Origin of the sequence: Vreelandella sedimenti (assembly GCF_013416325.1) — a bacterium.
Taxonomy (GTDB): domain Bacteria; phylum Pseudomonadota; class Gammaproteobacteria; order Pseudomonadales; family Halomonadaceae; genus Vreelandella; species Vreelandella sedimenti.
Window position 1 is genome coordinate 1 of record NZ_JACCGK010000028.1, and the last position, 42875, is coordinate 42875.

37 protein-coding genes are annotated in these 42875 nt (G+C 53.6%); 7 read left to right on the forward strand and 30 right to left on the reverse strand.

Features of this window, described 5'->3' with window-relative positions:
• Positions 1-65: 65 nt before the first annotated feature.
• From pssA to rluD, 6 genes are all read right to left on the reverse strand, one after another.
• Positions 66-971: a CDP-diacylglycerol--serine O-phosphatidyltransferase gene (pssA, locus tag HZU72_RS22090; RefSeq protein ID WP_180095961.1), complete on the reverse strand. Its 906-nt coding sequence runs from the start codon at positions 969-971 to the stop codon at positions 66-68.
• Between the two features lie 208 nt (positions 972-1179).
• On the reverse strand, positions 1180-1671 hold the full coding sequence (ilvN, locus tag HZU72_RS22095; protein ID WP_009287561.1) for an acetolactate synthase small subunit: 492 nt from the start codon (positions 1669-1671) through the stop codon (positions 1180-1182).
• Positions 1671-3395, reverse strand: a complete 1725-nt coding sequence (locus HZU72_RS22100; RefSeq protein WP_180096014.1) for an acetolactate synthase 3 large subunit — start codon at positions 3393-3395, stop codon at positions 1671-1673. Before HZU72_RS22100 ends, ilvN begins: the two co-directional genes overlap by 1 nt.
• 485 nt (positions 3396-3880) lie before the next feature.
• Entirely contained in the window at positions 3881-6478 is a 2598-nt protein-coding gene (gene clpB / locus HZU72_RS22105; RefSeq protein ID WP_180095963.1) for an ATP-dependent chaperone ClpB, read from the reverse strand.
• Between the two features lie 167 nt (positions 6479-6645).
• Positions 6646-7401 (reverse strand): peptidoglycan editing factor PgeF, encoded by a 756-nt coding sequence (gene pgeF, locus HZU72_RS22110; RefSeq protein WP_180095965.1) that lies wholly within the window; start codon positions 7399-7401, stop codon positions 6646-6648.
• Entirely contained in the window at positions 7398-8357 is a 960-nt protein-coding gene (gene rluD / locus HZU72_RS22115) for a 23S rRNA pseudouridine(1911/1915/1917) synthase RluD (RefSeq protein ID WP_009287556.1), read from the reverse strand. Before rluD ends, pgeF begins: the two co-directional genes overlap by 4 nt.
• A 198-nt stretch (positions 8358-8555) precedes the next feature.
• Between rluD and HZU72_RS22120 the strand changes: the two genes are divergently transcribed.
• Positions 8556-9371: an outer membrane protein assembly factor BamD gene (locus tag HZU72_RS22120; protein WP_180095967.1), complete on the forward strand. Its 816-nt coding sequence runs from the start codon at positions 8556-8558 to the stop codon at positions 9369-9371.
• 89 nt (positions 9372-9460) lie between these two features.
• Here the strand turns inward: HZU72_RS22120 and HZU72_RS22125 are convergent, their stop codons facing one another.
• Positions 9461-11095, reverse strand: coding sequence for an NAD+ synthase (locus tag HZU72_RS22125; protein ID WP_180095969.1), 1635 nt, complete (start codon positions 11093-11095; stop codon positions 9461-9463).
• A 143-nt stretch (positions 11096-11238) separates the two neighbouring features.
• On the opposite strand from HZU72_RS22125, the gene HZU72_RS22130 reads away from it, so the two are divergent.
• Positions 11239-11511: a PP0621 family protein gene (locus tag HZU72_RS22130; RefSeq protein ID WP_022522015.1), complete on the forward strand. Its 273-nt coding sequence runs from the start codon at positions 11239-11241 to the stop codon at positions 11509-11511.
• Here HZU72_RS22130 and thiO read toward each other — a convergent pair.
• A complete protein-coding gene (thiO, locus tag HZU72_RS22135; protein WP_180095971.1) occupies positions 11508-12623 on the reverse strand; it encodes a glycine oxidase ThiO in 1116 nt (371 codons plus the stop codon). The genes HZU72_RS22130 and thiO overlap by 4 nt on opposite strands.
• Positions 12624-12757: 134 nt before the next feature.
• Here thiO and HZU72_RS22140 point away from each other — a divergent pair, with 134 nt between their 5' ends.
• On the forward strand, positions 12758-13330 hold the full coding sequence (locus HZU72_RS22140) for a GspH/FimT family pseudopilin (protein WP_180095973.1): 573 nt from the start codon (positions 12758-12760) through the stop codon (positions 13328-13330).
• Here HZU72_RS22140 and trxB read toward each other — a convergent pair.
• On the reverse strand, positions 13306-14259 hold the full coding sequence (gene trxB / locus HZU72_RS22145; RefSeq protein ID WP_180095975.1) for a thioredoxin-disulfide reductase: 954 nt from the start codon (positions 14257-14259) through the stop codon (positions 13306-13308). The two genes, HZU72_RS22140 and trxB, sit on opposite strands and share 25 nt — an antisense overlap.
• A gap of 272 nt (positions 14260-14531) precedes the next feature.
• On the opposite strand from trxB, the gene acnA reads away from it, so the two are divergent.
• Complete coding sequence (acnA, locus tag HZU72_RS22150; protein ID WP_180095977.1) at positions 14532-17264, forward strand: aconitate hydratase AcnA; 2733 nt, start codon at positions 14532-14534, stop codon at positions 17262-17264.
• 128 nt (positions 17265-17392) lie between these two features.
• Here acnA and HZU72_RS22155 read toward each other — a convergent pair whose 3' ends face one another.
• The 6 genes from HZU72_RS22155 to HZU72_RS22180 all read right to left on the reverse strand — a co-directional run bounded on the left by HZU72_RS22155 (position 17393) and on the right by HZU72_RS22180 (position 24042).
• Positions 17393-18289 carry an NAD(P)-dependent oxidoreductase gene (locus HZU72_RS22155; RefSeq protein ID WP_235976210.1) on the reverse strand — a complete coding sequence of 299 codons (897 nt, stop codon included), beginning with the start codon at positions 18287-18289 and terminating at the stop codon, positions 17393-17395.
• Positions 18286-19776, reverse strand: a complete 1491-nt coding sequence (locus HZU72_RS22160; RefSeq protein ID WP_180095979.1) for an NAD-dependent succinate-semialdehyde dehydrogenase — start codon at positions 19774-19776, stop codon at positions 18286-18288. Before HZU72_RS22160 ends, HZU72_RS22155 begins: the two co-directional genes overlap by 4 nt.
• A gap of 24 nt (positions 19777-19800) precedes the next feature.
• On the reverse strand, positions 19801-20775 hold the full coding sequence (locus tag HZU72_RS22165; RefSeq protein ID WP_180095981.1) for a 2-hydroxyacid dehydrogenase: 975 nt from the start codon (positions 20773-20775) through the stop codon (positions 19801-19803).
• Between the two features lie 122 nt (positions 20776-20897).
• Positions 20898-22424, reverse strand: coding sequence for a tripartite tricarboxylate transporter permease (locus tag HZU72_RS22170; protein ID WP_180095983.1), 1527 nt, complete (start codon positions 22422-22424; stop codon positions 20898-20900).
• A 2-nt stretch (positions 22425-22426) separates the two neighbouring features.
• Positions 22427-22876 (reverse strand): tripartite tricarboxylate transporter TctB family protein, encoded by a 450-nt coding sequence (locus HZU72_RS22175; protein ID WP_180095985.1) that lies wholly within the window; start codon positions 22874-22876, stop codon positions 22427-22429.
• 26 nt (positions 22877-22902) lie between these two features.
• Positions 22903-24042, reverse strand: a complete 1140-nt coding sequence (locus HZU72_RS22180; protein ID WP_180095987.1) for a mandelate racemase/muconate lactonizing enzyme family protein — start codon at positions 24040-24042, stop codon at positions 22903-22905.
• Between the two features lie 233 nt (positions 24043-24275).
• Between HZU72_RS22180 and HZU72_RS22185 the strand changes: the two genes are divergently transcribed.
• The 3 genes from HZU72_RS22185 to HZU72_RS22195 all read left to right on the forward strand — a co-directional run bounded on the left by HZU72_RS22185 (position 24276) and on the right by HZU72_RS22195 (position 27285).
• Positions 24276-25064, forward strand: a complete 789-nt coding sequence (locus tag HZU72_RS22185; protein ID WP_180095989.1) for a FadR/GntR family transcriptional regulator — start codon at positions 24276-24278, stop codon at positions 25062-25064.
• A gap of 182 nt (positions 25065-25246) precedes the next feature.
• On the forward strand, positions 25247-26230 hold the full coding sequence (locus tag HZU72_RS22190) for a Bug family tripartite tricarboxylate transporter substrate binding protein (protein ID WP_180095991.1): 984 nt from the start codon (positions 25247-25249) through the stop codon (positions 26228-26230).
• On the forward strand, positions 26188-27285 hold the full coding sequence (locus HZU72_RS22195; RefSeq protein WP_180095993.1) for an NAD(P)-dependent oxidoreductase: 1098 nt from the start codon (positions 26188-26190) through the stop codon (positions 27283-27285). Before HZU72_RS22190 ends, HZU72_RS22195 begins: the two co-directional genes overlap by 43 nt.
• A 103-nt stretch (positions 27286-27388) precedes the next feature.
• Here the strand turns inward: HZU72_RS22195 and HZU72_RS22200 are convergent, their stop codons facing one another.
• The 15 genes from HZU72_RS22200 to rpsT form a co-directional block, all read right to left on the reverse strand.
• On the reverse strand, positions 27389-29068 hold the full coding sequence (locus HZU72_RS22200) for an NAD-dependent malic enzyme (RefSeq protein WP_208458191.1): 1680 nt from the start codon (positions 29066-29068) through the stop codon (positions 27389-27391).
• Between the two features lie 191 nt (positions 29069-29259).
• Positions 29260-30471, reverse strand: a complete 1212-nt coding sequence (locus HZU72_RS22205) for a YeeE/YedE family protein (RefSeq protein ID WP_180095996.1) — start codon at positions 30469-30471, stop codon at positions 29260-29262.
• Positions 30472-30611: 140 nt separating this feature from the next.
• Positions 30612-31634, reverse strand: a complete 1023-nt coding sequence (locus tag HZU72_RS22210) for a tryptophan--tRNA ligase (RefSeq protein WP_180095998.1) — start codon at positions 31632-31634, stop codon at positions 30612-30614.
• Positions 31635-31783: 149 nt separating this feature from the next.
• Positions 31784-32215 carry a hypothetical protein gene (locus HZU72_RS22215; RefSeq protein WP_180096000.1) on the reverse strand — a complete coding sequence of 144 codons (432 nt, stop codon included), beginning with the start codon at positions 32213-32215 and terminating at the stop codon, positions 31784-31786.
• Positions 32215-32802: a hypothetical protein gene (locus tag HZU72_RS22220; protein WP_180096002.1), complete on the reverse strand. Its 588-nt coding sequence runs from the start codon at positions 32800-32802 to the stop codon at positions 32215-32217. Before HZU72_RS22220 ends, HZU72_RS22215 begins: the two co-directional genes overlap by 1 nt.
• A 14-nt stretch (positions 32803-32816) precedes the next feature.
• A complete protein-coding gene (locus tag HZU72_RS22225; RefSeq protein WP_180096004.1) occupies positions 32817-33326 on the reverse strand; it encodes a PilW family protein in 510 nt (169 codons plus the stop codon).
• Positions 33323-33754: a type IV pilus modification protein PilV gene (gene pilV / locus HZU72_RS22230; protein ID WP_180096006.1), complete on the reverse strand. Its 432-nt coding sequence runs from the start codon at positions 33752-33754 to the stop codon at positions 33323-33325. Before pilV ends, HZU72_RS22225 begins: the two co-directional genes overlap by 4 nt.
• Before the next feature lie 165 nt (positions 33755-33919).
• On the reverse strand, positions 33920-34315 hold the full coding sequence (locus HZU72_RS22235) for a type IV pilin protein (protein ID WP_286902597.1): 396 nt from the start codon (positions 34313-34315) through the stop codon (positions 33920-33922).
• Positions 34316-34396: 81 nt separating this feature from the next.
• The gene (gene ispH / locus HZU72_RS22240; protein WP_371829556.1) at positions 34397-35401 is read right to left on the reverse strand and encodes a 4-hydroxy-3-methylbut-2-enyl diphosphate reductase; all 1005 of its coding nucleotides are present in this window, start codon (positions 35399-35401) and stop codon (positions 34397-34399) included.
• 11 nt (positions 35402-35412) lie between these two features.
• Positions 35413-35859: an FKBP-type peptidyl-prolyl cis-trans isomerase gene (fkpB, locus tag HZU72_RS22245; RefSeq protein WP_022521982.1), complete on the reverse strand. Its 447-nt coding sequence runs from the start codon at positions 35857-35859 to the stop codon at positions 35413-35415.
• Between the two features lie 36 nt (positions 35860-35895).
• Positions 35896-36420: a signal peptidase II gene (gene lspA / locus HZU72_RS22250; protein WP_235976211.1), complete on the reverse strand. Its 525-nt coding sequence runs from the start codon at positions 36418-36420 to the stop codon at positions 35896-35898.
• Positions 36421-36430: 10 nt separating this feature from the next.
• Positions 36431-39286, reverse strand: coding sequence for an isoleucine--tRNA ligase (ileS, locus tag HZU72_RS22255; RefSeq protein WP_235976212.1), 2856 nt, complete (start codon positions 39284-39286; stop codon positions 36431-36433).
• Positions 39270-40382 carry a bifunctional riboflavin kinase/FAD synthetase gene (gene ribF / locus HZU72_RS22260; protein ID WP_180096010.1) on the reverse strand — a complete coding sequence of 371 codons (1113 nt, stop codon included), beginning with the start codon at positions 40380-40382 and terminating at the stop codon, positions 39270-39272. Before ribF ends, ileS begins: the two co-directional genes overlap by 17 nt.
• A gap of 66 nt (positions 40383-40448) precedes the next feature.
• On the reverse strand, positions 40449-42032 hold the full coding sequence (gene murJ / locus HZU72_RS22265) for a murein biosynthesis integral membrane protein MurJ (protein ID WP_180096012.1): 1584 nt from the start codon (positions 42030-42032) through the stop codon (positions 40449-40451).
• An 84-nt stretch (positions 42033-42116) separates the two neighbouring features.
• Positions 42117-42383, reverse strand: a complete 267-nt coding sequence (rpsT, locus tag HZU72_RS22270; protein WP_008959243.1) for a 30S ribosomal protein S20 — start codon at positions 42381-42383, stop codon at positions 42117-42119.
• Positions 42384-42875: the final 492 nt, after the last annotated feature.

Here is a 42875-nt window from a genome sequence, read left to right on the forward strand (position 1 = left end):
ACGGGTTCGCTGCCGGGTTGGCAAGGGCTGTTTTGAAATAACTGTCAAAAAAGTGGAGAAAAGTACTAGCTACTCGTTTTAGCCTTACGCATAACGGCTAATACAGGGCCTGAAGCCACGTAAGTGCCAAATAGCAATAACAGCATTACCGAAGGCTCGACTGAGATCAACACAAACGCTAGCACTATGGCTAGCAGCACAACAAAAGGTACCGGCTTTTTAAAATCGAGATCTTTGAAGCTGTAGTAACGGATATTACTCACCATCAACACACCCGCCGCGGCTACCACCACTAACATCAATAGTTTGAAACCAAAGGCATCAGCATCAAAGCTATGAAAGGTCCACACACTGGCCGCCACTAGCGCTGCGGCGGAAGGGCTTGGCAAACCGATAAACCACTTTTTATCTACGCTGCCAATCTGGACATTAAAGCGTGCTAGGCGAAGCGCCGCGCAGGCAACATAGAGAAAAGCTACGACCCATCCCGTCTTACCGATGTCCTGAAGAATCCAGGTAAAGGCAACTAAAGCAGGCGCCATACCAAAGGAGATCATGTCAGCCAAGCTGTCGTACTCAGCGCCGAATTCACTTTGCGTATTGGTCATACGGGCGACACGGCCATCCAGGCCATCCAGTACCATGGCAATAAAGATCGCAACGGCAGCCGAGGTAAACTCACCATTAATGCCCGCTACTACTGCAAAAAAACCGGCAAAAAGCGCCGAAGTGGTAAATAGATTGGGCAGCAAATAGATACCTCGACGGCGAATCTTTTTACCGTCCTCTACGGCCTCTTCGACTACTTCGGTTTCACGCAAGAAGGCAGCCGCCAAATCTTCGTTGCCGCCCACTTCTGACTGATGAGCGCTATCTGGCTGCTCCGCTTTATCAGAAGGAGCCGAGTCCGGCTGGCCTGGATTTGACTGATCAGAGTTTGAGTGCTCTTGATCGCGAGCGTCCTGTGTCATAGTTTTCATCCATTAAAAGTGAAGTCACGGGAACCGTAGTCGCTTTCATTCTACACGGTGAGTGCCACTCAGCCAGCCAATTGCTGCATTGATGCCCTGCGTCAGCGAGCGCTAACAGGTTAATAACTAAAAAGCGCCGCTCCGGGAAAAGAAGCGACGCTTATGCTTACATTTAAGTGTTGGCCTTAAAGGCTAAGTATTTTAGTGCTTAAAGCGACAAAACCTTATCGCCCCGGGCAATACCCGAGACCCCAGTACGGGCGACCTCAAGAATGCCCACCGGTGCCATGGCCTGAAGGAAAGCATCCAGTTTGCCCGCATCGCCGGTGATCTGCACGGTATACAGGCTTGGCGTTACGTCAACGATCTGCGCGCGGAAGATATCCACCGTGCGCTTCACTTCATCACGCGCCGCGCCTAGCGCTTTCACTTTAACCAACATCAGCTCGCGCTCGATATGGTTGCCTTCGGTGAGATCCACCAACTTAACCACATCGATCAGCTTATTGAGGTGCTTGGTGATCTGTTCAATCACACGGTCGTCACCTATGGTGGTGACCGTTAAGCGCGAGAGCGACGGGTCTTCAGTAGGCGCCACGTTAAGCGTTTCAATGTTGAAGTTACGCTGGGAGAATAGCCCGACTACACGTGACAGCGCACCCGGTTCGTTTTCTAACAGAATCGAGATGATATGACGCATCAGGTACGCTCCGTTTTAGACAGCAGCATGTCGCGCATGGCACCTAACGGCACCTGCATCGGATAGACGTGCTCATGGGGATCGACCTTCACGTCAAGAAAGACCAGCTCGTGCTTATCAGCAAACGCACGCTCCAGTGCAGGCTCCAACTCATCAAGCGTATTGACGGTAATGGCGGTAAACCCATACGCCTCAATCAACATATGGAAGTCCGGCAGCGACTCCATATAGGAGTGCGCGTGGCGTGACTTATAGTTCAAGTCCTGCCACTGACGTACCATACCCAACGACGCATTATTAAGGTTGACGATCTTAACGCCCACCCCGTACTGCTTACAGGTGGAGAGTTCCTGCATCATCATCTGGAAGCTACCTTCACCGGTGACACACACTACGTCATCATCCGGGTAGTTCTGCTTGATACCCATGGCGGCGGGGAAACCAAAGCCCATGGTGCCCAAACCACCTGAGGTGATCAGTCGGTTGGGTTTATCAAACTTGTAGTACTGCGCCGCGAACATCTGGTGCTGACCAACATCGGTAGTCACGTAGGCTTCGCCTCGGGTTACCCGACAAAGCGCTTCAATAACTTCCTGTGGCTTAAGCGCTTCATCCACCTTGGAAGGCTCATAAAGCTTGCCTTCACGGTCGGCACGCCAGCCATCAATCTTTTCCCACCACTCAGTCAGTGCTTCAGGATGGGCAATTTTATGCCCCTGCACCAAACTGATCATCTCATTGATAACGCTGGAGGCAGGACCCACGATAGGCACATCGGCACGCACCGTTTTAGAGATCGAGCTCGGATCAACGTCAACGTGGATGATCTTCGCTGTAGGACAGAACTTCGATGTGCTGTTGGTCACGCGGTCATCAAAGCGCGCCCCTATGGCAACAATCAGATCAGCGTGGTGCATGGCCATGTTCGACTCATAAGAGCCATGCATGCCCAGCCAGCCCAAACACTGCCGGTCACTTTGAGGATATGCGCCAATCCCCATCAAAGTAGTGGTAATCGGGTAACCCAGCTGCTTGACCAAATCGGTCAGACCTTCGCTGGCTTTGCCCGTGACCACGCCGCCACCGGTATAGAATACCGGGCGCTTGGCTTTGAGTATCATCTCAACGGCTTTTTTAATCTGCCCTGTGTGGCCACGCGTGACAGGGTTGTACGAGCGCATCTTGACCTTTTTCGGATAGATGTACTCATAGCGCTCGGTGGGAGCCGTCATATCTTTCGGGATATCAACCACCACCGGGCCCGGGCGGCCTGTGGCGGCTAAATAGAACGCCTTTTTGAGCACTTCCGGTATTTCAGACGGGTGGCGAATCGAGAAGCTGTGCTTCACGATGGGGCGCGTCACACCGACGATATCGGTTTCCTGGAAGGCATCTTCACCGATCAGATGACTTGCCACCTGGCCACACAGCACTACCATGGGAATGGAGTCCATGTAGGCAGTGGCGATGCCGGTGACGGCGTTGGTGGCACCGGGGCCTGAGGTAACCAGTACGCAGCCGGGCTTGCCTGATGCACGGGCATAGCCATCGGCGGCGTGGGTAGCCGCTTGTTCGTGACGCACAAGAATGTGCTTCACTTTGTCCTGGCGGAAGAGTGCATCGTAAATATGCAGCGCTGCACCGCCGGGGTAACCATAAATGTATTCGATGCCCTCATCTTGCAAGAAGCGGGCGATCATATCTGCGCCGGAAAGCAGTTCCACTGTATTTCTCCCCTGGAGGTCTCGAGTGCGATCCGCAGGACATCCTGCGGTGTCGAGTGCGGCGGTATGCCGCTGCCGGCCCAAGCCGGCACCTGATGCCAAACCCTGGCAGATGGCCCGGTTAGGGCCTGCACTCTTGTCGGGAGAGGGTGATTTATGCCGACATAAATCACCCGCTCCCTTACACGGCAGTTCGCCGTGTCGGGGCGTTGGCCAGGTTGGGCGGTTAGCCCAAGCCCGGAAGTCCTTCGGCGGGTAGAGGCTCTCGCCTACCCTTCGCGCGGTAATTAGGGGTTGCCCGTTGGATCCGCGCCCGCAAATCAGGAACTGACAAGATTCCATTAGCGCCCTCAGCCTGTCAACCTCCGATCAGATCAAACGCAACAAAGGTCGCAAGAAGCCATTAAAAAAGCCCCGCCAGCAAAGCTAACGGAGCTTTTTACCTATTCAATTGCGCAAAGTCGCGGTGTTAGTCGCGGCATCAATTATGAGCTAAACACCAACTTACCCTCTTCTGCGTTGATATGGATGGTATCACCAGGGGCAAATTTGCCACCCAGCAGGTCTTGCGCTAGCGGGTTTTCAATACGGCTCTGAATCGCCCGCTTGAGTGGCCGCGCCCCGTATACGGGGTCGAAGCCCACCACCGCCAGTTGCGCCATGGCCTCTGGGCTAACCTCAAGCTTCAGGTCGTGTTCGGCAAGGCGCACTTTCAAGCGCTCCAACTGAATGCCGGCAATAGCCTGAATCTGCTCTTGGCCCAGGGCGTGGAAGACCACCACTTCATCGATACGGTTGATGAGCTCAGGCCGGAAGTGGTTACCCACCACCTCCATGACCATGTTTTTCATTACCTCATAATCGCTATCTTTATCAGCACTGACGTCACCGCCCATGCGCTGGATAATGTCAGAGCCCATGTTCGAGGTCATCACGATCACGGTGTTGCGGAAATCCACCGTGCGGCCCTGGCCATCGGTTAAGCGGCCATCTTCCAATACCTGCAGCAGGATATTGAAGACATCCGGGTGGGCTTTCTCCACCTCATCCAGCAGCAGCACCGAGTAAGGCTTGCGGCGCACGGCCTCGGTCAGGTAACCACCCTCTTCGTAGCCGACGTAGCCAGGAGGCGCACCGATCAAGCGGGCCACGGAGTGCTTCTCCATAAACTCCGACATATCGATACGCACCATCGCCTCTTCGGTATCGAACAGGAAGTTGGCCAGAGACTTACACAGCTCAGTCTTGCCCACGCCAGTGGGGCCGAGGAACAGAAACGAACCGTTGGGGCGGTTAGGGTCAGAAAGACCGGCCCTGGAGCGGCGTACCGCATTGGCCACTGCCTCGACGGCCTCATCCTGGCCAATCACCCGCTGGTGCAACGCCTCTTCCATACGCAGGAGCTTATCGCGCTCGCCTTCGAGCATTTTGGAGACCGGAATGCCCGTCCAGCGGGAAACCACCTCGGCGATCTCTTCTTCAGTGACGTTAGAACGCAGTAGCTGATGGCTTGAGGTATCCGCTTCACCTTCGCCGCTTTCGGCAATCCTCTTCTCAAGCTCTGGAATCTTACCGTATTGAATTTCCGACATCCGACCCAGGTCGCCCTGGCGGCGAGCCTGTTCAAGGTCAATGCGTGCCTGCTCAAGCTCGGCTTTAAACTGAGCAGCCCCTTGAATACTGGCTTTCTCGGCTTTCCAGATTTCATCAAGATCAGCGTATTCGCGCTCTAGCTCGTGAATCTGGGTATTGAGTGCTTCCAGGCGTTTTTTGGTGGCCTCGTCGGTCTCTTTCTTAAGCGCCTCACGCTCCATTTTGAGCTGGATCAGGCGGCGATCAAGGCGATCCATCGCCTCTGGCTTGGAGTCCAGCTCCATACGAATCCGCGAGGCGGCTTCGTCGATCAGGTCAATGGCCTTATCGGGCAACTGACGATCAGTGATATAGCGGGTCGAGAGCTTGGCTGCAGCAATAATCGCCGAATCGGTAATATCCACGCCGTGGTGCACTTCGTAGCGCTCTTTCAAGCCGCGAAGGATCGCCACGGTGTCCTCTTCGGAAGGCTCATCAACCAGCACCTTCTGGAAGCGGCGCTCCAGAGCAGCGTCTTTCTCAATGTACTTGCGGTACTCATCAAGGGTGGTCGCCCCCACGCAGTGCAGCTCGCCGCGGGCCAGGGCAGGCTTGAGCATATTGCCTGCATCCATGGCACCTTCGGCTTTGCCTGCGCCGACCATGGTGTGCAGCTCGTCAATAAACAGGATCACCCGGCCTTCTTCCTGGGAAAGCTCCTTGAGCACCGCTTTCAAGCGCTCTTCAAACTCACCACGGAATTTGGCACCCGCCAATAGCGAGCCCATATCCAGCGAGAGCACGCGCTTCTCTTTTAAGCCTTCCGGAACCTCGCCGTTAACGATGCGCTGGGCCAACCCTTCAACAATGGCGGTTTTCCCCACCCCCGGCTCGCCGATTAACACTGGGTTGTTTTTAGTACGTCGTTGCAACACTTGAATCGTACGCCGAATCTCATCGTCACGGCCAATCACCGGGTCGAGCTTGCCGTCCAGCGCGCGCTGGGTAAGATCCATGGTGTATTTATTGAGCGCTTCGCGCTGATCTTCGGCGTTGGCATCGTCGACGGTAGCACCGCCTCGCAGGCTGTTAATGGCGGCTTCGAGAGATTTACGGTTAATCCCCGCGTCTTTAAGCAGCTTGGTAATCGCTGAATTCATTTCCAGCGCTGCCAATAGAACGAGTTCACTGGCGATAAACTGATCACCGCGCTTCTGCGCTTCGCGATCAGTTAAGTTAAAAAGCTTGATGAAGTCCCGCGATGGCTGCACTTCGCCGTCGAACTGCCCCACCTTGGGTAGGTTATCCAACTGCTGCACTAACCCATCGCGCAGACGCGAAGGATTGCCCTCGGCTTTTTCAATCAAGGCTTTAATACCGGTGTCTTTGGTGTCAAGCAGGGCCAACAGCAAGTGTGCGGGGTCTAGCTGATTATGGCCGCGGCCAACGGCCAGCGACTGCGCTTCGGCAATCGCACTTTGAAGCTTGGCGGTAAATTTATCAAAACGCATGGAGTTCCTCCTGGGGTAGCCGTGCGTTTGGACGCACCGCGTGACCCGATAACGTGTCATTAGACGTGCTAAATCACTATTAGCTTGACAAGTTAAATGGCGTCAGTTCCATGGCTTTTCAAGAGGTGGTGGTGTAAACCGCTGGCTGATGAAAGCTTTAATTCACATTAATTGATCCAGATCACGCTTGCCATTCGCCCGGTTTTGCCGCCATCACGACGGAAGGAGTAGAAGCGCGACTCGCAGGCGGTACAGAAGTGGCCACCGCTTATATGATTGACGCCCAGTGCCTCTAACCGAAAGCGCGCCAGCCGGTATAAGTCGGCCATGTAATGACCCAACCGGTAAGGGCTATGGTCAAAGGCGTCAGCGGTATCCGGGTGAACGGCAACAAAGGCGCCGTAAACTTCCGGACCAACCTCAAATTGAGCGTTAGAGATAGCAGGCCCTAACCACACCAGAATATCGTCTGGGTCAGTGTTCAGCGCGGCAATAGTTGCTTCCAGCACACCGCCCGCCAAACCCCGCCAGCCAGCATGGGCAACCGCCACCTGGGTACCCGCTCGATTGCAGAACATCACCGGCAGGCAGTCTGCCGTCAGTACGACGCATGCGTACTCATTGGAGGTCGCAAGGGCGGCATCTGCGTCGGCAGCCTCAGGCTGATAAAACTGCTGTACACGGGCGCCGTGGGTCTGGTTCAGCCACAGCAGAGGCCGCTCATCGCCAATTTCCTTTTGCAGCAAACGACGACACAACGCCACATGATCAGCATTATCGCCGACATGGGAGGCGGTATTGAAAGCGGCAAAATCACCCTGGCTAGGCCCCGATTCACGGGTCGTCACAAAGGCACGCACATTGGTCGGCGCTGGCCAGTCGGGCACTAAAAGCGTTGGCCGTAAATTAATGGCATCGCTCATCGCATGGTCTCATTATCTTCGCGCAGGTAATCCAACAACATTAACAAATCATCAGGGAGGTCTGCCTGAAACGTTAATGTTTCGCCGCTTACCGGATGTTTGAAAATCAACTTACGCGCGTGAAGGGCCTGACGAGGGAACTCGCGCAGGATCTCTTTCAGCGGTTCAGCGGCCCCCGGTGGTAACTTGGCACGACCACCATACATGGGGTCACCAATTAACGGATAGCGAGCATGGGCCATGTGCACGCGAATTTGGTGGGTACGTCCCGTTTCCAACTTACAGCGCACATGAGTGTGAGCACGGAAGCGCTCAACCACGCGAAAATGGGTAATAGCGGGTTTACCCGAAGCCGTCACGGCCTGGCGTTTACGGTCTTTAGGGTGACGACCAATGGGTGCGTCAATGGTGCTACCCGACACCGGCTTACCAATCACCACAGCATCGTACTGACGCGACACGCTACGCGCCTGCAACTGTTCAACCAGGGCCGTTTGGGCGGGCAGCGTTTTCGCTACCATCATTAAACCAGTCGTATCTTTATCCAAACGGTGAACAATGCCTGCCCGGGGCACTTCGGCAAGCGACGGCTGATGATGCAGCAGTGCATTTAATAGTGTGCCATCCGGGTTGCCCGCGGCAGGATGCACCACCATACCGGCAGCTTTGTTGATGACCATCACCGTGTCGTCTTCGTAAACGATATCCAGTGCAATGTCCTGGGCTTCAAAGCGCGTGTCGTCTTCGATGGTGGCCTGAAGCGCCAACACTTCATGACCATGCAGCTTGGCTTTCGGCTTGGCTTGCGCGCCGTCCACCGTCAACTCACCAGCGTTAATCCACGCTTTTAAGCGTTCGCGGGAGTAATCGCTGAACAACTCAGCCGCCGCTTGGTCTAATCGCGCACCGGCCAACGTAGCGGGCACGCGCTGCGTGTCTTCAACTGTTCGAGACATGAAAAACCTCTTTTAGACGCAAAAACCCCAGCCCCGACATGGAAAAATAAGCTGTGACAACACCCGACGAAACGTCGCTAAGCCTGCGTTTTGAGCCGAGGTGTTTTATAGTGGGCGGACTGCGACCTATTCTACCATTTCTACTTATGGCCATCGCCGCTTTTTGGTGATTGAGGCTTGTTTGCAACGAGGATGATGATGCGCGTTTTTTCAGCTGCCAACCGCTTTGGTGCTCTAGCCCTAAGCCTTGCCCTTCTAGCGGGCTGTGCGAGTAACGATACAAGTGAAGAAGAGGACGATGAATTTGCTGGGGTTCAAGAGCGTGAGCTCTATGAGCTGGCCCGCACAGCCCTCGACAGCAACCGCTACCCGATTGCGATAGAGCGTTTAGAAGCACTCGATACCCGCTACCCGTTTGGCGCCCATGCTGAGCAAGCCCAGCTCGAGCTGATCTATGCCTACTATGAAAACAGCGATTGGGAAGAAGCCCGGGCAGCGGCTAGCCGCTTTATTCGCCTTCATCCTGACCATCCCCAGGTGGATTACGCGTACTACTTACGTGGTCTTTCCGCCTGGCAAGCAGGCCGCTTCAGCCTGGAGCGCCTACGCCTGATTGATATTTCCAAGCGCGACCTGGGTGCTTCCCGTGATGCCTACAATGACTTCCGCGAGCTGATTCAGCGTTATCCGCAGAGTGAATACGCCGCTGATGCCCAGCAGCGTATCGTCTACCTACGTGAGTTGATGGCCCGCCACGAACTGCACGTTGCCGATTACTACCTGCGTCGTGGCGCCTATCTAGCAGCGGTTGAACGCGGTCGCTGGGTAATCGAAAACTACCCAGAGTCGAACGCTACCCGGGATGCCCTAGCCACCATGGTGGAAGGCTATCAAGGCCTAGACATGGATGACCGCGCCAATGAAGTCCTCGCAGTACTGCGCGAGAACGCGCCCGATCATGAGCAATTGCAGGGCAGCCGCTTTGTTCCCAAGCACGTAGGCCAAAATGATTAAACCACTAATGTAGTACCGCCTAGCAGGCCTAAAAACCACGCAGCAATGCGTGGTTTTAGTTCATACATTTTCTAAATTCCAGGCTCCGCTTACTCGCCGGGCTGCCAGCCGTTGACGATCGGATAGCGGCGGTCGCGCCCAAAGCCCCGCGGCGTCACCCGGACACCAATGGGCGCCTGGCGGCGCTTATACTCGCAGCGGTCAACCAACTTCACCACTTTATAGACGTCTTCAGCGTCAAAGCCACCGGCGATGATCGCTTCAGCGCTCATGTCGCCTTCGATATAGCTTAATAAGATAGCGTCGAGCACGTCGTAATCGGGTAACGAGTCGCTATCCTGCTGATCCGGCGCCAGCTCCGCACTGGGTGGGCGCTCAATCACCCGCTCGGGGATCGCGGGTGATTGCGTATTGCGCCAGCGAGCCAAGCGATACACCCAGGTTTTATACACGTCTTTGATAGCATTAAAACCGCCCACCATATCGCCATACAGCGTGGCGTAGCCCACCGCCATTTCACTCTTGTTACCGGTAGTCAGTACCATCAAGCCTTTTTTATTGGAGATCGCCATCAGCAGCACCCCGCGACAGCGGGACTGCAGGTTCTCTTCGGTGGTATCTCGCTCAGTTCCCGCGAAGCTCTCTGCCAGCGTGCCCATAAAGGCTTCTACCATGGGCTCGATCGGCATGATCTCGTAGTGGACGCCGAGCATTTTAGCCTGTTCTGCCGCATCCTGCTTGGAGATATCCGCGGTGTAGTGGTAGGGCATCATCACCGCCTGCACCCGTTGAGGGCCCAGTGCGTCAACCGCAATCGCCAGCGAAAGCGCTGAGTCGATACCGCCGGAAAGCCCCAACACCACGCCCTCAAAACCGCTCTTGTTGACGTAATCGCGCAGCCCGGTAACCAACGCACAGTAAAGGCTCTCTTCCGGTTCTACCTCGGGGTCAATCTCTCCGGCTTGGGGTTCCCAGACCGTCGCGCTGGTTTGCAAAAACTGAACTGGCATCAGGCCCGCCTGCCAATACGGTGCCAGCACCTGCAGCTCACCGCTGGCGTTAACGCAGCAAGAGCCGCCATCAAAGACCAGTTCATCTTGGCCACCGATGGTGTTCACATACACAATTGGAAGCTGCGTATCCTGGGCGTGTTTCTCCAACAGGCGCAGCCGTTCCGCGGGCTTGTCCTGGTGATAGGGAGAGGCGTGCAAGGAAACCAGCACCTCAGCGCCCGCTTGCGCGGCGGCCTTAACCGGCACGCCATCCCATAGGTCTTCGCAGATCACGATGCCCAGTTTGGCGCCTTTATGCTCATACACCAGCGTTTCAGTGCCGGGCGTGAAATAGCGCTGCTCATCGAACACTTGGTAGTTAGGCAGCGCCTGCTTGGCGTACTCAGCTTCCCACTGGCCGTTGTAAAGTAGGCCCGCCAAGTTGTAACAGCGGCCTTCCCGCACGCCGGGATAGCCAATGATCACCAACACATCACTGGCGACCTTCGATGCCATTAGCGCGCGAGCTTCACGCAGGCGGGTTTCCATTGAGGGGCGCAGCAGCAGGTCTTCCGGTGGGTAGCCTGACAAAAAAAGCTCTGGAAAGACAACAATATCCGCCCCATGCTCAATCCGCGCTTCGCGCACTGCTTCAATCGCGCGTGCGGCATTGCCGGGAATATCCCCGACCAGAGGATCGAGTTGGGCCATTACCAGCGTTAAGTCTTGCATGGGCGTCAAAATCTCTTGAGAATCTTTAAAATAGGGTTACACCGACATAGTCGTATTGTCCCGCAAGGGCCGCCAACTGGCAAAGGCTGCGGGTCTATCCTAACGCCTTGTGCCTAGATTCCCACTTCGGGAGACACAAAAGGATGAACCTCTTGATCATTCGGCTGATTATCTTCGCCGTTATATTCTATGCCGGTTTAAAGCTATACGGCATATACCGGCAACGTAAGCTTGAGCATGAAGCGCAGCATAAAAAAGTCAACCGCCACGAGGGTGGCAAAATGGTGCGCTGCCGCTGGTGTGAGGTACACGTTCCTGAAGACGAAGCACTGCGTGACCAGGAACAATGGTTCTGCTCCAGCGCCCATCGCGACCGCTACCTGCAGGAGCAGCAGGATAAAGACGGCACACCTTAAGCTTGTATTAGCCGCTCTGACGTAAGCTGGTAAGGCGCGGGGTCAATTAGCGGCTCGCGCCCCAGCAGTTGATCCACCAGTAAATGTGTCGAGGCAGGCGCCAGCACCAAGCCGTTGCGATAGTGCCCGGCATTGACGAAGACGTTACTCCATTCAGGCAGCGCGCCGATAAAGGGAATGCCCGTAGGGGATCCAGGCCGCAGGCCGGCCCACTGATGCGCTACCGGGCACGTTGCCAAAGCGGGCAGGATAGCTTCAGCACTCTGTTTTAGCGACGCCAATGCCGCCTCATCGGTGCTCTTGTCAAAACCCACCTCTTCCAGCGTAGAACCGACCAATAGCAAGCCATCTGCACGCGGAATAATATAGCGCCCATCTTTTAACACCACGCGCTGCACCAACCCTTTGGGTGCTTGGTAAGCGATCATCTGACCTTTAACGGGTCTTACCGGCAACTGCACATTCAACTGCGACAAGAGCTGTGCAGCCCAAGCACCGCCGCAAACAATAATGCGTTCAGCCGTTATCGTCCCCTGAGACGTCACCACGCCTTCAACGATGCCCTCTACTTTGCCACCCTGTTGAATAAAACCACTGACCTCGCACTGCTCTTTCAGCGTTACCTGGGGCATCGCCGCTAACCGCGCCTTCAACGCCTTGGCTAAACGCGGATTGCGCACACTGCCCAGCGTCGGCATCCATAGCGCGCTATCGTCAGCCATTGCTACACCAGGCTCTTTAGCGTGAACAAAGTCTGCCCCTACCCGCTCTAGCGGTTTCCCCAGCTGGCGTGCCCATTGCAGCGCTTTGTCAGCATCGTCCACATTTAGGTAGAGCAGCCCTTTTTGACGATATTCGGGGTCAATACCAGTCTCTTCCAATAAGCGCAGGGCCAAAGAGGGGTAAACGCCTTCCGACCAGCGGGAAAGTTGCGATACCGCAGCGTCGTAGCGCCAGGGATAGAGCGGTGAAACGATACCACCGCCCGCCCATGATGCCTCTTTACCGCACTCACCTCGATCAACCAGTGTGACCTGGTGACCGGCATCGGCTAACTGCAGCGCTGTCATCATACCGATCACGCCGCCGCCAATAATTAAGAAATCGCTCACAAAATTGTCCGTTTTGGCTTACATAAAAAAAGCGTAGCGCCGCCTAGGATGACCTATTAACGACGATATGTTCGCTACTGATAAAGGAGAGTGAGCATAGCGCGGGCGATAACAAGGTCAAGTGAGGAGAGGCGATGAGCAGTTTCCATATCAAGACGCACACCACACCTGAAAGCGGGTTTACGCTGCTTGAGCTACTGATCACGCTGCTGTTGGTTGGAATCATCGCCGCCTGGGGTCTACCCAATTTTCAAGCATTGGGGGAGCGTACCGCACAGACTAGCGAGGTCAATCGATTCCAGAGCGCGTTTTCGTTCGCGCGCAATACAGCGATTAGCCAACGCCGCCAGTTGACGCTTTGCCCAGCCTCGCAAAACCGTGAAGCTTGCGCTAATGACTGGAGTGGAGAGCTTATGATTGTGCGAGGCAATAAAACCGATAGCATCACTGAAGACGATATTTTGCGCATTGTGCCCGGGCAACAAGGCACACAAGTGACTTATAACCGGGGCTGGTCGCGAATCCGTTATAGCCCGTTGGGCTATACCAGCGGTTATAACGGCAGTTTTGCTATTTGCTCAAGCAGCGGCGCCAAAGGAAAGAAACTGGTACTCAGTCAATTGGGCCGCCTTAGGATCGACGAAGCACCTATCGATTGCCAGGCGCTTCATGCAGCAAATGTTTACCCGGCAATACCGTCTAAATAGCGCTCGGCATCCAGCGCTGCCATGCAGCCGCTGCCCGCCGAGGTAATCGCTTGCCGATAAATGTGATCCATCACATCGCCGCAGGCAAACACGCCCGGTACGCTGGTCGCGGTTGCATTCCCTTCAAGGCCTGAGTGCACTTTGATATAGCCGCCGTTCATGGCTAACTGGCCAGCAAAGATCCCCGTGTTGGGGCTATGGCCAATGGCAATAAACAGCCCAGGCGCATGGATCTCTTTGCTTGAACCATCTTTCGTGGATTTAACCCGAACGCCTGTAACGCCGGAGTTATCGCCGAGCACTTCTTCGACTTCCTGAAACCACTCAAGAGCGATTTTGCCCGCCTCAGCTTTCTCGAAAAGCTTATCTTGGAGGATTTTTTCCGCCCGCAGCGTGTCTCGGCGGTGTACCAGGGTCACTTTGGAAGCAATGTTAGAGAGATAGAGCGCCTCTTCCACGGCGGTATTGCCGCCGCCCACCACAATGACTTCCTGATTGCGGTAGAAAAAACCGTCGCAGGTAGCGCAGGCCGACACCCCTTGACCCATAAACTGCTGCTCAGTGGGCAGACCCAGGTAACGGGCACTGGCGCCGGTGGCCACGATCAGCGCATCGCAGGTATAAATGCCGCTATCGCCTTTTAAGGTAAAAGGTTTTTCGCCTAAGCTAACCTCATTGATGTGATCAAACAGCACCTCAGTATTGAAACGTTCGGCGTGCTGCTTCATGCGCTCCATCAATTCCGGTCCCTGTACGCCTTGAGCGTCGCCGGGCCAGTTATCCACATCGGTTGTGGTGGTCAGTTGGCCACCCGCCTGAATACCGGTAATTAGCAGCGGCTTCAGGTTGGCCCGAGCGGCATAGACGGCAGCCGTATAGCCTGCGGGACCGGATCCAAGAATAATCAAACGCTCATGACGAGTTTCCATGACACCACCTTGTAAATATCTGACTGATAGCTTTGTCGCTAGCTGTGTTAATAGCTTTGAAAAAATTAGCCACAGAGTCTGCCTGAAATGGTGCCAAGTACAAGCTATTGCAAGGTTTCATCTACGCTATTAGGCGAAGAAACCTTGAAAGCCTCTGTGCAAAGACCCATGTGTTATTACTAAATCAACGCCATACTGGGGGGAAACCCATACCAAAGAAAGATCGTGACCGTCATGCTGAGCACAGCGCTCAGCAACCAGAGGAGAGAGATATGAGCAAGATACCCGATACGCTAAACACCCTAGAGGTTGGTAGTAAAACGTATCACTACTACAGCCTGCCCCAAGCGGCCGAGACCCTGGGCAGCATTGACCGCCTTCCCAAGACGCTCAAGATTCTACTCGAAAACCAGTTGCGCTTCGCCGACGACGAAAGCGTAGATCAGGAAGATATGCAGGCCCTGGTCGACTGGCAGGCCGAGGGCAAATCCAGCCGTGAAATCGGCTACCGCCCGGCGCGGGTACTCATGCAGGACTTTACCGGCGTGCCCGGCGTGGTGGACTTAGCCTCCATGCGCGCCGCGGTAGAAAAACTGGGCGAAGACCCGGCGAAGATCAATCCTCTTTCCCCCGTCGATCTCGTGATTGACCACTCGGTAATGGTCGATAAGTTCGGCAATCCGGCGGCGTTTCAAGAGAACGTCGATATCGAAATGCAGCGCAACCGCGAGCGCTATGAGTTTCTACGCTGGGGCCAGCAGGCGTTTGATAACTTTAGCGTGGTGCCCCCCGGTACCGGCATTTGCCACCAGGTCAACCTGGAGTACCTAGGCAGAACGGTATGGACGAAGAATGAAGACGGCAAGACCTTTGCCTACCCCGATACCCTCGTGGGCACTGACTCCCACACCACCATGATCAACGGCCTGGGCGTGCTTGGCTGGGGCGTGGGCGGTATTGAAGCCGAAGCAGCCATGCTCGGGCAGCCGGTGTCGATGCTGATCCCCGAAGTGATTGGCTTTAAATTAACCGGCAAGCTACGCGAAGGTATTACCGCCACTGACCTGGTACTCACCGTTACCGAGATGCTGCGTAAAAAAGGCGTGGTGGGTAAATTTGTCGAGTTCTACGGCGATGGTTTGAAAGACCTGCCGCTGGCGGATCGTGCCACGATCGCCAATATGGCCCCCGAGTACGGTGCTACCTGTGGTTTCTTCCCGGTAGATGATGAAACCCTGAACTATATGCGCCTGACGGGGCGTGAAGATGAGCAAGTCGCCCTGGTGGAAGCCTACAGCAAGGCCCAAGGGCTGTGGCGTGAACCTAATGACGAACCGATCTTCACCGACGCCCTAGCACTGGACATGACCGAGGTAGAGGCCAGCCTGGCCGGCCCCAAACGTCCTCAGGATCGCGTGGCGCTGAAAGACATGGCGGCGGCCTTTGACAAGTTCATGCAGGAAGACGTCAACGCGGATGCCAACGCAAAGGGGGAACTCTCTTCTGAAGGCGGCCAAACCGCCGTGGGGGTGAGGCGCAGCTTCGAACATGACACCAGCCAAGCTGTTAAGCTTGATGACCATGATTTCAGCCTTGACCCCGGGGCGGTGGTGATTGCAGCGATTACCTCGTGCACCAACACCTCCAACCCCAGCGTGATGATGGCCGCCGGGCTGCTGGCACGTAAAGCGCGTGAAAAAGGGTTAACCACGAAGCCCTGGGTGAAAACCTCCTTGGCACCAGGTTCCAAAGTGGTCACCGATTATCTGGAAGCCGCTAAATTAAACGATGACTTGGATGCACTGGGCTTCAACCTGGTCGGCTACGGCTGCACCACCTGTATCGGTAACTCCGGCCCGCTGCCTGATGAGATCGAAAAAGCGATCAACAGCGGCGATCTTGCCGTGGCCTCGGTGCTCTCCGGCAACCGTAACTTTGAGGGCCGCGTACACCCGTTGGTCAAAACCAACTGGCTGGCCTCGCCGCCCCTGGTGGTGGCTTACGCCCTGGCGGGTAATGTCCAGCTTGACCTTACCCAGGCGCCGTTGGGCAAAGACAGCAACGGCGACCCGGTCTACCTCAAAGATATCTGGCCCAGTCAGGCCGAGATTGCCAGCGCCGTCGAACAGGTCAACACCGCCATGTTCCGTAAAGAATACAGCGCGGTGTTTGAGGGTGACGACGTCTGGAAAGCCATCGACGTGTCAGAAAGCAAGGTCTATCAGTGGCCTGAATCCACCTACATTCAGCACCCGCCCTTCTTTGAAGGCATGGGCCGCGAGCCGGATGCCATCGAAGATGTGCACAGTGCCCGCGTGCTCGCCATGCTGGGTGATTCGGTGACCACCGACCATATCTCCCCTGCTGGTGCCATCAAGCCTGACAGCCCCGCCGGTCGCTATCTGCAAGAACACGGCGTCAAGCCGGTCGACTTCAACTCCTACGGCTCACGCCGGGGTAACCATGAAGTCATGATGCGTGGCACCTTCGCCAACGTGCGGATCAAAAACGAGATGCTCGATGGCGTGGTCGGCGGTGAAACACGCCACGTACCCAGCGGCGAGCAGATGGCCATTTACGATGCGGCCATGAAGTACAAAGAGGAAGGCAAACCGCTCGTCGTGATTGCCGGCAAAGAGTACGGTACCGGCTCGTCGCGGGACTGGGCGGCCAAAGGGACCCGTTTGCTGGGTGTTCGCGCGGTGATTGCTGAATCCTTCGAGCGTATTCACCGCTCCAACCTGATCGGCATGGGCGTTGTACCACTGCAATTTGCCGAAGGCGAAAGCCGTCAAACGTTGGGCTTGACCGGCGATGAAGAGATTTCGATTGCCGGTTTAAGCGACCTGACCCCAGGTGGCACGGTCAACATCGTGATCAAAAATGCCGACGGGGAACGTAGCGTTGATGCCAAGTGCCGAATTGATACGGTAAACGAGCTGGCTTACTACCGCCACGGTGGTATCCTTCACTACGTGTTGCGCAAGATGATCGGCGCAGCCTAAAGGGTAAAACCTACCAATGCTTGCATGCCCCCACCTCGGTGGGGGCTTTTTTTGCTAATGACAGAAAATATAAAGCACGGAATTTAAAGAGCTCTACGCTCTCCAACCAAAGAGATAATTCCTCCCACTTACACACGTGCTTGTTCCGTCAGTATGCTAACGAGCTCAGGTAGCGTCGACTGTGAGTGCCCAGCGGCATCTGCAGCGCTTAAAACGTTGTAAATGCCTGCCGCCGATCCTTGAGAAGCACCAGTGTCACTTGCCATCGTTAAGTAGTAGCCCAAATCTTTATGGGCATTCGCTATGCTGAAACGAAAGCCACTGTCGTCACGTGCGAGGATATAAGGGCGTAAGCGCTCAAGAACGGTGCTCGAACCTCCCCCCTTAGCGAGAACATCAATTAACACATCTGGGTCTATTCCACCCAATTCTGCACAGGCCGCCGCTTCGGCAAGCACTGTAGAAAAGCCGACCGAAACGAAGTTATGTAACAATTTTAACTTATGGCCAGACCCAGCTGGGCCCGCGTGCACGATATTTTCCGCATAGCTTTCTAGAAGAGGCAACTGAGCCTCAAAAAGCTCACGGTCACCACCCACAATCAGGTTAAGCCGCCCCTCACGTGCCTCCTTAGGTGTTCGCGTCATAGGAGCATCTAGGAACCGTCCCCCAACTGCTTCCACAGCCTCTGCTATTTTCAATGTTGAACTGGGAATCGCCGTTGAACAGTCAATAACAACCGTACCTGGTTGCAGCCCTTGTAAAATCCCTTCCTCACGTAATAAGACATCCTCAACCTGCGGGCTACCGGTCACACAAAGTATAATGACATCACAATGGGCCGCCATAGACTTGGCGCTACTGAAGGCAGTCGCCCCGTTGGCGAGTAATTCATCGGTCGGTTGATTACCAGAATGTTCTAGAAAGCTAAGAGACCAATTGTGCCGCTGGAGACTAGTGGCAATCCCATGCCCCATCAAACCAATGCCCGCCATGCCAATCTGCTGCTTTTCACCATTACTCATTGTGATGCGTCCTGTGCTGCATAAGCGTCAGGGCTCCCAAGCCCACCCATACAGAGATACTTAATTTCAATGTAATCATCGATGCCGTATTTAGACCCCTCACGACCAATACCAGACTCCTTGACGCCTCCGAACGGAGCCAATTCACTAGAAATGATCCCCTCGTTAATACCTACGATACCGCACTCCAAAGCGCCTGCGACGCGCCATACACGTGCAATGTCCCGTGTATAGAAGTAACTCGCTAGTCCCAGAGATGTATCATTTGCCTGACGAATCACGTCCCTCTCATCAGTGAAGCGCAATAATGGAGCCACAGGGCCGAAAGTTTCATCATTCATGAGTAACGAATCGGGAGAAACATCCGTTAGTATCGTTGGCTGAAAAAAGTTTCCCCGCAGGGAGTGGCGCTGCCCACCTAATTTAACTTTAGCCCCCTTAGCTTTCGCATCGTCGATATGCTGCACTACCTTTTCGACAGCAGCTGCGTTTATCAAGGGCCCTAACGTCACCCCATCTTCGAGACCATTACCCACTTGCTGTGCACTGACAGCCATCGCTAACCTATCTGCAAATTCTTCATAGATTTTATCATGAACAAAAATTCGATTAGCACATACACAGGTTTGACCGGTGTTCCGAAACTTGGAAGCCATTACTCCCGCTATCGCCTGTTCAATATCAGCATCTTCAAAGACAATAAAAGGTGCATTACCACCTAACTCCATCGAGACTTTCTTAACGGTTTTAGCACATGCTTCTAGCAGCACTTTTCCTACTTCGGTCGAGCCGGTAAAAGAAAGCTTTCGCACTTTTGGGTTCTCGGTCAACGCGCCCCCCACTACACTGGATCGTCCCGTGACCACATTTAATACGCCTTTAGGTACACCCGCTCGCTCAGCAAGTTCTGCCAGAGCTAATGCTGAATAAGGCGTGCTAGAAGCCGGTTTGACGATAACGCTACAACCAGCCGCCATAGCTGCAGCGGCCTTTCGGGTTATCATCGCATTGGGAAAGTTCCATGGAGTAATAGCAGCCACCACTCCGACGGGTTCCTTGGTCACTAAGATGCGGCGATCATTTGCATGAGCGGGAATTACATCGCCATAGATTCGTTTGGCTTCCTCAGCAAACCATTCGATAAAAGATGCTCCGTAGGCAATTTCGCCTCGGGCTTCCTGAAGCGGCTTGCCCTGCTCAAGAGTAAGGAGATAAGCGAGATCTTCCTGATGAGCCATGCACAAGTCGAACCATCGCCGCAAAATCTCGGCACGCTGTTTCGCCGTATTGGACTTCCAAAGAGGAAAAGCTCGGTCAGCTGCCTCGACTGCGGAGCGCACTTGAGTTTCAGTCAGATCAGGAATCGTTCCCAAAAGCTCATTAGTAGCAGGATTGATCACCTCAATTACAGCCTGATCGTCAGCATCCGTCCAATGCCCATCAATGTAGCAATTTTGTCGAAATAAAGCGGAATCTGTTAGTTGCATGTTATCTCCTCAATAGTTGCTATTTTAGATGATGCAGTTGGTAGGGCGCTGGCCACTTTTTAATTCATCCAGGCCATCAATAAGCATAAAACCCATGGCATTTCGTGTTTCAGTCGTAGCACTACCGATATGTGGACTGAGATATATATTTTCCAACTCGGCATAGCGGGGATCAATATCAGGCTCTCCCTTAAACACATCCAGCCCCGCTGAAAACAAATGGCCATTTTTAAGGGCTTGGATTAGTGCATCATCATCGACGACATCTCCCCTTGAAATATTAATCACTACTGCCCCCTTGGGGAGGAGCTGTATTTTTTCCTGGTTAAGAAATCCTTTTAAGCTATCGCTGCCCGGCGCATTAATAGAAAAAAACTCACTCTTAACCAATAGACTATCCACCGTTTCATGGTAGATAGCCCCACACTCCAGCGAGGGATCTAAGCGATGCCGATTATGGTAATGAATCACCATTTTGAACGCTCTAGCGCGCTCGGCAAAAGCCTGCCCTATGCGTCCCATACCTAAAATGCCCAGTTTCTTTCCTGTTAGCTCTTTGCCCAACAACTGCGTAGGCCCCCATCCCGTCCAACGCCCGCTACGTACCATTCTGTCGGCTTCATGCCCGCGACGCGCTGCGTTTAACATGAGCATCATGCCTACTTCAGCGCAGGCGTCACTCAATACATCGGGGCTATGAAGCACTTTAACGCCATACTCTTTAGCAGCCCCTAAATCAATATGATCGACACCTACTGATAAGGTAGCTACTACGCGTAAAGTGTCTGATAAAGCATCGAAAACTGAGCGTGGTAGTGACTCTGTTACCGATACGAATAGCACCTCACATCCTCTAGCCTGTTCGGTCAATTGAGAGACTGAGAGCCTACTGTCAGAATTGTTGCATCGGACTCTATATCGATTTTTAATTTTCTCTTCTACTAACGGCGGATAGCGTCGAGCCAAAAAGGCTGTCGAATTTTCAACAACTTTCTCCATATTGTTATCTCCTTTCAATGGCGGCCCAAAACAACTTAAAACTCGCTTATCATTATCGTTAATAATACTCAGCCAACTCTTAGCCTTCTTAAACCCCATTACCCCCTATATTTTTTACATAATCACATCTGAACATCTCGCTTTCTTCTGGTGTTGCTCGCTCTAACAAAAGGCATAACAACCATAAGGATCAGCAAAGCAGCGCATAGAGATAGAATCCCAGCACTAATCGGAGACTCAAGGAACACCATCGGATTCCCTCTTCCAATCAGCAGCGCACGCCGCAGATTTTCTTCCATCATGGGACCCAAAATAAGGCCAAGAAGAAGAGGTGACGCAGGACATCCAAGCTTTGCAAACAAGTAACCTGCAGCTCCCAGACCCGCTAAAAGATATAATTGGAATGAACTATTAGATACGCTGTATACGCCAACACAGAGAAATACCATTATGGCCGGATATAACATGCGGTAAGGAATAGAGAGTATTTTTATCCAGACATTGATGAATGGAATATTCACCCATAACAGTAAAAAGTTACCTACCCACATACTTGCGATTAATCCCCAAAACAACTCAGGGTGAGAGGAAATAACACGAGGGCCGGGGGCAATCCCATGCATGATTAGCGTACCCAGAATTAAGGCCCCGACGGCATCACCTGGAATCCCAAGAGTCAGGGTAGGAATATATCCAGTTTGGGCCGCAGCATTATTGGCAGCCTCTGGGGCAACGACACCTTCTATCGCTCCTTTTCCAAAACGCTCAGGCTGTCTACTTACTCGTTTTTCGACGGTATACGCCATAAATGAGGCAATCGTTGGCCCAGCCCCTGGCAATGCACCCAGGAATGCCCCAAGTGGCGTGCCTCTCAATATCGCACCTACTGAACGCTTAGCCTCATCACGAGTGGGTAACATTGAACGCCAGCCGCCCACTTGCTGAACCATATGCCTTTTAACATGAGGCTCAAGATTAGCGATTACTTCAGCTAGCCCAAAAAATGCCATAGCCACAACAATAAAGCTGATGCCCTCAGCCATGATCGGTATGCCAAAAGTGAACCGCATCATTCCTGAAACGATGTCCATGCCAACCATACCCAACAGTAAGCCTATTATGACCATTCCTATAGAATGCAGAGGCAACTCGCTAGAAGCTGCCGCAGCCGCTATTAAGCCCAACAGCATCATGCTGAAGTATTCAGCCGAACCGAACTCCAAAGCCACCTGGACAATCGCTGGAGCCGCCAAGCCAACAATGACCAATGCTGCGCAGCCACCAATAAATGATGCAATGGCAGTCATAAAAAGAGGGACGCCCGCTCGCCCCTGCTTCGCCATAGGGTAGCCATCTAACGCCACAACGGCGGAAGCAGGCGTGCCAGGCAAGTTCAGTAAAATAGACGCTGTTGACCCCCCATAGAGCCCTCCGTAAAAAATCCCGGACAGCATGATGAGCGCCTCAAGAGGATCCAAGCCAAATGTGAAGGGCATTAGCATGGATATAGCCGTGACAGTTCCAAGCCCCGGAAGTACGCCGACAAAAGTGCCCAACACTACGCCCACGAAACAATAAAATAAGTAATTCCAAGATAAGGCAACCGTGAAACCGCTACCTAGATTGGCTAAGTTCTCAAGCACGCCCATTATTATTGTCCCCACAGTCTGAATGGCAGCCCCAGCAGCAGACTGAAAACAATTACCGAGAAAGCTGTCATCCCAAATGCAATAAGAAAGTTTTCCTTCCAGCGTGTTTCCTGAGTAGCAAATCCTGATATCAGAACACATGCCATGCAGGCAGCAATCAGGCCTAATCGGTCAATCAACACACCAAAGGCCAAAATGGATAACGAGAGGGCAACAACCGGCCTTAAATACATTGCCGGCATAGGAGTAAATTTGCGGCGCCACAGCGATTTCGCCGAAATTCCTACTCCAACTAGTACCAACAAACTCCCCAGGATCACGGGGAAATAACCAGGCCCCATTCTTCGTGCACTACCCATTCCGTAATCAGCGGCACCCAGCGCAAACATCCCGCCAATTAGAATGAACACCAGCCCCGTTATCACATCACGATCCTTAAGCATTACAGACATCGTCAGCTTCCTCAGTAGTAATGGCGCTAAACGTAGCAAGGGCCTTCAATAAGGGGATGTGCGGCAACAAAGTCTTCATCGACCTCCATCCCCAGACCAGGTGCCTCAGGTGGAGCAATCATTCCGTCTGCATCAACATCCAGTCGCCCTGACACCATATCCGTTCGGAATGGATTGTCCGCTGTCGCATCAGCCTCGAAGTAGCCAGGATTATCGATTGCCGCAAGAAGGTGCAAAGACGCAGCCATATTTAATGCTGTCATTGAGCTGTGAGGATGGATCTTTAACTTACGTGCCGACGCCATGGCAGCAATGCGTAAAATCTCAGTCATACCACCGCATTTTGAAAGGTCAGGTTGCAATACTGTTACAGCATCTTGTTCAATCAAGCGTTGAAATTCATAGCGGGTATAATGGTTCTCACCTGCAGCGATGGGGGTACGGCCCAACGCTGCAGCCTTGCCATATGCGTAGTCGTCATAGGGTGGGAATGGCTCTTCAAGCCAGCCAACATTACAGTCATCAAGTGTAGGCATTAATTGACGGATCTGATCCAGGTCATAGGCCGCATTCACATCGGTTAATATATCGATCTCGTCACCCAGTGCCTTCCGCACAGCCTGAACCCTTGCGGCATCTCTTGCTGGAGTATCCCCCAGGCGCAATTTGAGAGCACGATAACCAGCCTCCACGTAACTCACAGCCTCTTCGACTAACGCACCTGTCTCTTGATACCCCAACGTAAGTCCTCCCGCGTATGCTTTAAGCTTCCGTGGTGCACCGCCTAATAGACGAAAAACTGGCCATCCCACTGCCTTACCTCGAATATCCCAAAGCGCTAGATCGATACCACTGATGGCGATAGCTGTACCGGCACCAAACCCATGAGTGGCGAGATGGCCACGATAGAGTCGATGCCAAATACCGGTGGTATCACGCGGGTCCATACCAATGATCAAGGGCCGCAATGTAGTCTCAATCAGTTTAGCGATTGCCCCCGGGGAGCGGCCGTGATGCGCCTCCCCCCAGCCAACTAAACCATCGTTTGTAATGACCTTAACCAATACAGCATCGCGCTTTACCATCCGCCCCACTCCCATGCGAAAGCTGGTACCTTGAGGTACACGGTATGAAATCGGATGAACAGTAATTTCTGAAATCTTCATAGCAATATCTCCCAGTTCTTCATTTCTAAGCACTGAAGCACTTATCAGCCAAGCGCGATTTTTATGAGGCAATCTAAAAAATGCTGTAATATTATATTACAAGCTAGATCGCCAACTGGTAAAATGTCAATACTTTAAGTACAGCTAATAACGCGACAGGCCTAGCTGGGTGATTTCACTCGTGAATCATTTAAAAGAATTTAGCAATAGGAGCCAAGCCTCCGGGAGGTGGGATGAGCAACAAACCCAAAGCTGACAATGCTTTAGCGAAAACAGACCGCTTAGCACTCGAAAAAGCTATTCAACCAGCCCGACAACGTAGCCTGGGTGATGATGTTTACGAGGCCTTGGCGAAGCTTATTAGCTCTGGCGAGCTGGAGGCAGGACAAAAGCTGCCCTCAGAAGGTGATTTATGCCGACTATTTGCAGTCTCTCGACCAATTGTAAGAAAGGCGTTATCACGCTGCCGTGATAACGGACTTATCATCTCTCATAAGGGATCGGGCTCATTCGTGTCATCGAACACGCTGGCCACCTCAACGGAAATGCCTCCCGAGCAGCAGCTATCAAGAATGCTACATGCACTGGAGTTTCGTCGCAGCACCGAGCCGGAGGCGGCTTATTATGCGGCTATACGCCGATCTCCCGAGGAGCTGAAAAATATAGCTAAAGCACTTGAAGACTTTCGACACTTTGAGGACGGCGAATCCCGACCAAATGTGGATATAGCGTTTCATCGTGCGATCGCGCGTGCCTCTCAAAACGATCATTACGTCAGATCACTGGAACTTATTGATTACGATATAGACCTTGGTATCACCCTTGCTCGCCACCTATCAAGGTTAGGGCAGGTAGATCGCCGGGCAGCCATTTATACAGAGCACCATCAAATATATCTGGCAATTGAGACCCAAGACCCAGAAGCAGCCCACCTAGCAATGCGTAAGCATCTGGAGTACTCCCAATTGCGCGTTATTGCGCGAGGAGAGGAAATGATTCGCCGAATCCGAAGCCAAACTTAACGCATCACTGCCCGCTCACCACACCAATCAATGCAGGAAAATCTTTGACACAAAACCTGTCATATCCTATAACAAGTTTTCAGGATTTATTTCAAGCCTGATGCTTTTTACGCTATTGCAAAAAGCAGGCGCTACCTAATAACGACTCTATCTAATAACAATGAAAGACAGGAGATAACACCATGAATGTCAATGTGACACGCATGACGCATGCCGCCCTAATGCTAGCCATTGCCAGCACTTTTATGGTCAGCACAACGCAGGCCTCGAGCGATTTCCCTAGCAAAACCATGACAATCTTGGTGTCTTACCCGCCAGGGGGCTTCAATGATCGGGTGGGGCGCATGATTGCAGATGATTTCAGCGAGCGTTGGGATGTAGATGTTGTAGTGGACAATCGCCCCGGCGGTGGAACAGTCGTGGGCACAGACTATGTAGCCAAAGCCGATGCAGATGGACATACACTAGGTATCTCACCGTTCGCTTTTGGGGTTAACCCCGGCCTATTTAAGACTCTTCCTTACGATACGAAAGAGGATTTTCGCCATGCCATAATACTTGGCGATGCCTTCAATGTGCTTGTTGCCTATCCGGATTTCCCAGTTGACTCGGTTGAAGAGCTAGTCGAATACGCCAAACAGAATCCAGGAGAAATAAACTACTCTTCTGCAGGTAACGGCTCATCTAATCATTTATCAGGTGAAATGTTCAAAGCGCTCGCAGACATCGACATGGTTCACATTCCCTATGCGGGTAGCGCCCCTGCTCGTACCGACTTAATGGCGGGCCGTGTCGATGTCATGTTCGATAACTACACCAACGTTAAGGAATTGGTTGAGGCAGGAAGCCTCAAAGCACTAGGCGTAACTCTTCAACAAGAAAGCGAACTAATGCCTGGTGTCCCACCAGTATCCGATACAGTGGAAGGCTATGACGTAGCCACATGGTGGGGCGTTTATGCACCAGCCGAAACGCCTGATGATGTGATAGCGACCCTTAACGAAGCTTTAAACGAATTCCTCAGCAAACCGGAAACACTCGACGTTTTTGCCACTCAAGGCATCACAGCTATTGGAGGTTCACCTGAAGAGGCGGAGGATTATGTAGAGACGCAAATGGAGACGTGGATCCCCATCGCAGAACAGTCGGATATGACAGCCAACTAACTTTAAAAAAATATCTTCCTGGCGCAGCCCTGCTGAACTACCGGCAGGGCTCGGAACATCAAGGATTCATCATGCCCGTTGTTCTTCTTACTGACCCCATAGCCCCAGTAGCACGCGCGGAACTTGAAAAAACGGCCGACGTTCGCTTACTTGGCGAGGCCCAAGTGGGGACACTTGAAAAGGAAATGTTAGCGGCAAATGTCGTCATTGTGCGGCGCTCTATTCCAGCAGATATTTTACGGGAAACAAAAGTGCTCCGTGCCTTAGTAAGGCACGGAGTAGGCCTAGATTTCATCCCCCTCGAAGAAGCAAGCGCCGCTAATATTGCAGTAACAAATACTCCCAATACAAATGCTCAAAGTGTAGCGGAGTACGCATTCGGACTACTTCTTGGACTTCAAAGGCGCATAGCACAAAACAACCAACTTATACGCACCGGAAAATGGCATGAGCTACGTTCCGAAGCACCTGAATTACATGAAATCGCCAATAAAACATTGGGCATTATTGGCTTTGGCAGCATTGGAGCGGCCATAGCCCGAATAGGCCATTTTGGTTTTGGTGCAAAAGTACTAGCAGCGCGAAGAAACTGCCTAGAAGGGCCCAATTGGGTCGAATTTTCAAGCATAACGGACGTTGCCTCAAGAGCTGACATTCTAGTCATCGCTTGCCCGCTAACGCCGAGCACTCAAGGCATGGTAGATGCACGCTTTATAAGATCAATGCGCAAAAATTCAATACTGGTTAATGTTGCGCGTGGCGCAATCATTGATGAAACGGCGTTAGCAGTAGCACTCCAGACCCAACAGATATCTGGAGCCGCACTAGATGTTTTCTCACACCAGCCACTCCTGGAAGACTCTCCTCTACGCGATGCTCCCAACCTCGTGCTTTCCCCACATATAGCAGGGGTTACCCACGAAAGCATGCTGCGTATGAGTAACGTTGCCGTGAGCGACACTCTTCGCATTTTAAATGGCAAGCGGCCCGAAAACCTTGTCAACGCTCAAGCATGGCCCAAGATCGTCGAACAATGGGCACGCTCACCCATATAGTGCCTCTGGTAGAGTCGGGCCTAGCCTTCAAGAAACCAGCCAAATAACGGCATCACCGGCCCTTTTCATCGAACACTCATGGCGTAACTTTAAAAGCATCAAGTTAAAAAGCGCGGCGACGATACGTGCGGTAATCCGGCGACCAGGATGCCTTTTCAATCAACTCCCGCAGAGTAGTACCACTGGTTTTTAACGCCACGCCGTTCTGCTGCGCCTGGGCAGCTACTTCAAAGGCAATCGACTTGCTGATATCGCGAATACGCGACAGCGGCGGCAGCAAAGCCCCCTTGCCCTCTTTAACCAGCGGCGCTTCACGGGCCAGCGCCCGCGAGGCGCTCATCAGCATCTCGTCGGTGACTCGATTGGCACTGGCAGCAATCACGCCCAACCCAATGCCTGGGAAGATATAAGCATTGTTGCACTGGGCAATCGGATAAGTGCGGCCGTTGTAAACCACCGGCGCAAAGGGGCTACCGGTGGCTACCAAGGCTTGGCCGTCGGTCCAGCGAATAACATCCTCTGGCACGGCCTCTGCCTGGGAAGTAGGGTTAGACAGCGGCATGATGACCGGGTGCTCACAACCCGCGTGCATGGTGCGCACCACCTGCTCGGTGAAGATACCGCGCTGGCCGCAGACACCAATCAGCACTGTTGGTTTGATCTGAGCAATTGTCTCTTCCAGCCCCTGGCCATTCCACTCGGCGACTAGCGAAGGGTCGTGGGCTAAACGGCGCTGGAAGTCACGCTGCCACTCTTGATCGCTGGTCATCAAGCCTTCGCGATCAACAATGTAAATGCGCGACCGGGCCTCGCTTTCGGTCAAGCCCTCCGCTTCCATTGCTACGACCACCTGCTCGGCAATTCCACACCCCGCCGAACCGCCACCCACAAACACCACACGCTGCTGGGCAATGGTCTCTTCCCGGGCCTGACAAGCCGCCATTAGCGTACCTACTACCACAGAAGCAGTCCCCTGCACATCGTCATTGAAGCAGCAAAGCTCGTTGCGGTAGCGCTCTAGCAGCGGCACCGCATTGGCCTGGGCAAAGTCTTCAAACTGCAGCAGTACGTTAGGCCAGCGGCGCTTCACAGCAGCGATAAATTCTGCCATGAAAGCATCGTACTCTTCCTGCCCTACCCGCTCGTGGCGCCAGCCCATGTACATGGGGTCATCCAGCAGCGCTTTGTTGTTAGTGCCCACATCAATCATGATTGGCAGCGTGTAGGCGGGGCTAATGCCGCCACAGGCGGTATACAACGCCAGTTTACCAATCGGGATACCCATGCCGCCGATCCCCTGGTCGCCGAGGCCTAGAATGCGCTCACCATCCGTCACTACGATCACTTTGACGTTATCTTTGGTGGCGCTGCGCAGGATATCATCCATATGTTCGCGGTCAGGATAGCTAATAAACAGGCCGCGATGGTTACGGTAAATGTTGGAAAATTCCTGACACGCCTGCCCCACCGTCGGGGTGTAAATAATCGGCAGCATCTCTTCAAGATGCTGGGAAACCATACGGAAATAGAGCGTTTCGTTGTCGTCTTGAATGGCGCGCAGGTGGATGTGCTTTTCGAGGTCGCTATGGCATTGTTGGTACTGGCGGTAGACCCGCTCTAGCTGATCCTCAATGGTTTCCACCTTCTGCGGCAGCAAACCAATCAGGTTAAACGCCAAGCGCTCCTGCTGAGTAAACGCGCTGCCTTTGTTCAATAGCGGCATTTCGAGCAAAGAAGGACCGGCGTAAGGAAGGTATAGGGGGCGTCTACTCTGGGTAGTCATATGCACTCTCTTTTTTATGTCAATCACTGCTGCAATGCAGCAATATCGGGCGTTTGCGGCGTTTGAGCGTAATGTAACATGCTCCTGCGACAAAGGTGGAAGAGAGCGACCATGTTGATAAAAAAACGCCTCGGTTTAGGAAGCCTAAACCGAGGCGTGATGACGCTATTAACTAGTGATCTAACGATGCCCTAGCAAGTTTTAGCGGTGGGTTTGCGCCCCTCCACGCCAGCGAAGAAGAATGGCCGCAGCTTAACGCCGAACATGTTGCCCGCAAACGCCGCTACCAGCCATACCCAACCGTGAAGGCTGCCAGAGGCAATGCCGCTGAAGTAAGCACCAATATTGCAACCAAACGCTAAGCGCGCGCCATAACCTAGCAAGATGCCGCCGATGACCGCGGCCAAGATAGATTTCAACGGGATTTTGAAGTTAGGTGCAAAGCGCCCCGCCAAGCTGGCGGCTGCCAGCGCGCCAAGCATAATGCCGACATTCATTACCGTAGTGATGTCGCTCCATACGCTGGCTTCAAGGGCCGCTGCGTTGCCAGGGGACTGCCAATAGCCCCACTGGCTGACATCGCCGCCCACCAGTTCAAAGCCTTTAGCACCCCACAGTGCAAACGCAGAGGTAATTCCCCAAGGTCTGCCTGCCAGTGCCAAGGTGGCGAAGTTGAGCAGCGCCAACGCCACCGCGCCCGCCACTAACGGCCAAGGTCCAGTCAACCAACGCTCATACCCATGCTTATCGACCATAGGCGCCTGCTCTAACTGACCGTGACGACGCTTCTCCATCACCCAGGTAAACGCCGCAATAGCAGCAAACAGCACCAGGCTAATAGCGATCCCCCCACTGACCCCGGCGACGTTAACCAGCGATACCGGTTGAAAGGCCGGTAAGCTCTGCCACCAAGCAAAATGCGCCGAGCCAATCACCGAGCCGACAATAAAGAACACCAGGGTGATCAGCATGCGTGCGTTACCACCGCCCGCGGTAAACAGCGTGCCAGAGGCACAGCCGCCGCCCAACTGCATGCCCACACCGAACAGGAACGCCCCTACCAAGACAGAAATACCAATGGGCGCCACAAAGCCCGACACCTCGTTGCCAAACAGGGAGCCCGCCCCCAAGGCAGGGAAAAACAGCACCACGGCAATCGCCAGCATCACCATCTGGGCACGCAATCCACACCCGCGCCGCTCAGTAATGAATACCCGCCATGCTGAGGTAAAACCAAACGCAGCGTGATACAGCACCATGCCAAACAGCCCGCCGACAATCATCAGCAGGCCTATGTTGGCGTCAAAGACAACCCCAATAAGCAACGCACTCAGCACAATCGCCGCTGTGGCTATCAGCGGCACGCGATAGCTCTGCGGCACAGTAACCGTCGTTGTAGACATACATTCACCTTTAGCAGCACCAAAAGCGCCTGTTAACAAACAGGCGCTTTTGGTAGACATGGACAATAGTTATAAGCCTAACGATAGCTGTAGAGCGCGGGAAATTCTTTATTGGATGGTTATTATGGTTTTATGGAATATCACACAAACCGCCCTAAACCTACCGCTGAACGTAGACGATCCATCGTTACGGCAGCTTCTTCCCGCGCCCGTTCAGCGCCTTTTTGCAACACAGCCTCAATATGGGCCGGATCTTCCATCAGCGCATTATAGCGTTCACGCGGCGCGCTCAAGTGTGCATTCAAGTACTCAAACACTTGATCCTTAGCCGCCCCCCAGCCAATACCGTTCACGTACTGCTCACGCAGGCTAGCGGTCTCTTCAGACGTCGCAAAGGCGGAGTAGATTTGAAACAGCGTGCAGGTGTCTGGATCTTTCGGCTCACCGGGCTCCAGCGAGTTGGTCTTGATCTTACGTACCAGCTTCTGCAGCTTTTTCTCTGGGGCAAACAGCGGAATCGTATTGTCGTAGCTTTTGGACATCTTGCGACCATCCAAGCCATTCAGTAGCTGTATCTTGTCGTCTACTACCGCCTCAGGGAGCACAAAGTGCTGACCTTTATAGAGGTGGTTAAAACGCCCGGCAATATCGCGGGCCATTTCAATATGCTGGATCTGATCACGCCCCACCGGCACTTTGTTGGCGTTGAACATTAGAATATCCGCCGCCATCAACACGGGGTAGCCGAAAAGCCCCATGGTAATGCCTTTATCGGGGTCCTGGTTTTCCGCCTCTTCGTTCTCAGCCACCGCTGCTTTATAGGCATGGGCGCGGTTCATCAAGCCTTTGGCGCATACGCAGGAGAGCATCCAGGTGAGTTCAGGGATCTCTGGAATATCCGACTGGCGGTAGAAAATTGCATTATCGGTATCCAGCCCAAGTGCCAACCAAGTAGCCGCAATTTCCAGCCGCGACGCCTGCACCCGCTTCGGTTCTGGGCACTTAATCAGCGCGTGATAGTCGGCCAGAAAGTAGAACGACTGAACGGTTGGATCCTGGCTTGCCTCAATAGCGGGCTTGATAGCGCCCACATAGTTGCCCAAATGGGGCGTGCCGGTGGTGGTGACACCGGTGAGGACGCGTTTTTTTGCGGTCTGGCTCATGGTTTTTAGGCTCATCATTGAACGTACATTGTCGTATGATACTTGTATGAACCTGGGGATGCGACAGGCAGAATTTGGTTTTACAATATCCGAAGAGAGTGATGAGGATTTACAAGAGCATTATGCCGTTATCATTCTGAAAGAAGTGCTCAATCGATGAAAAGAAAATAGGGGTCACTAAAGGCAAGCGGCTCTTCCTGATCATCATATACAGCCCCAAACGCGACGAAGCACTCTTTCCCATCAACAAGCAAAGGAAAATAAAAACACAGGAAGGCCTCTCCCTCACACTGATCTACGACCTGCCCAAGCCCTTTGATACTCTCCCAATTCATCTTTTCAATATCATTTTGGTCATAAGACTCGCTACCCCAGTTTATTGTTTCGAGATTCTCCTCAACCGCTTTTGCGTAAGCCGACTCTGCATTCATATTGGCTTGCGCCACTATCCGGTAGTTACCTGCCAAATGCTCATTTATGATTGCTGACTGCATGCCGGCAGTCCCCAATAGCAGTGCCCCGGCTAGCAGCGCCATGACGATGACCAATGCAGCGCCTTTCTGACGATTTTGCAGAGTCATCAGTCGTCACCAAAATTGATATTTTCTGACAAATCCTCTATTGCTTGACGCATAGAAAACTCATAACCATATGCTGACAGCAACTTCCAAACGCTCAAGTCAGCATTAATAATACTATGGACATTATTGAATACAACAGAGCCACTGGAGATAACACTACCAACAAACTCAACACCAGACATGCTTACATTGACACTACCCGCTCCCCAGATAAGTCCTCGAAACAATGCATTGGTATTATTACCATTAAAATCAATGTCGCCACCAGCGACAATGGCGACATCAGTGACTGAGGAGTTATCATTCTGCTGCATTGAAATGTCTTGCTCTACTACGACCACCTTTCCACTAAGTTCAGTCACGTTTAACTTATTTATATTTCCATCGCAATAAAAGACCTTGCCCGATGAAGACATGATTTCGTTTTCGGCACAGGTAGCGATCACGCCGTCCAGGTTTTTAATGTTATTGATATAGCCTGTGTAGTAATCATGCGAGTCGCTTGATTGCGGAGAAGGGATAATCGATGGATCTAAATTTGAGTTGACCGTTGATTCACTTACCAGGATATTATCCGCCCCGCTCACGGCACCTCCCGCAATCACTGCATCGCCTTTCCCTGCTGACGGGTAGGAGTATCAAAGAAGCTGGCATATATGCCCTGCCGCTCCATGACATGAAATACAATCGCCTCACCATTGTTCTCTAAGGGTAGCTCCACCCGGTAAAGCGGTGCGTCACCCGACACCAGTTCGCCTAACACGTGCTCGTCCTCATTACACTGGCTTGGCGAATCATGATTCGGTACATCTTTCAGAAAACTTACCAGCGGCTGCCCATTCTCTTCCTGATCCGCCACAGTACAGCTACAGGCATTCTGATTCCGTTCACACCGCAACGTATAGCGACCTGGCCCGCTTTGACGAATTTCACTGGTAAGCCTCTGGGCAATAAAAATCAGGTTCTCTTGCTTACGACTTACCTTGTCAACATTTTGAAAAGTCTGCAAGGTCGTTAGAAACAGTTGGCCAGCCCCAAGGATAATGACCGTGCCGATCGCCAACGCCACCATCAACTCCACCAGTGTAAAGCCCTGCTGACGCTGCCTCATGGTAAGCTCTCGACCTTGGGAAGAAGAAAGAAGTAGTCGAATAGATCGTCATTGTTCTCGCCCAAGGCCACAGTCACGTCAATGCGACAATCACTTCCACTGTCATCTTTTGCAATGCGGCTGTGGGAAGAAGAGGCTCCCCGTAGCGGTGTCGCATCACTATTTTGAAACCAATGCTCCTTCCATGCACTCTGCACGTCAGAAGTGTCGATATCCTCGCAGGTCTGCCCTGTTTCGAGCGTGGCTAGCCGAGCCCAAAGCCGCTCCTGAGCATCCACAGCCGCAACACTTGCCACCGAGCGCTGGTAGCCTGCATTAGCACTTTGCAGCGCTTTAAGCTGCATGGCGGCTACGCCGATCAGGCCAATCGAGAGAACCACCAGTGCGATTAGCGCTTCTAATAAGCTAAAACCGCGCTGAGAGTTCATGACCCACTCTCCTTCCTACGAATGCTGCCCAATGTGCTAAGCACCAGCGTTACAGAATGAGCTGAAGCACTTTGATGGGTGGGGTTTAGCGTCATTTCGCAGGGTGAGTCAGGGCAGTTGGAAATGTCTCCGTCGCCCACACTTTGAAAGCGTTGTCGCCTTAACTCACCAACAGGCATTGGGTAACCTTTCGCCACTCGAACTTAAGGTTATATTCTCTTCGCAGCCATCATCTTGAGCGGTGCTCGCAGTCAGTAGGTAGCCGTCACCGTTAATACTCTCAGCAATCTCATAGTTTTTTTCGGGGGAGAACGCATTGATGGTGCAATCGCGATAGCTGTAAGACCGCGTGTAACAGCGCTCAAGCTCCGAAGCGGCTTGCATAAGGCCCGCATGGGCGTCGGTTCGCACTGATTTTTGCACGTAGCGGGTATAGCTGGGGTAGGCAATGGCGGCGACGATGCCGATGATCACCAGCACAATCATCAATTCAATGAGGGTGAAGCCGCGTTGGCCATTCAGTAAAGAACGGCCAGTCGAAAGATGAGAGGTATAAGACACGCGGCTCCGCTCCTGTATTAGTGGGCTCATACTGTTTTAGTATGTCGCAAACTAATACGCATTGCATTGCGAGGCCTATGGTTAGCTGCTGGCGATCACCTTTTCACGCAACTCCTTTGGCATAGAGAAAGTAATGGTTTCCTCACGGCCCTGTAGCTCTTCAGGTAATGCAGCCCCCATGGTCTGCAGCTTGGCAATCACACCTTTCACCAATACTTCAGGGGCACTGGCGCCAGCGGTGACGCCCACACGCGCTACGTTCTCAAGCCACTTGGGGTCGATCTGGTCAGCGTTATCAATCAAGTAGGCGGGCGTGCCCATGCGCTCAGAAAGCTCTCGCAAGCGGTTAGAGTTGGAGCTATTGGGGCTGCCCACCACCAGCAATAGATCGCTCTGGGCCGCTAGCTCACGTACTGCATCCTGACGGTTCTGCGTGGCGTAGCAAATATCGTCATTGCGTGGCCCCTGAATCTCGGCAAACTTATCGCGCAGTGCGTCGATCACCTTAGCGGTGTCATCCATCGACAGCGTAGTTTGGGTCACGAAGGCCAGCTTTGAGGGATCATTCACCTCCAGCTTAGCGACGTCTTCTTCGTCCTCTACCAAGTAGATACGCCCGCCGTGGGAGGTGTCATAACGCCCCATGGTGCCTTCGACTTCCGGGTGGCCTTCATGGCCGATGAGAATGCACTCTTGACCACGCTTGGCGTAGCGCAATACTTCCAGGTGCACTTTAGTGACCAGTGGGCAGGTGGCGTCGAATACCTTCAAGCCCCGCTGCTCAGCATCGGCTTGCACCGCACGGGAAACACCGTGGGCGGAGAAGATAACGATGACATCGTCCGGCACTTCATCCAGTTCTTCAACAAACACTGCCCCACGGGCGCGCAGCGTTTCGACCACAAAGCGGTTATGCACAACCTCATGGCGCACGTAAATCGGCGGGCCAAACACATCCAGCGCGCGATTAACGATATCGATCGCGCGATCCACACCGGCACAAAAACCACGCGGATTGGCTAACTTGATCTGTATGGGCTGTGCTTGCGTCGTTTGCATAGTAGCGCCTTGATGCGTAAGCGGCATCGCTTAGTGAATTAATGCGTTGTCACCGGTTTGACGTCGAGCACTTCGACCTCAAAGGTGAGCGTGCGGCCTGCTAACGGGTGATTGAAATCCACCTCGATACGATCACCGTCAATGGTTTTGACCACACCTGGCAATTCCGTTCCCGCTTTATCGGCAAACGACATTACCATACCAATTTCCGGGGCTTCATCGCCAAAATCTGCCCGCTTCAGGGTCTGAATATTTTGCGGGTTGTGCTGTCCGAATGCATGTTCAGGGGTTATCTGAAAGGTACCCTCCTGCCCCGCAGCCAACCCTTTAATCGGATGCTCAAAACCGGGCGGCAAATTTCCGTCGCCAAACTCGAAGGTAGCCGGTGCTTTGTCTTTGGTGGAGTCCACCAACGTGCCATCTTCCAGCTTTAAGGTGAAGTGTAGCGTCACCTCCATGCCTTCATCGATCAGATAGTCGCTCATAGCAGTTCTCAATATACAGTTGTTCTCTACGTTCTATTAATGGGAAGTCTTGGCCGCTTTTTTGCGCCGCCGCTCGCCCATAATGGATTCCCAGATTAAAGCGACTGCCCCCAGGGTAATCGCTATATCCGCCACGTTAAACGCCGGGTAGTACCACCCAGCGACGTGAAACGATAAAAAGTCGACCACATAGCCATGAACCAGGCGGTCGTAGAGATTCCCCAGCGCCCCGCCAATAATCAGTGGCAGCGCTATCGCCAGTAACTTTTCATCGTGTTTGATGCGTGAAAGCCACACCGTCAACGCCACGCTGGCTCCCACAGCAATCAACGCGAAGAACCAGCGCTGCCAGCCAGGATGTGTGGCTAAAAAGCTGAACGCCGCGCCAGTGTTGTGCAGTAGCGTCAGGTTAAAGAACGGCAGCACTTCTACCGGCTGGGCGTAGCCCAACTGACTGCTGGCTACGTATTTGGTAGCTAGATCCAAGGCAACCACCGCCACCGCTAACCACAGCCAGCGCAGCGGCCGCTGCATCGTCGGCCGCGCGCTTGCACCAGGCATGCTTTTATCTTTACGCATAGCGGCGAATCTCACCGCTGCCTTCGGGGAGGTTGCTGATACAGCGACCACATAGGTCCGGATGATCAGCGTGAGTACCGACATCCGGGCGGTGGTGCCAGCAGCGCTCACACTTGGTGTTGTCGCTGGCTTTGACTGAGACTTTCAGGCTATCCAGCTCGGTCGCTTCTGCATCACTTGCAGCAGCCAGGGGCTTAAGCGTGACTTCGCTAGTTAGCATCACAAAGCGCAGTTCATCGCCCAGTTTGGCCAGCGTCGCCTGCAGCTCGTCGCTGACATACAGGGTGACTTCAGCTGCCAGGCTACCCTTAATGACTTTGGCATTACGGGCATCTTCCAGGCACTTGTTGACCGAGTGCTTGACCTCCAGCACTTGCTCCCAGAAAGCACGACCCAATTCAGCGTTTTCTTCCAGGCTGCCAAGGTTAGTGTAGTAAGTCTCCAGCAGCACGCTGTCGCCGCGCTTACCGGGGATGTTTTCGTGAATCTCCTCAGCGGTAAAGGAGAGAATCGGCGCGATCCAGCGACTCAGCGCTTCCACCACGTGATAGAGCGCGGTTTGTGCACTGCGCCGCGCCAGCGAATCGGTTTGCGTGGTGTACTGGCGGTCTTTAATCACATCCAGGTAGAAGCCACCCAGTTCCCGGGCACAGAAACCATGCACCTGTTGGTAAACATCCAGGAAGCGGTACTCTTCGTAGGCTTTTTCGATCCGCGCCTGCAATTGGTGGGCACGATCCACCACCCACTGATCCAGTGCCAGCATATCGTCAAACGCTACCTGGTTTTTATCTGGATCAAACCCGTTAAGGTTCGAAAGCAGGAAGCGAGCGGTGTTACGAATCCGCCGATACACATCAGAGGTGCGTTTCAAAATTTCGTCAGAAACGGCCATTTCACCAGAGTAATCGGTGGAGGCGACCCACAGGCGCAGAATATCGCCGCCCAGCTTGTCCATCACTTCCTGGGGAGCCACCACATTGCCCAGCGATTTGGACTGCTTGCGGCCCTGGGAATCGACGGTAAAGCCGTGGGTCAGCAGTTGACGATACGGCGGATGGCCATCAATCGCAGAACCGGTGAGCAGCGACGAGTGGAACCAGCCACGGTGCTGGTCGGAGCCTTCCAGGTAGAGATCCGCCCGTGGGCCGCTTTCGTGGCCATGGGGGTGCGAGCCGCGAAGTACGTGGCGGTGGGTGGTGCCAGAGTCGAACCAGACATCCAGGGTATCGGTGACTTTATCGTAATCCGCCGCTTCGGCACCCAGCAGCTCTGCCGGGTCGAGTTTGAACCAGGCATCGATGCCTTCCAGCTCAACGCGCTTGGCCGCCTCTTCCATCAATCCAACGGTGCGCGGATGCAGCTCACCGGTTTGCTTGTGCAGGAAGAACGGGATCGGCACGCCCCAGTTACGCTGGCGCGAGATACACCAATCCGGGCGGTTGGCGATCATGCTGTGCAGACGCGCCTGGCCCCAGGCAGGCGTAAACGCCGTCGCTTCGATACCTTCAAGGGCACGTTCACGCAGCGTTTTGCCGTCTTTGCCTTCAATATCCATACCCACAAACCACTGCGCCGTAGCACGGTAGATCACCGGCGTTTTGTGGCGCCAGCAGTGCATGTAGCTATGTTTGATCGGGATATGCGCCATCAGAGCACCCACTTCGCGCAGTTTTTCGACGATATGCGGGTTGGCCTTCCAAATCATCTGGCCGCCGAAGAACGGCAGGTCGTCAACGTAAACACCATTTCCCTGCACCGGGTTGAGCATGTCATCAAACTCCATGCCATGCTCGCGGCAGGTGATAAAGTCATCCATACCGTAAGAGGGCGCGGAGTGAACGATACCGGTGCTACCCACTTCAGACTCGACGTACTCTGCCAGGTAGACGGGCGAGAGCCGATCGTAGAATGGGTGGCGGAAATTGATCAGGTCAAGATTTTTGCCCTGGGTCGTAGCAATCACCTCGCCTTGCAAGCCAAAGCGCTCTAGACAGCTCTCCACCAACTCTTCCGCCAGCAACAGCAAACGCTCGCCAGTATCGACCAGTGCATAGGTGAACTCAGGGTGAACGTTAAGCGCCTGGTTGGCCGGAATGGTCCACGGCGTGGTAGTCCAGATCACCACTGCCGCAGGCTTGGCCAGTTCGCTTAAGCCAAAGGCGGCGGCGAGCTTGTCGGCATCTTCTACCGGGAAGGCGACGTCGATGGCGTCGGATTTCTTATCAGCGTACTCGACTTCGGCTTCCGCCAGCGCCGAACCACAGTCAAAGCACCAGTTGACCGGCTTCAAACCTTTAAACACGTAACCCGCGTCGACCATCTCGGCCAAGGCACGAATCTCGCTCGCTTCGTTGGCGAAATCCATAGTGCGGTATGGGTGATCCCAATCGCCAATAATGCCTAAACGAACAAAGTCGGCCAGTTGTGTTTCAACTTGGGCGCCAGCGTATTCACGGCAAAGCTCACGGGCGTGTTCCGGCGCCAGGTTCTTGCCGTGAGTGGTTTCTACTTTGTGCTCAATGGGCAAGCCGTGGCAGTCCCAGCCGGGCACATAAGGCGCATCGAAACCGGCTAAATTCTTCGATTTAACGATAATATCTTTAAGGATTTTATTAACGGCGTGACCAATATGAATACTACCGTTGGCGTAGGGAGGGCCATCGTGCAGCACAAATAGCGGCGCGCCCGCACGCGCTTCCCGCAGGCGCTGGTAAATGTTCATATCCTGCCATTGGGAAACCCGCCCTGGCTCCTGCTTTGGCAGCATGCCGCGCATGGGAAAGTCAGTTTCAGGCAAATTCAGCGTGTGCTTATAATCCATGGTCTGGTCAGCCGTTGTTAGCATCGGCGGCATCACCCGCCGAAGAAGAATCAGAAGGAATCGTGTTTGAAGACACCGCATTTGAAGACACTGCACTTGAAGACATGGCCTCACGCCCAAGCGGGGCCGAGGCCAGCGGAAGCGAATACTCCTGTTCAGCGTTCTCTTGGTCAGCGCTGTTCTGCCCACCTATTGCCGCCGTTAAATAGTGGCGAGCACGGGTCTGGTCACGTTCAATTTGCGCTTTAAGTGCCTCAAGGTTGTCAAACTTCACCTCGCCCCGCAGGCGCGCGCAAGGAAACACCGTCATGCGTTGGCCGTAGAGATCACCTTTAAAATCCAGCAGGTGCACCTCCAGCGTTGGCCGTTCCGAACCTACCGTAGGGCGGAAGCCCACATTCGCCACTGCTGGGTAGCGCTCGCCATTTTCAAGTTCAGCCACCACCGCATAAACCCCACGCAGCGTTAATGGCTGGGGCATCAGTGGCAAATTGGCAGTCGGCACACCAATGGTGCGCCCCAACTGCTGGTCGCGCACCACTCGGCCATGTAACGAATAGGCACGACCCAGCAAGCGCGCAGCGGCAGAAAAATTGCCGCTGGCAAGCAAAGTGCGCACCCGCGAACTGGAAACCCGCTCGTCATCCACGGTAAAAGTACGCGTGTGCTCTACGCCAAACCCCTGTTCGCGCCCGACCTCCGCCAGCAGGGCAAAATCGCCGCGGCGGTCGCAGCCGAAGCGGAAATCATCGCCCACTACCAGGTGCTTAACGCCTAGCCCATCAATCAATACCTGATCGATAAACTCACGCCCGGTAAGGCTACGCAGCGCATCGTTAAACGGCAGCACCAGCACTTGTTCCGCACCAAAATCGCGGAGCAGCCGTACCTTCTCGCGCAACCGGGTTAAACGCGGCGGCGCTTGATCACCGGCAAAAAATTCACGCGGCTGGGGCTCGAACACCACCACTGTTAACGGCACACTCCAGCGCGCAGCATGCTCGCGGCACTGCTGCAGGATGGCTTGATGGCCGCGATGCACCCCATCGAAATTACCGATGGTGGCAACGCAGCCACGATGAGCCGCTCTCAAGTTGTGCAGACCTCGAATAACGCGCATGGCACCTCAGCCGTTGGAGGACATAAAGCCTCTGATTATAACGAACCCACACCCCAGGATGCAGTGTTATGAGTGCATTTTTAAATGACGAACGCGCAAACCCAGTGCCGCCAGCCACGCGAAGTACAGCGAGCCGCCCAGTATGACTAATCCGGTGACCCAGCTTATCCGTTGCCAAAGGCCAAACGCGAGCCAAGCCTGCCAATCGGGCGCAATAAAATAGAGGGCCGCGCACATTAGCCCGCTGCCACCTAGTAACTGCACCGCATAGCGCTTCCAGCCCGGCTGAAAGACCAGCACGCCCTGCTTATGCAGTAAGTAACCCAGCAGGCCCGCGTTCAAGAACGCAGAAAGCGCGGTGGCTAACGCCAATCCGGCATGCGCCAGCGGCCAAATCAGCAGCAGGTTAAGCACCATATTAGCGACCATGGCGATAATGCCTACCTTCACCGGGGTTTTGGTGTCTTGGCGAGCAAAAAATCCCGGTGCCAATACTTTGATCAGCATAAAGGCTATCAAGCCAAAGGCATAAGCACGCAGACTCATCGCCGCCATCTGGATGTCGTTGTCGGTCATTGCTCCATAATGGAACAACGTGATCAACAGTGGCTCGGCCAGCACCGCCAGGGCCAGTGCCGCGGGCAAGCCTAACAGCAATACAATGCGGATCGCCCAATCAAGCATCGCAGCAAAGTGCTCCTTGGACTGGTCAGCATGACGTTTAGAGAGTGCCGGTAAAATCACGGTACCAATGGCCACCCCAAACACGCCCAACGGCAGTTCCACTAAACGATCCGAGTAGTAAAGCCACGACACGCTGCCCGCCGCCAGCAATGACGCCAAAACGGTATCCAACAGCAGGTTAATTTGCGACACCGATACCCCAAACAGCGCAGGCCCCATGAGTTTCAGTATGCGTCGCACGCCCTCATGAGCAAAATTAGGCCAGGGAGTAGGCATCAATCCCAATCGCAGCAAAAACGGCACCTGAAAAACCAACTGGGCCGCCCCGGCGATCAACACGCCCCAGGCGAGCGCCATGGCGGGCTCTTCCATTAGCGGCATTAAAAACAGCGCCGCACCAATCAGTGAAAGGTTAAGTAGCACCGGGGTAAATGCGGGAACCGCAAAGCGGTTCCAGGTATTCAGTACGCTACCGGAAAACGCAGTGAGCGAAATCAGCAGTAAATAGGGAAACGTTAAGCGCAGCATATCCGCGGTCAGCGCCAGCTTGTCTGGCTCACTGCCAAAACCGGGGGCAAAGACCCAAATCAGCCACGGCGCGCAGAGCATCGCCACGGCGGTAATTAGCGCCAGCACCGCTGTTAAGCTACCGGCAGTGGCATCCAGCAGCGCGCGTATCTCCTCCCGGCTACGCTGGGTGGAGTACTCTGAAAGCACGGGTACGAAAGCCTGGTTGAAAGCCCCTTCGGCAAACAGACGGCGCAGAAAGTTAGGGATTTTAAACGCCACGAAAAACGCATCGGCGCCATCCCCTGCCCCTAAGAAGGTAGCGATAACCACATCACGCGCCAGCCCCATCACTCTCGACAGCATGGTCATGGCACTGACCACAAGACCCGAGCGCATTAGCCCGCGACGCGCGACTGCGGTGCCTGGAGTTGTGTTGGGTGCTTTCTTCGCTGTCATAAGCTATCCAGAAAAATCATCTAGAAAAATCATCCAGACACAAAAAAACCGGCCGCAGCCGGTTTTTTTATGGCGCCTGCCGGCTTACGCCGCCAGTGCCTTAATACGTTTGTTCAAACGGCTCTTCAGGCGAGCTGCTTTCTTCTTGGACAGCACGTCTTTGTCTGCAATACGGTCAACGACCGGCTGCATTGCCTTGAACTCTTCCATTGCCTTAGCGTGGTCGCCGGTGCTGATCGCTTTCACTACACGCTTGATGTAGGTGCGGACCATGCTGCGCTGGCTGGATTTCAGGACGCGACGGTTCTCGGCCTGGCGGGCGCGCTTGCGAGCTTGCTTGCTGTTCGCCACAGGGTATCTCCTTGGAGAATAAAGGTTGCCGATAAAACGGCAACGAAATTAAATATGTGTTCGTCTGCTGTGCTGCCACAGCACGACGCTTCCGCAACAACCAATTGATTTGGCAGGCGTATCACCCTACCAAAGTGTGTAGCAGGCAGTTGAAATAAGCTGCCCGCTCACGGGACTTGTCTGAGAGGATGGCGTAGTCTATCACGCACTTGGCGTGCTTGCTAGTTCAATGAGGATACAGCACTGCCTACAAGTCAAGAGCACTGCGTTGCTAATTGTGTGGCATTAAGCCAAAATATATGCTGCATACGTAAATTCCCTAGGATTTAGATTAAAGATAAAACTAGGCTGAAGCCATGTACATGGAATAGCCCGCACCAATTTCAGGAGGTGCTCAATGTCATTCAGTACCAATGATAAGCAACATACCAAGCAGCCCATTTTGATGACCAAAAAAATGGAATCGGGTAGCCGGGGGTGTCTAGCCCCCAG

What these genes read in the sequence shown, in the direction of transcription:
- pssA (WP_180095961.1), bottom strand. Translation starts at nt 971, where the DNA reads ATGACACAGGACGCTCGCGATCAAGAGCACTCAAACTCTGATCAGTCA.
- ilvN (WP_009287561.1), bottom strand. Translation starts at nt 1,671, where the DNA reads ATGCGTCATATCATCTCGATTCTGTTAGAAAACGAACCGGGTGCGCTG.
- clpB (WP_180095963.1), bottom strand. Translation starts at nt 6,478, where the DNA reads ATGCGTTTTGATAAATTTACCGCCAAGCTTCAAAGTGCGATTGCCGAA.
- pgeF (WP_180095965.1), bottom strand. Translation starts at nt 7,401, where the DNA reads ATGAGCGATGCCATTAATTTACGGCCAACGCTTTTAGTGCCCGACTGG.
- rluD (WP_009287556.1), bottom strand. Translation starts at nt 8,357, where the DNA reads ATGTCTCGAACAGTTGAAGACACGCAGCGCGTGCCCGCTACGTTGGCC.
- HZU72_RS22120 (WP_180095967.1), top strand. Translation starts at nt 8,556, where the DNA reads ATGCGCGTTTTTTCAGCTGCCAACCGCTTTGGTGCTCTAGCCCTAAGC.
- HZU72_RS22125 (WP_180095969.1), bottom strand. Translation starts at nt 11,095, where the DNA reads ATGCAAGACTTAACGCTGGTAATGGCCCAACTCGATCCTCTGGTCGGG.
- HZU72_RS22130 (WP_022522015.1), top strand. Translation starts at nt 11,239, where the DNA reads ATGAACCTCTTGATCATTCGGCTGATTATCTTCGCCGTTATATTCTAT.
- HZU72_RS22140 (WP_180095973.1), top strand. Translation starts at nt 12,758, where the DNA reads ATGAGCAGTTTCCATATCAAGACGCACACCACACCTGAAAGCGGGTTT.
- trxB (WP_180095975.1), bottom strand. Translation starts at nt 14,259, where the DNA reads ATGGAAACTCGTCATGAGCGTTTGATTATTCTTGGATCCGGTCCCGCA.
- acnA (WP_180095977.1), top strand. Translation starts at nt 14,532, where the DNA reads ATGAGCAAGATACCCGATACGCTAAACACCCTAGAGGTTGGTAGTAAA.
- HZU72_RS22155 (WP_235976210.1), bottom strand. Translation starts at nt 18,289, where the DNA reads ATGAGTAATGGTGAAAAGCAGCAGATTGGCATGGCGGGCATTGGTTTG.
- HZU72_RS22160 (WP_180095979.1), bottom strand. Translation starts at nt 19,776, where the DNA reads ATGCAACTAACAGATTCCGCTTTATTTCGACAAAATTGCTACATTGAT.
- HZU72_RS22165 (WP_180095981.1), bottom strand. Translation starts at nt 20,775, where the DNA reads ATGGAGAAAGTTGTTGAAAATTCGACAGCCTTTTTGGCTCGACGCTAT.
- HZU72_RS22170 (WP_180095983.1), bottom strand. Translation starts at nt 22,424, where the DNA reads ATGGGCGTGCTTGAGAACTTAGCCAATCTAGGTAGCGGTTTCACGGTT.
- HZU72_RS22175 (WP_180095985.1), bottom strand. Translation starts at nt 22,876, where the DNA reads ATGTCTGTAATGCTTAAGGATCGTGATGTGATAACGGGGCTGGTGTTC.
- HZU72_RS22180 (WP_180095987.1), bottom strand. Translation starts at nt 24,042, where the DNA reads ATGAAGATTTCAGAAATTACTGTTCATCCGATTTCATACCGTGTACCT.
- HZU72_RS22185 (WP_180095989.1), top strand. Translation starts at nt 24,276, where the DNA reads ATGAGCAACAAACCCAAAGCTGACAATGCTTTAGCGAAAACAGACCGC.
- HZU72_RS22190 (WP_180095991.1), top strand. Translation starts at nt 25,247, where the DNA reads ATGAATGTCAATGTGACACGCATGACGCATGCCGCCCTAATGCTAGCC.
- HZU72_RS22200 (WP_208458191.1), bottom strand. Translation starts at nt 29,068, where the DNA reads ATGACTACCCAGAGTAGACGCCCCCTATACCTTCCTTACGCCGGTCCT.
- HZU72_RS22205 (WP_180095996.1), bottom strand. Translation starts at nt 30,471, where the DNA reads ATGTCTACAACGACGGTTACTGTGCCGCAGAGCTATCGCGTGCCGCTG.
- HZU72_RS22210 (WP_180095998.1), bottom strand. Translation starts at nt 31,634, where the DNA reads ATGAGCCAGACCGCAAAAAAACGCGTCCTCACCGGTGTCACCACCACC.
- HZU72_RS22215 (WP_180096000.1), bottom strand. Translation starts at nt 32,215, where the DNA reads ATGACTCTGCAAAATCGTCAGAAAGGCGCTGCATTGGTCATCGTCATG.
- HZU72_RS22225 (WP_180096004.1), bottom strand. Translation starts at nt 33,326, where the DNA reads ATGAGGCAGCGTCAGCAGGGCTTTACACTGGTGGAGTTGATGGTGGCG.
- pilV (WP_180096006.1), bottom strand. Translation starts at nt 33,754, where the DNA reads ATGAACTCTCAGCGCGGTTTTAGCTTATTAGAAGCGCTAATCGCACTG.
- ispH (WP_371829556.1), bottom strand. Translation starts at nt 35,401, where the DNA reads ATGCCGCTTACGCATCAAGGCGCTACTATGCAAACGACGCAAGCACAG.
- fkpB (WP_022521982.1), bottom strand. Translation starts at nt 35,859, where the DNA reads ATGAGCGACTATCTGATCGATGAAGGCATGGAGGTGACGCTACACTTC.
- lspA (WP_235976211.1), bottom strand. Translation starts at nt 36,420, where the DNA reads ATGCCTGGTGCAAGCGCGCGGCCGACGATGCAGCGGCCGCTGCGCTGG.
- ileS (WP_235976212.1), bottom strand. Translation starts at nt 39,286, where the DNA reads ATGCTAACAACGGCTGACCAGACCATGGATTATAAGCACACGCTGAAT.
- ribF (WP_180096010.1), bottom strand. Translation starts at nt 40,382, where the DNA reads ATGCGCGTTATTCGAGGTCTGCACAACTTGAGAGCGGCTCATCGTGGC.
- murJ (WP_180096012.1), bottom strand. Translation starts at nt 42,032, where the DNA reads ATGACAGCGAAGAAAGCACCCAACACAACTCCAGGCACCGCAGTCGCG.